The sequence below is a fragment of the Inquilinus sp. CAU 1745 genome, assembly GCF_039839375.1.
GTDB lineage: Bacteria > Pseudomonadota > Alphaproteobacteria > DSM-16000 > Inquilinaceae > JBDOQU01.
In genome coordinates this window covers 1-55,467 of the sequence record NZ_JBDOQU010000022.1, presented here as the reverse complement: position 1 = coordinate 55,467, position 55,467 = coordinate 1, and the positions used below count along the sequence as shown (strand labels likewise).

Genomic DNA, 55,467 nt, shown 5'->3' with positions numbered 1-55,467 from the left:
CCGCCCCCTCACCCCGCGGAGCCCACATGGTTCGACAAGCTCACTATGAGGAGGAGGGGCGAAAACTTCCCCCTCCCGTCATTCCCGGCTTGATCGGGAATCCATAGGCCATGGCGGCATTCCGGACGGCGAGGAATCGAGCGACAACCGTGCCCACGTCCACCGCCCCTCTCCTCACCCTGAGCTTTGTCGAGGGGTGCAATGCCCAGCCGGTTGGACAGGCTCGCCATGAGGAGGAGAGGTCAGAAAGGCATCCAGCCGCCTGCCCATAGCCACAGCATGGCGACGCCCATGGACAGGAGCGCGATCGGCACGCCGCACCGTGCATGGTCCAGGAAGCCGAGGCGTACGCCCAGGGCGGCGGCGCGCTCCGCGACGATGACGTTGGCGACGCTGCCGATCAGCAGCAGGTTGCCGGCGAGCGTGGACAGCAGCGCCAGCCCGTAGAGCGCGCCTTCCGGCGGCGACTGCCAGAGGGACAGCAGCATGATCACGGCGGGAACGTTGCCGATCGTGTTGCTGGCGACCAGCGTCAGCGGCGCGAGGACGGAGAGGCTTTCAGGCAGCCAGCCTTCGCGGCCCAGCCAGTCGAGCGCGCCTGCCGCGAAGCCGGTCTCTCCGAAAGCCGCATTGACCAGGAAGAGCGCGGCGAACAGCACCAGCAGCGGCCAGTCGACCTGCGCCATCATCCGCCGCGTCGCGTAGCGGCGGGAGATCATCAGCAGCGAGGCGACCAGCAGCGCCGCCAGCGCATGGGGCGCGCCTGCCGCGAAGGCGACGACCAGCGCCAGCGCGGCGGCGGCCCCTTTCAGCGTCTGCCGGCGGTCGAGCGGCGGCGGGTCCTCCGTCGCCGGCCTGTCCGGCATGGCAAGCGCGTCGCGCCAGACCCACCGCGTGACGAGGAAGCAGATCAGCAGCGCCACCACGGCCGGCGGTCCGCAGGCCAGCAGGAAGCTCCAGAAATCCAGATCGCCGGCCTGTCCGATCAGGATGTTCTGCGGATTGCCGACGATGGTCGCCGCCGATCCGGCGTTGCTGGCGGCGGCGAGGCCGATCAGGAACGGCCGGGGGTCCAGACCGCGCCGGACGATCCCCCGGCACAGCAGCGGGGTCATGGCGAAGACCACGATGTCGTTGGCCAGCAGCGCCGACAGCCCGCCGGCGACGGCGACGGTGAGCGCCAGCAGCGTCGTAGGGCTGCGCGCCGCGGCGGCGATCGAGGCCGCGCACCAATCGTAGAAGCCGGCCAGCACGAGCTGGGCCGACAGGATCATCAGCCCGAACAGGATGACCAGGGTCGGGACGTCGATCGCGGTCCGGAGGACCGGGCCGGGCAGGGCGCCGGCCACCAGCAACCCGACCACGGCCAGCACCGCGATGCCGGTGCGGTCGACGGCGAGGCCGGGAATGCGGCCCAGCGCCATACCGGCATAGGTCAGCGCGAACAGCGCGACGATGATCGCCGGGGATGCGGCCGGAACATAAAGAGGCGCGTCGATGGCCGCCTCAATAGACGTAGGTCACCACGCCCAGCACCAGAAGGGCGAGGAACAGGGTTTCGGAGACCAGCAGCAGCACCGGCTTCGGCCCGACCTGGGCCATCGCCTTCAGCGAGGTCTTCATGCCCAGCGCCGCGATCGCGGTCACCAGGCACCAGCGCGACACGTCGTTCGCCGCGACCACGGCCGGGGAGGGGATGAGATGCAGGCTGTTGACCACCACCAGGATCGCGAACACGACCAGGAACCAGGGCAGCGGCAGGCCGCCGCGCGGGCGGACGCCTTCCCCCGGACGGAACAGCAGCGACAGCGTCACGACGACGGGGACCAGCATCGCGACCCGCATCAGCTTGGTGAAGGTGGCGATGTCCCCGGTCTCCTGGGAGACGGAGTAGCCCGCGCCGACCACCTGGGCCACGTCATGGATGGTGCCGCCCAGGAAGATTCCGGCCGCCTGATGGTCCAGCCCGAAAAGCCCCACGATGATCGGGTAGAGGATCATCGCCAGCGTCGACAGGGTGGTGACGCCGATGACGGTGAAGATCGTGTCCCGCTCCGCGTTCGCGCCCCGGGGCAGCACCGCCGCGATGGCCAGCGCCGCCGACGCGCCGCAGATGGCGACCGCGCCGCCGGTCAGCACGCCGACCGCGCGGTCCAGCTTGAGGATGCGGGCGATGAGCACGCCGAGGCCGAGCGTCAGCGCGACGCCGGCGATCACGGTCAGCACCGGCGTGGGGCCCAGCGCCATGATCTGCTCCGCCGTGATCCGCGCGCCCAGCAGCGCCACGCCGATCCGCAGGATCTGCTTGGCCGCCAGATCGATGCCGGCGACGCACCGCCCCTCGACCGACAGGAAGTGGAACGCCATCCCCAGCAGCAGCGCGAACAGCATGACCGGGCCGCCATAATGTTCCGACAGGAAGGTCGCGGCCATGGCGATGGTCGCCGCGACCAGCACTCCCGGCGCGGCGGAGCGCAGCGTGTAGGCGAGGTCGCCGCGCGCGGCGGCGGCGAGGGCGGTGCGAGGAGACATGGGAACCGGTGATGAGAAAGCGTGTCGGAAGAAGGCGCTTCAGGTGGTACCCGACATCGGGGCCGGGAGGGAAGCGGCTTTCAGGAAATCCGACGGCCGCGCGCCATTCCCCGTCGTTCACGGACGCGCAGGGCGGGGTTGCGAAAACGATCCTCGGCGGGCAAGGAGAGAGGGCCTATAGACGCCGCCTTGCCCGCCGCACCTGCCCAACCCACCTGACCGATCGATCGCCCCCCGAAGTGTCTCCCAGCCTGCGACCCATCCTCCTCGCCCTCGCGCCGCTCTTCGTCAGCATGGGCGTGCTGGTGCTCGGCAACACGCTCTTCGGCACCCTCGTCTCCGTGCGGATGGATCTTGAGGGCGTGGCGGTCGACCATATCGGCTTCATCCTGGCCGCCTATTCCGTGGGCTTCGTCGGCGGGACGCTCGCCTGCCCGCCGCTGGTCGCCAAGGTCGGCCATATCAGGGCCTTCGCCGCCTTCGCCGCACTCGTCTCCGCGTCGGCGCTGGTCCATGCCCTGGTCGTCGACGAGATTCTCTGGGGAATCCTGCGCGCGCTGACCGGCTTCTGCGCCGCCTTCCTCTTCACCATCAGCGAAAGCTGGTTGAACGCCAAGGCGCCGAACGAGGTGCGGGGGCGGGTCATGTCGGCCTACATGACGGTCTACTATCTCTGCTCCGGCTCCTCGCAGGTCCTGCTGATCCTGATCGATCCGGCGGGCTTCCAGCTCTTCGCCATCGTCGCCATCGTGATCTCCCTGTCGCTGGTGCCGCTGGCGCTGGCGCGGGTGGAGACGCCGCCGGACATCCAGGCCGAGCGGCTCAGCCTGCGGGCGCTGGTCAACGCTTCGCCGCTGGGCGTCGCGGGCTGCCTCGGCGCCGGGATGATCGTCGGCTCCTTCTATGCGATGGGGCCGGTCTATGCGCGGGGGATCGAGGCGTCCGGCGATTTCGTGGGCGTCTTCATGCTGGTCGCCATCATCTCGGGCTTCCTGCTGCAATATCCGGCCGGCCGGCTGTCGGACAGGTTCGACCGGCGTCAGGTGATCGTCGGGTTGACGCTGGCCACCGCGGTCGCCGGCCTCGCGCTCGGCGCCCTGGGCGATCATGCGCCCTGGGCGCTGTGGCCGCTGCTGACGCTCTATGCCGGCCTCAGCCTGACGCTCTACCCGATCAGCCTCTCCCACGCGAACGACTATCTGCAACCCAGCCAGCTTGTCCCGGCATCGGCGGGGCTGCTGCTCTGCTACGGCGTCGGGGCGATGATCGGGCCGGTCGCCGCGGCCTTCCTGATGGGAAGGTTCAGCAATGACGGCCTCTTCTACTTCATCGGCGCGGTCGGGCTGGCGCTGGCGCTTTTCGGCGCGTGGCGGATGACCCGCCGCCAGTCCTTGCCGGCGGAGGAGCAGGCGGCCTACGTCGCCGTGCCGCAGACGACCTTCATGGTTTCTGAACTCGACCCGCGCTATGAGGCGGTCGACGACGACCAGCTTTCGTTAGATTTCGACGATATGGAGCATGCCTGATGTTGAGCGGTCCCTTCGGCGACGGGTTCCAGGCGCCGTTCTCCGTGCTCGCCCTGCTGACGCTGCTGCTGGGGCTGGGGCTCCTGGCGGCGCTCCTGGGCGGCAGGGAGGAAGGACGCCTGCCGCTGGTCGCGCTGGCCGGGCTGCTGATCGGCGCGGCGCTGCTGGAATTCGGCGTCCGGCTGCCCTATGGCGGCTATGTCATCCCCGGCGCGCTGGTCGTGGTGGGCGCGCTGATCGCGTTCGACGTGCGCCTGCCCGGTGCGGCGGCGCTGGCTGTGGGCGTCGTCGCGGCGCTCTGGTTCGGGCAGGCGGGGGGCAGTCCGGCCGGCGACCGGCCGCTGGTTTGGGTCGGCTACGCCGCCGGCGCGGCGACGGCGCTTGCAGCCGGCATCGGCTTCGCCGCGCTGATGCGCCAGGGCCTTTCGGCGTCGGCCCCCAGACTCGCCGGGGCGGTTGTCGCACTGGTCGGAATTCTGCTCTATTTCGGCGTGCTTTAGCCACAAACCGGGCCGACAGTTCCAATCCACCTTCGACCAAGCCGAAAAGGGAATCGTCAGGCCATGACGCAGCCCGCCACCGACCGCTGGATCCGACCGCTCCTCCTGCTGGGCCTCGGTCTCCTGACGGCGGCGGGTCTGATCGTCGGGCCGGCCCTGTCGACCAGCGCCCAGGACCCCGACCAGAACATCCGCTTCTTCCGGATCGGGACCGGCACCACGGGCGGCACCTATTTCCCGATCGGCGGCATCATCGCCAACGCCATCTCCAACCCGCCGGGATCGCCACCCTGCGACCGCGGCGGATCCTGCGGCGTGCCGGGGCTGATCGCGGTGGCTCAGGCCAGCTCCGGATCGGTGGAGAACATCGACAACATCGCCGCCGGGGCCATCGAATCCGGGTTGAGCCAGTCCGACGTCACCTACTGGGCGCATACCGGAACCGGCCTCTATGAAGGCCAGGAGCCGATGGAGGACCTGCGCGCGATCGCGAAGCTCTATATGGAGCTGATCCATATCGTCGTCCCCGCCGATAGCGATATCGAGACGGTGGCCGACCTGCGCGGCAAGCGCGTCTCGCTGGGCGACCAGGGGTCGGGCACGCTGCTCGACATGCGGCTGATCCTGGACGCCTACGGTCTCAGCGAGGAGGACATCCAGCCGGTCTACGAACGGCCGGAACCGTCCGCCGAGATGATGCTGAACGGCGAGATCGACGCTTTCGGGTTCGTCGGAGGGGCACCGGTGCTGGCGGTCGAGGATCTGGCCCGCCGCATGGATATCCGCCTTTTGCCCTTTACCGACGAGGCGACGGTGGAACTGATCGCCGAACAACCCTTCTTCGCCCCGGCGCGGCTGGATGGCGGCGTCTATGAAGGCGTCGATTCGCTGACCACCATCGCGGTCGGCGCGCTCTGGGTGACCTCGGCGGAGATCGATGCCGACCTGATCGAGGGCGTGACCCGCGCCCTCTGGCATCCGACGACCAGGACGCTGCTAGAAAACGGGCACCCGCGGGGGCGGGAGATCATGCTGGAAAGCGCGGTGACCGGGGTCCCCATCCCGTTCCATGAAGGGGCCTTGCGCTATTACGAGGAGGTCGGCGCCATCGGCGGTTCCGACGTGGTCGATCCTCCCCTGGAGTGAGTGTTGAGCGGCGGCGGCATTTGACCCATGGTTGGGAACTCTCCGGTTCCCGCCACCAAAGGACACCCCGCACCGTGTTGCCCTGTTTCGCTGACGATACCGCCGGCCGCGCCGTCGCGCTGACCATTCTCGCCCGCGGCGATCTCGATCGCTGGCTGGAGACGCAGGAACGCCGCCTCCGGGATTGGGTGAAGGCGACGGGATTCGCGGCCGATCCGGGCGCCTTCTGCCTGCTGCCGGCCGGGGACGGCTCGATCGCACGGGTGCTGGCCGGGGTGGCGGCGGATGCCGACCTCTGGGCGCTGGCGGGGCTGCCCTACCGCCTGCCGGACGGTGACTACCGCCTCGACGGGCCGCTCGCCGGCGGGCTGGAGGCGACGGAGGCCGCGCTGGGCTGGGCGCTCGGGGCCTACAGGTTCGATCGCTACCGGAAGGCGGAGCGGTCGCCTGCCCGGCTGGTCCCACCGGACGGCTGCGACATGGCGGCGGTGGAGAACGCCGCGCTCGGGACCTTCCTGGTGCGCGACCTGGTCACCACCCCGACCCAGGATATGGGGCCGGAGGAGCTGGCCGGCGCGGCGCAGGCGCTGGCGCGGGAGTTCGGTGGCGATTGCCGGATCGTGCTGGGCGACGATCTGCTGACCGATGGCTACCCCGCGATCCACGCCGTCGGTCGGGCATCGACCCGCGCGCCCCGGCTGATCGATCTGCGCTGGGGGGACGAGGACGCGCCGAAGGTCACGCTGGTCGGCAAGGGCGTGTGCTTCGACACGGGCGGGCTGGACCTCAAGACCGCCGCCGGCATGCTGCTGATGAAGAAGGATATGGGCGGCGGCGCGCACGCGCTGGGGCTCGCCCGGATGATCATGGCGGCCGGGCTGAAGGTCCGGCTGCGCGTGCTGGTGCCGGCGGTGGAGAACATGGTCGCCGGCAACGCCTTCAAGCCGTCCGACGTGCTGTCGACCCGCAAGGGCCTCACGGTGGAGGTCGGCAACACCGACGCGGAAGGGCGGCTCGTCCTCTGCGACGCGCTGGCGGAGGCGGATGGGGAGAAGCCGGAGCTGCTGATCGACTTCGCCACCCTGACCGGCGCCGCCCGCGTCGCGCTGGGCCCGGATCTGCCGGCCTTCTTCGCCAATGACGAGGAAACGGCCGCCGCCTTCCTGGCCGCCGCGGAGCGGGAGGACGACCCGATTTGGCGGCTGCCGCTGTGGAAGCCCTATGCGAAGATGCTGAAATCCTCGATCGCCGACACCAACAATATCGGCGAGGGAGGCATGGCCGGATCGATCACTGCGGCCCTGTTTCTGGAAAAATTCGTCTCCCAGGCAACCCGATGGGTGCATCTGGACGTTTATGCCTGGAACGGCAACGATCGTCCGGGTCGGCCGAAGGGGGGCGAGGCCATGGGGCTTCGCGCCGCCTACGCCCTGATCGCGGGACGGTTCGGCGCGTAACGGACGGGCCGGCCGTATCGGGATCGGAATGGTCGAGGCATGACGGTAAAGCTCAAATCCTCCCAAGCCCTGGATATCTGGCGTCGCGCCGCGGTCGAAACCGTCCGGCGCGACCAGCCCGACCTTTCCGCCCGGCAACTGGCGCTTCTGCTGACGGTCTATCTGACATCCCCGCCGCATACCGTCCGCGGCCTGGCGATGGCGCTGAACGTCTCCAAGCCGGCGATCACGCGGGCCCTTGACCGGCTGGGCGATCTGGGCTTCATCAAGCGGAAGACGGACGAGCTGGATCGCCGGAACGTGCTGGTGCAGCGCACGGTCAAGGGGTCGGTCTATCTGAGCGAGTTCGCCGATATCGTGGTCGACGCCGCCGGGGACACTGAATGACGATTGCCGAGACGCCGGACCCCAACGTGACGCCGTTCCGGTCCGATCTCGCGGCGGATTTCCTGAAGGGCGAAGTCGAAGCGGACCGCTTCGTCGAGGGCGTGCGCCATCAGGCGGTGCGCGGGATCGTGCCCCTGCGCGCTTCTCCGGACGAATCGGCTTTCCAGACCAGCGAACTGCTTTACGGCGAGATCTTCACGGTCTTCGAGGAACGGGACGGCTGGGCCTGGGGGCAGGGCGAAAGCGACGGCTATGTCGGCTACGCCCAATCCTACGGGCTGACGGCCGAGCCGGGCGAACCGACGCATCAGGTCGGCGCGCTGCGCGCCTTCCTCTATCCCGAACCGCATTTCAAGACGCCGCCGCTGAAGGCGCTCAGCCTCGGCGCGCGGGTCCGGGTCGTGGAGCGGGCGAAGGGCTATTCCCGCGTCGCGCCGGAAGGCTGGATTCCCGATGTCGCGCTGACGGCGCTGGACGTACGGGCGGAAGACCATGTCGCGACCGCGATGCGGTTCCTCGGCGTCCCCTACCTGTGGGGCGGCCGGTCCAGCCTCGGGATTGACTGTTCGGGCCTGATCCAGGTGGCGCTGGCCCAAGCCGGGATCGCCGCGCCCCGGGACACCTACCTGCAGGTGGACTCGGTCGGGGAGTTGGTCGGACGAACCGGCGATGTCGCGATGAAGCGCGGCGACATCGTCTTCTTCCCCGGCCATGTTGGGTTCATGGTCGACGGGGAAACGCTGATCCACGCCAACGTCGCCGCCATGGCGGTGTCGCTCGACCCCGTGGAGAGGGTCGCGGCCCGGACGCTGGCGCAGGACGGGGCGGGCGTCACGGCAGTGCGCCGGCTGGTCCGTTAGAGAGATTTCAGCGGCGGCGCGCCAGCCAGATGAAGCCGGCCATCAGCGCGAGGATGGCGACGCCCGCCAGTCCCAGCGCCAGACCGCCGCCGCCGATCTCTACCCCCACATCGGCGGTGATCGAAAACGCCCAGGCGCCGATCAGCGCCAGGAAGATCGCCACCGCCCCGCATAGAAGATAGATCGGCCACATGGCCTTGCCTCCGTTCCGATTTTCGGGACCGATTATCGCATGGCGGCCGCCAGCGCTTCCATGATGCGGGGGTCCAGGGACTGCGCGACATTGAAGCGCAGGAAGCCATTGGCCGATCCCGACAGGCTGAAGGCGCCGCCGGGCGCCAGGATGATCTTCTCCGACAGGGCCCGCCGGGCGATCTTCCCGGCATCCATACCCTCCGGCAGGGCGCACCAGAGGAACATGCCGGCCCCCGGCTCGATCCAGGGGGTGAGTCCGATGTCTCGCAGCCGTCGGACGGTTTCCCCCATCGCGCGGGCCAGCCGCACCCTCAGCTCGTCCAGATGCTTCCGGTAGGCGCCGTCCTTCAGCAGGCCGAGGACCAGCTCGGCGGAAAAGGGGCTGCCGCCGAAGGATGTCGCCACCTTCAGGTCAAGCAGCCCTTCGATCCAGTCCGGCCGCGCCGCGATGAATCCGCACCGGATGGAGGCCGACAGGGTCTTTGAGAAGCTGCCGATATGGATCACCCGATCCAGCCCGTCGAACGCCGCTAGGCGCGGGGCGGGCGCGTGTTCGAAATCCGCGAAGATGTCGTCTTCGATGATGGTCAGCCCGTGGCGCTCCGCCAGTTTCAGCAGCCGGTGTGCGGTGACGGGCGCGAGGCTGGCTCCCGTCGGGTTCTGCAGGCCCGAATTGGTGATGTAGAGCCGTGGTCGGTGCTCCTCCAGGGCCTGTGCGAACCGCTCGACATCCGGGCCCGAGGGCGTGAAGGGCACGCCCACCACCTTGACCCGATGCGCCCGCAGCATCGCGTGGAAATTGAAGTAGCAGGGATCGTCGACCAGAACGGTGTCGGACGGCTCCAGCAGGAAGCGGCATAGAAGGTCGATCGCCTGGGTGCCGGAATCGGTCAGCATGATCTGGCCTGGCGGGGCCTCGATGCCCCGTTCGGCCAATCGGCGGGACAGGAGCCGCCGAAGCGGCGGCAGGCCCAGCGGCGTGCCGTAATCCGTCAGGCCGATCCGGTCCGCGCGGGCCATGGAGCGTAGAATCCTCCGGATGGCGGCGTCCGGCAGCCAATCGGAGGGCAGCCAGCCGCATCCGGGTTTCAGGAAATCGTCGCCGGCCTCCAGCGACTGGCGCGACACCCACAGGGGATCGACGGCCCGGTCCAGCCGCGGCCCGGTCTCCGCCAGGGACAGGGGAGGCGGATGACCGGCGACGTAGAAGCCCGATCCGCGCCGCGCCTGGATCGCGCCCTCCGCCGCCAGCCGGTCATAGGCTTCGACCACCGTGGATTTGGAGACTCGCATGGTCTCGGCGCACTTCCGGATGGAAGGCAGCTTCGCCCCGGGCGCCAGCGTCCGCTGGGCGATCCGGTCCCGAACCGCCTGCATGACCCGCTCGACCAGCGTGCCGACTCTCTCATCAGAGTCCATCTGTACCGACCCGACATCCAATACAGTTTCTCGAAATCGTACTGTAGTGTGTCTGGGAACGAAGGGCGGCGCAACCGATCTTGGCCCGAGAAAGGAAGCGAGCATGATGGACAAGACGGCCAGTGGCTGGATCAACGGTTTTCTGGGCGTGCTGATCTTCAGCGGCTCCCTGCCGGCGACGCGCGTCGCGGTCGGGGGCTTCGACCCGGTGTTCCTGACCGTCGCCCGCGCGACCATCGCCGCCCTGCTGGGCCTGGCACTGCTGCTGGCCATGCGGGAAAGACGGCCGGGACGGAAGGATGTCGGACCGCTTGTCGTGGTGGCGCTGGGGGTCGTCGTCGGATTCCCGCTGCTGACGGCGCTGGCGCTCCAGCACATGACGTCCGCCCGTTCGATCGTCTTCATCGGCCTCCTGCCGCTGGCGACGGCGATCTTCGGCGTGGTGCGGGGCGGCGAGAGGCCGAAGCCGGCCTTCTGGCTGTTCTCCGCGACCGGCAGCGCCCTTGTCGGCGGATTCGCGCTGACGCAGGACATGTCCGTCTCCCCGGTCGGCGACATGCTGATGCTGGCCGCCATCCTGGTCTGCGGCCTGGGCTACGCCGAGGGAGCCAGGTTGTCGCGGACGCTGGGCGGCTGGCAGGTCATCTCATGGGCGCTGGTCCTGTCCCTGCCACTCATGGCCCCGCTGGCCCTCTGGCTCATGCCCCGTTCATGGGCCGGGATCGACGGGCCCGCCTGGATCGGGCTGGCCTATGTCTCCTTGTTCAGCATGCTGATCGGGTTCGTGTTCTGGTATCGCGGCCTCGCCCAGGGCGGCATAGCGACCGTCGGGCAGCTTCAGCTTCTCCAGCCTTTCTTCGGCTTCGCGCTCGCCGCGCTCCTGCTCCACGAAACGGTGGGCTGGCCGATGCTCCTCGTCACCGGCGGCGTGATCCTCTGCGTGGTCGGCGCCAGAAAGGTCGCCTGAAGGCCCGGCTATCGCGCCTCCGACGGTTCCATGGCACTCTCCAGGGTCGGAATCCAACGGAGGTTCGACCTTCATGTCCATCGAGCGATGGCGGCTGGGCAGCGGGCTGGTGCTGCTGGCGTTCGTGCTGGGCCATTTCACCAACCACACGCTGGGCCTCGTCTCGATCGAGACGATGAACAGCGTGCTGTTCGTGACCATCGCGCCGTGGCGGACGCCGGTCGGCACGACCCTGCTGGCCGGAGCCGCGCTGGCTCACGTCGCCGTCGCCCTGCGCGCCCTCTATCGCCGCCGCTCGCTCAGGATGACGCGGCTGGAGGCGGCGCAGTTCGTGCTGGGTTTCACGATACCCTTCCTCCTCGCCCAGCATGTGCTGGGGACAAGGGTGGTTGCCGGCGCGTTCGGGGTGCAGACGGAGTATGTCTACGTCCTCTCCATGCTCTGGCTGGTCGATCCGCGCCAGGGCTTCCTCCAGGCCGTGCTGGTGCTGGTCGCCTGGGGCCATGCCTGCATCGGCCTGCATTACTGGCTGCGCGTGAAGCCCTGGTACGAGGCGGCCAGGCCGGCTCCGTTCGTCCTGGCGCTGCTGATCCCGACCCTGGCCCTGGCCGGCTACGCCGCCGCCAGCTTCGACCTCATGCGCCGGGCGCGGGCGGACGACTTCCTGGCCGGCGTGATCGAAAGGGCGCGGCTGGGGGCGGAGGCCTCCTCCTTCGTCACCACCGGCGCGGTTTCCGTGCAGGTGGGATTCGCGCTCGCCATCCTGGCGGTGCTGGCGGCCCGGTTTCTTCGTCAGGTCGCCGGTCGAAGGGGCCGCGCCCGGCTGACCTATCCCGACGGCCGGATCGTGGATGCGCCGCCCGGCGCGACCGTGCTGGAGGCCAGCCGGTCCGCCGGCATTCCGCACGCCGCCGTCTGTGGCGGCAAGGGCAGGTGTTCGACCTGCCGGGTCAGGCTGGGCGCGGGCGCGGGAGACCAGCCGCCGCCGAACGCGGAGGAAAGGCGGGTCCTCGACCGGATCGGCGCGGTGCCGAACATCCGGCTTGCCTGTCAGCTCCGCCCCATCGGCCGGCTGGAGGTCACGCCGCTTCTTTCCGCCACTGCGACGGCGAGGGAGGGACGCCGCCGGGAGGCCAACTTCGCCGGTCGGGAGCGGGAGATCGCGATCCTGTTCGCCGATCTGCGCGGCTTCACCAAATTCTCTGACACCAAGCTTCCCTATGACATCGTCTTCCTGCTCAACCGCTATTTCGAGGCGATGGGCCGCGCGGTCGAAAATGCGCAGGGGCGGGTGGACAAATTCATCGGCGACGGGGTGATGGCGCTGTTCGGGGTGGAATCGGGGCCGGCTATCGGATGCCGCCGCGCGCTCGTCGCGGCGCGCACCATGGCGATCGAGCTGGACCGGCTGAACGAGGCGCTTGCAGCCGACCTGCCCTCGCCGCTGCGCATGGGCATCGGCATCCATGTCGGCCCGGCGATCGTCGGCGAGATGGGCTACGGCCACGCCAAGGCGCTGACCGCCGTCGGCGACGCCGTCAACATCGCCAGCCGTCTCGAAGGGCTGACGAAGGAGCTGGAGGTCCAGCTCGTGATGTCCGCGGCGGTGGCCGATCATGCCGGAATCGCCCTGGCGGACATCCCGTCCCGCGATATCGCGGTGCGCGGCAAGGACGGCATGCTGAGCGTCTATCCGGTGCCGCTGGCCCGCACTCTGCCGGCGGATTGAGCCTCCTTAATTAACGGCCCTTTTACCCCTATTGCGTATTGGACATGGAAGGACGAGCGGATGCCTGCAACTTCCGCGGTTCCTCCTTCCATGTTCCAAGGGTCCAGCCGATGACCGAACCGACCGCGCCGAACGACGACATCATCGACGATCTTCCTGAGGAGGAATCGGCGGTTGAGGAAACGGAGGCGACTCCGAAGAAGCGGCGGCGCATCGGCATCGGCGGCAGGCTCGCCATCGCCTTCGCCTCGGTTGCGACGATCACGCTGGTCGCCTGCGGCGTCGCGCTGTTCTCGTTCGAGGCCGCGGAGAAGGCGTTCGCGGAGATCACGGAGCAGAACATCCCCGCCATCGTCGCCGCCCAGGACCTTGCGGAGGCGACCGCGGGCTTCACCGGCAGCCTGCCGGCGCTCTATGCCTCCACGGATACCGAAACGCTGAACGCCCAGGTCGGGCAGCTCGGCATCCGGGCGACGGAGATGGAGGCCGCCGTGGCGCGGCTGGCGGCGCTCGATTCCTCGGCCAGCGGCCTGGACGAGTTGCGCGCGGGCGTACAGCAGATGGCCAGCGGCCTTGCGCCCCAGCAGGATCTGATCGCCCGGAGCATCGCGCTCGCGGAGGCGCGGGTGGCGCAGATCGAGGCGGTGGCCCAGACCCATGCGACCCTGACGGAGCTTGTCGCCCCGCAGATCCAGGCGGCAGAGTTCGCCCTGGTGGAGGAGGGCGTGGGCCTGTCGCGCAACGCCGAGGAAACGATCACGACACTCACCGGCACCACGATCGCCGGCCTCTCCGGCCTTCTGACGCTCAAGGCGGACGCCACCGAAGCAGTGTCGATCGTGATGCAGGCGCTGGCGGCCCAGACGCTGCTGCCGGTCGACAAGCTGCGGCGGGACAGCACGGAGCTCTACGGCAGTCTCCTCGCGGCGCGGACGACCTTCGCCGACGACGCCGAACTGCTGGAGAATCTCGATCGGCTGATTCCGCTGATCGAGGAAGGAAACGACCAGAACGTCTTCGACCTCAAGATCCGGGCGATCGAGGAAGGCGGCCAGGCCGCCGGCCAGGTCATCACCCTGCCGTCGCGCATCGCGGCGAGCGAGAACCGCCTCGTCGAGGCGATCGACCTCCGGGTCGCGGACGCCCAGGCCATGATCGCCGCCGAATCGGAGCGGCTGACCAGCGATCTTTCCGACGCCATCGACGGCGTCATGGGCGGCGGCTTGCGCACCTTCCGGAGCCTGCTGGAGATTTCCGCCCGCGCCAACCTCGCCGCCGGGCTGATGAATGAGGCCGCCGGCACGACCGATCTGGAGCGGCTGCGCGCCGTCGAACAGGAATACACCCAGGCCGTCAGCGATCTTCTGTCCGCGGCCTTCAGGCTGCCGCCGCCGGCGGATGGCAGCGAGGGGCTGGTGCCGGTGGTTTCGGACCTGATGGAGCTGGGCAGCACCGAGAACAATCTGTTCGACATCCGCCGGGCGGAGATCGCGACCGAAGAAGAGAAGGCGGCCACCCTGGCGGAGAACGCCGCCGCCGCCGCCGCCATCGCTGCCGACGTGACCGACATCACCAACCAGGCGAAGGCGACGACCGACATGGCGACCGCCGAGGCCGAAGCGACCATGGCGGCCAACCGCACGACGCTTCTGGTCATCGCCGGCGTCAGCATCCTGGTCGCGGCCCTGATCGGCTGGCTCTATGTCGGCCGGATGATCGTCCGGCGCCTGACCGGGCTGGCGGAAGCGATGCGGTCCGTGGCCGACGGCCATCTCGACACCGAGATCCCCGAAGGCGGCAGCGACGAGATCACCGACATGGCGTCGGCCCTGGTCGTCTTCCGCGACACCGCGCAGGAGGTCGAGGCCGCCAACGCGCGGGCGGCGGAAGAGCGGGAGCGGGCGTCGGAGGAACGCCGGCTGGCGCGCCTCGCGCTCGCCGACGAGTTCGAGCGCAACGTGCTTCAGCTTGTCGACGGTGTCTCCGCCGCGGCGACCCAGATGCAAGGGACCGCAGGCGCGATGCGCGACACGGCCGACCGGACGAACGAAGTCTCCCGGTCCGCCGCCATGGCGTCGGACGAGGCGTCGAACAGTGTCCAGACCGTCGCCGCGGCGGCGGAGGAGCTTTCCTCCTCCATCCAGGAGATCAGCCGACAGGTCGTCCGGTCGACAGAGATCGCGGGCAAGGCGGTGACCGATGCCGGCGACACCAACGACCGCATCCAGGATCTGGCGGAAGCCGCGCGGAAGATCGGCGAGGTGGTGAAGCTGATCACCGACATCGCGGAGCAGACCAACCTGCTGGCGCTCAACGCCACGATCGAGGCGGCGCGGGCCGGCGAGGCGGGCAAGGGCTTCGCCGTCGTCGCGGGCGAGGTGAAGAACCTGGCCAACCAGACCGCCAAGGCGACGGACGAGATCGCGCAGCAGATCAAGACCATGCAGGCCGCCACGGGCGACGCCGTGACCGCGATCGGCGGCATCGGCGAGACTATCCTGTCGATCAACGAGATCGCCACGACCATCGCCTCGGCGGTCGAGGAGCAGGGCGCGGCGACGCAGGAGATCGCGCGGAATGTCCAGCAGGCTTCCTCCGGAACGGGGGAGGTGCTGGGGCATGTCACCGAGGCGTCGAACGCCGCCGCGATCACCGGGGAGTCGGCCGGCGAGGTGCTGACGGCGGCGGAATCGCTGGCCCGTCAGGCCGAATCCATGCGGACGCAGGTCGACCAGTTCGTCCAGAAGGTCAGGGCCGCCTGAGACCCCGAGCCCTTAAGGGCTGAGGAGGTCGGCCAGGGTCAGCGCTATGACCTGGGTCGCCTTCCTCAGATCCTCCAGCACCAGCTTCTCGTCGGCCCGATGGCCGTTGGCCTCCAGCAGTGTGTGCGGCCCGGCGCCATACAGCACGGTCGGGATGCCGGCCGCGCTGTAAAGCCGGGCGTCGGTATAGATCGGCACGCCGTTGACGGCGATCTCCTCCCCCATCACCGCGCTTCCATGCTGCCGCAGCCGGTCGACCAGGATCTCATGGCCCGGTTCCGGCGTCAGCGGACGGGCCAGCAGGATACGGCGGACATCGACGCTGACGCTCTCCATCGGCCTAAAGAAATCCTCTATGAAATCCGTCAGCTCCCGCTCGACCTGCTCGGGATTCTCCTCCGGCACGATCCGGCGGTCGATGCGCATCGTCACCAGGTCGGGCACGACATTGGTGTTGATGCCGCCCTGGATCAGCCCGACAACGAGGGTCGGATGGTCGATGCCCGGAACCTCCGAGCGGATTTCCTCATAGCGCCGTCTCAGGTCGTAGAGGGCGGACAGTAGGCCCGTCGCCGCCTCCAGCGCGTCCACGCCGGTATCCGGTCGCGCCGCATGGGCGGATCGGCCTTCGATCCGCACCTCCAGATGCAGGCAGCCATTATGGGCGATCACGACATTGTAGGCGAAGCCGGCGCTGATGACGTAGTCGGGTCGGGTCAGCCCCTGCTCCAGCAGCCGGGCCGGGCCGATCATCCCGCCGGCCTCCTCGTCATAGGTCAGATGCAGCTCTACCGCGCCCGATAGCGGGATGCCGCTTTCCTCCAGCGCCTTCAGGGCGAAGACGTAAGTGGCGAAGTCGGACTTCGAAACGGCAACGCCGCGCCCGTACATCACGCCGTCCTGGATCTCCGCCCCATAGGGGTCCGTCGTCCAGCCTTCGCCCGGCGCGACGACATCGCCATGGGCGTTGAGCGCGATCACGGGACCATCATCGGAAAACCGCTTCCGGACGATCAGATTCGTCGCGCTTATCATGCCGTTCGCGGCGGCCGCCTCATCCGGCACAACATCCCGCTCCGTCTCATAGCCCAGCGCCTCCAGCAGCGCCGCAGCGCGGAGGGCGTGGGGGGCGCAGTCCCCCGGCGGGTTGTCGGATGGAATCTTCACCAGCTCCGCCAGGAAGCGGACCTGTTCGTCATGCCGCCGATCGACCAGCGCGCGCAGCGTTTGCCCTTGTTCGGGGGTCATTCTTCCTCCCTCGGATTCGTTGCGGATGACGCACGACCTCCAGAAGACGTAGGCGTCACAAGGGCGGGACGTCTAACGAAAAGGAAGGAGAAAATGGAAATCAACGCCGATAATGCGGGACGGAAGAGCACGTTTCTGATAAAGAACGAATACAAAATATAACATACATGCTTGTAAGGCCCGCCGCGTGGCGGGCCGGCCATCGTTCCATCCATGAAACGGGGAGGAGACGCGCAATGGTCAGGACATCATGTGTGAGCATGGCGGCGTTGATCGCCGGATCGGTCGCCGGAGGGGCGGCCGCCCAGGACAATATGGATGATCTGGGAGAATTCAGGCAGACGGGCACAAGCCTGGAGATCCCGAGCATCCCCCAGGACAGCGATTCGGCGGATGCGATCCGCGAGACGCTGAAAGGGATCGACCTGCCCCCCGGCTTCGAGATCGAACTCTACGCGCTGGTGCCCGACGCCCGGCACATGGCCGTCGGTCCCAATGTCGGCGTGGTGTTCGTGGGCACGCGCAAGACCGATGTCTGGGCGGTGACCGACCGCGACAAGGACCGGGTCGCCGACGAGGTGAAGCGCTTCGCCCCTTCGGTGAGCTTCACCTTCCCCAACGGGCCCTTCTTCAGCGAGGACGGCATCCTCTATATCGCCGAGCACAACCGGCTGCTCGCCTTCCCGGCGGCGGAGTTCTTCTATGAAGGGCCGGATGTCGCCGTGGCCGTGGTGAAGGAGCAATTCTTCCCGGCGGAGCAGGAATATTTCAACCATGCCTTCCGCGTCGGGACGATCGGGCCGGACAATATGATCTATGTCGCCATCGGTCAGAAGCACAATGTCTGGCCGCCCTCCGAGGGTTCGGACATGGGCATCCTCGGGTCCATCGTCCGGATGAACAGGGACGGCAGCGACATGGAGGTCTACGCCACGGGGATCCGGAACTCCGTCGGCCTCGACTTCCATCCGGAGACGGCGGAGCTGTGGTTCACCGACAACCAGGTGGACGGCATGGGCGACGATATCCCGCCGGGCGAGATCAACCGTGCCACCGGCCCCGGCCAGCATTTCGGCTTCCCCTGGTATGGCGGCGGCGATGTGCGGACGAACGAATGGGCGGATTCCGAACCGCCGGCCGACACGGTGTTCCCGGAGGTCGAAACGGTGGCGCACGCCGCCGATCTGGGCATGAGCTTCTATACCGGCGAGCAGTTTCCGGCGGAGTATCGCGGCGGCATCTTCAGCGCCCAGCACGGCTCCTGGAATAGGACGGAGCCGGTGGGCGCCCGCGTCATGTTCACGCCGATCAACGATGACGGGACGGTTGGCGAGACGGTGGTGTTCGCCGATGGCTGGCTGAACGAGGACACCGGCGAGTATCTGGGGCGGCCGGTCGACGTGAAGCCCTATCTGGACGGATCGATCCTGGTTTCCGACGATCTGGCCGGGGCGATCTACCGGATATCCTATGACGAGGACTGAAAACGGAAACCCTCGCCACAGCCGATGATCCGACCTTTCGCCATCCTCATCTGTCTCGCCGCCGCGTCGGCCTCGGCCCAGGCCCAGGAGTTCCCCGCGGCGGGACAGGTCTGTGTCACCTGCCATGGGCGGGACGGCGTCGGCACGTCCCCGCTGTTCCCGAACCTGGCGGGGCAGAGCGCCGTCTACACCATCCAGCAGATGGAGAATTTCCGCAGCGGCCTGCGGCCCAGCGAGGTCATGGGCATCATCGCCGAACCGCTGACAGACCAGCAGATCAGGGAGCTGGCGCTCTACTACGAAAGCCTGGGCGCCGGCTGCGCCTGCGACTGAATCAGGCGACCCGGAAGTTCTTGAACTGCCAAGGGTCGTCGCGGTCGATGTCTTCCGCGAACAGGCTCTCGCGGTCGACCAGCGGCGTCCAGTCGCCATAGGCGCCGGTTAGCCGGCCCAGATAGGGGCCTGCGACCTCCAGCACCCGCTCATGGTCCATCTCGTCCGGCTCCATGATGCCGCGATCGGGATTCTCGATCGCCCAGACCATGCCGCCCAGCACGGCGGCCGTGACCTGAAGGCTGGTCGCGTTGTTATAGGGCGCAAGCGACCGCGCCTCCTCGATGGTGAGCTGCGATCCGTACCAGTAGGCGCCCTTGCCATGGCCCATCAGCAGCACGCCCAGCTCATCCATGCCGTGGACGATCTCGTCCATCATCAGCCGCTTGCGGTCCTGCGCCACCCAGTTCTTGCCGGCAAGCTCATGGACCGAAAGGACGGCGTCGTCGGCCGGATGGTAGGCGTAGTGGACGGTCGGGCGGTAGGCCAGCCGGTCGCCTTCGCGGACGGTGAAATAGTCGGCGATGGAGATCGCCTCATTGTGGGTGATGAGGAAGCCGTGGAAGGGGCCTTCGGCCGGGGTCCAGGTCCGAACGCGGACGGATGCGCCCGGCCGGTTCAGGTAGATCGCGGCGTCGCTGCCGAAATCATGGCGGGCGCCGTCGGCCGGGAAATGCTTCTCATGGCTGCCCCAGCCCAGCTCCGCCGGCTGGCAGCCCTCTCCCACGAAGCCGTCGATCGACCAGGTGTTGACGAATTCGCCCACCTGCTTCGGCCGGCTGGCCACCTGGGTGTCCCGCTCGGCGATATGGATGACCTTGATTCCGGCCTTCCGCGCCAGCGCGCCCCACCCTTCGCGATCGGAGGGAACAGTAGCGTCGATCCCGGTGTCGCCGGCGACCGTGAGCAGCGCGCGCTTGACGAAATGGGAGACCAGGCCCGGATTGGCCCCGTGCGTCACCACCGCCGTCGGCCCCGTCCGGTCCGCACGCCGCAGCTTCAGCGCGCTTTCGCGCAGTGCGTAGTTGGACCGCAGGGAAGGCGTCAGCGACGGGTCGGTGTAGCCGCCGGCCCAGGGTTCGATGCAGGTGTCCAGATAGAGCGCGCCCTTCTCGGCCGCCAGGTCGATGAGGGCGACCGAGGAAACGTCCACCGAGAGGTTGAGCAGGAAATCACCCTGTCCGACCAGCGGCTCCAGGACCTCCCGGAAATTCTCCGGCGTCAGCGGCTGCAGCAGGAAATCGATGCCCGACAGCCGTGCCTGCTCCTGGCCCACCGGCTCGGCAGTGACGATGGTGACGTTGGCCGGCGGAATGTCGATGTGCCGCAGGATCAGCGGCAGAACGCCCTGGCCGATGCTGCCGAAACCGACGATCACCAGCCGTCCGGGAAAATGGGTGGTCTTGGTGGTCGTGGGCATCGGCGAACCTTTCCTTCGGGGCAAACTCTCCAGCCGCGCGCGTATGCAGCATGCGGACGGGTTTGTCCACCGCCGGACCGGGACAAAAGGGGAATCAGGCCGAAGGCGATCCGCTTTGCGGCAGCCCGTCATCGATGCGAAGCCAGGGCAGCTTCTCATCCACATAGGCGTGGGCCTGCGGCGGGAAGCGTTCTGGCTGGTCGAGAGTGCCCAGCAGGATGTGCGTCTCGTCAGCCCAGCGGACGGATTCATAGGTCAGGGGCGTGCCGCACCGGCCGCAGGAGGCGCGCACTACGCCTTCAGAGGACGGGAAGCGGACGGGCTCGCCAGTGGCGAAGGCGAAGCGGGCGCGGTCGACGGAGATGTAGGTGGCGAAAGCCGAACCGGTCTGCCGGCGGCAGCTTCGGCAGTGGCAATGGGCGATCCAGCGCGGCGGGCCATCGGCGCGATAGCGGACGGCGCCGCACAGGCATCCGCCTTCGATCGGTTCAGTCATAAGGGCTCCTTCCGTTCCCGCCCGACTCTATGCCGCCGGGACCGGAACGGGGAAGTCTGGAGGCCTTAGGCGACTTCGCGCCGCTGGTGCGCGGTCAGCCTTTCAGTCAGGGACTGCGCCTCGTCGGCCAACCCGCGCGAGGCGGTCTGAAGGTCCTCGGCGATGGAGCCCGTCGTCTTCGCCTCGTCGCTGACCGAACTGACCATGACGGCGATGCGGTCGCTGCCTTCCGCGATCTCCGCGATGTTGCGGGAGATGTCGGTCGACATGGCGTTCTGTTCCTCCACCGCCGCGGCGATGATGTTCTGGCTGGACCCGACGCTGTCGACGAACGTGCGCAAATCGCCGAACACAGCCACGGTGCCGTCCAGGCGGCCGCGGATGTTGGCGACGGCGGCGGCGATCCGTTCGGTGGCGTTGCCGGTCTCGCTGGCCAGCTTCTTGACCTCGCTGGCGACGACGGCGAAGCCCTTACCGGCCTCCCCGGCGCGCGCCGCCTCGATCGTGGCGTTCAGCGCCAGCAGCTTGGTCTGGTTGGCGATGCCGACGATCAGCTCCACGATCTGGTCGATCTCACCCGTCGCCTCCTGAAGGTCCGCGACGGTGCGGTCGGCGTCGCCCAGCTTGGCCACCGCGTCGGACGCCGCGGAAGCGGAACGCGCGATCTGCTGGGAAATCTCCTTGATGCTGTCGGCCAGCTCCTCGCTGCCGCCGGCGACCATGCCGGCGTTCCGGCTGCCGGACTGCGCGATCTCCCCGACCCCGACCGACTGCTCGATCGTGGCGGTGGATTGCTGGGACAGCCGCTCGGACAGCGATTTCAGGGTCAGCGCCTCGCGGGCCACCAGCTCGGCGACCTGCCGGACCTCGTCCATCATCTGTTGAGCCAGCCGCTTGTCCGCCGTTTCCGCCGTCACGTCCCGCCAAGTCATCATCACGGCGTCGACGGAGCCGTCCGCCTGGCGCACCGGCTCAAGGGACAGGCTGACCAGCGTCTCGCCGATCCGCGCCTCATGCTGCCGCACCGGCTCGCCCGACGGGTCGGCCAGAATGGCGGCGAAGGGCTCCCCGATCTCGAACAGGTCGGCGTTCGATCCTTCCTCGACCTGCCCCAGCCCGTGCTGCTCCGCGAACCGGCCGGCGGCGACGTTGGCGTACCGGACATCGCCGTCCAGCCCGACCAGGACGGTAGGGGTGGGGGAAGTCTCGATCATCTGGCGCAGGCCGAAGACCTGGGCGACGCCGTCCCGCAGCCGCTCCAGCGCCACAGCCATCGTGCCAAGCTCGTCCCGCCCGGTGCGCGGCGGCTCCACCGCCGTTTCGCCCTGACTGATCCTGTCCATGGCGTTGGCGAACTGCCGCAGCTTTGAGAAGGCGACGAGGCGCAGCAGCAGCCAGCCGATGAGCCAGCTCACCACGCCGACGACCAGCAGCATCTTCAGCGCCTTGTCGCGCAGGGCATTGGTGCTGGCGACGAAATCGCCGATGTCGCGGGTTAGCGTCACGGTCGCCCAGTCGCCGCCCGCCGTCGCGGGGACGGTGGCCGCGATGGTGTCGAGTTGCGGCGGCGGGCCGGCGTCGCCTTCCTCGGCGGGTTCGGCGAAGGGCAGGTCCAGCAAGGTCGCCCCGCCGGCGTCCAGGACCGCCACGTCGCCCGAGAATGCGGTTTCCAGCCCCGTCAGCACGGGCAGGGGATCGGTCACGATCTCAAGGAACCCGGCGACGCGGAACCCGCCTATGGGCACGATCGTGCTGTAGACCGGCCGGCCGGATTCGGTACGCCACAGGAAGGAGGCGTTCTGGCGCTGGTCGGCGACCGATCGCGCCGCCAGCATGTCGCGCACCGCCGGATCGGCGATGACGCTTGCGCCCGACCCCTCCGAATCCGACGCCAGGAGCGTCAGATCCTTGCGATAGATGTTCATGGAGACGGGAAGGATCACGTCCTCCACGATCGGCGCTTCCTGATGGAGGCTGTCGAGGTTCAGCCGGACCGTCTCCGGATCGTCCGCTGTCACCGACTCCACGATGCCGGCATAGCGCGACCATTGGTCGGCGATCGGATTGATGACCTTGGGATATTCCTTGACGATCCGCTCCACCACCAGCACCGACAGGGCCTTGCCGAGCTGGTCGTTGAAGCTGTCGATGGAGGATCGCTGGTAGAGGCCCGCGACCCAGAGCTGGTTCGCGGCGACCGCAACCGACAGGATGAGACCAATGACCAGGAATCCCCGCCTGACGGTGAGGGGCGAATAGCGGCGGTCGCGTCCGGTGGGCTTGGTCATTCCGGCTGGGTCCTCGAGTGGCGCTCGTCGAGGGACCTTTATGGAAAAAGCCGCGTTAAGATGCCGTTAAATGAGGCAATTTCGACGAAAAGGCTTGCTTAGAGCCGCTCCACCATCAGCTTCTTGATTTCCGCGATCGCCTTGGCGGGGTTGAGGCCCTTCGGACAGCTCTTCGTGCAGTTCATGATGGTGTGGCAGCGATAGAGCCGGAAGGGATCCTGCAGAGCGTCCAGCCGCTCGCCCGTCATCTCGTCGCGGCTGTCGGCGATCCAGCGATAGGCCTGCAGCAGGATCGCCGGGCCCAGGAACCGGTCGCCGTTCCACCAGTAGCTGGGGCAGGAGGTCGAGCAGCAGAAGCAGAGGATGCACTCGTAGAGCCCGTCCAGCTTCGCCCGCTCCTCCGGCGACTGGGGCCGCTCGCGGTCCGGCGGCGGCGGCGTCTGGGCCTGGAGCCAGGGCTTGATGGAGGAATATTGGGCGTAGACGTGGGTCAGGTCCGGCACCAGATCCTTGACCACCGGCATGTGCGGCAGCGGGTAGATCCGGACATCGCCCTTCACCTCCTCCGTCGCCTTCAGGCAGGCCAGCGTGTTGACGCCGTCGATGTTCATCGAACACGACCCGCAGATGCCTTCCCGGCAGGACCGGCGGAAGGTCAGGGTCGAATCGACGTCGCTCTTGATATGGATCAGCGCGTCCAGGACCATCGGGCCGCACCGGTCCAGATCGACCTCGTACTCGTCCAGCGAGGGCGTCTGGCCGTCATCCGGATTCCAGCGATAGATCTTGAAAATCTTGGTCCGCTTCGCCCCGGCCGGCGCGGGATAATTGGCGCCCGGCCTGATCTTCGAATTGGCGGGCAGCGCGAATTCAGCCATCGGTGTTTCCTAAAAGATGCGCGGATCGGGTCGACGGACCGGCAGGGTGATCAGTAGACCCGCTTGGTAGACCCGCCTAGTAGACCCGTTTCTGGGGCGGAATGCTCTGGATCTCGTTGGAGAGCGGGTTGAGATGCACCGGCCGGTAGCCGATGTTGGAATCGCCCTTCTCGTCCACCCAGATGACGGAGTGCTTCATCCACTCGCCGTCGTCCCGGTCCGGATAGTCCTCGCGGGCGTGGGCGCCCCGGCTTTCCTGCCGGTTCACCGCCGAATGCATGGTCGCGACGGCCTGGTACATCAGATTGTCCAGCTCCAGCGTTTCCACCAGGTCGGAATTCCAGATCATCGACTTGTCGTCGACGCCCAGCCCCGTCAGCTTGCCCCAGCTTTCCGTCAGCTTCGCCTTGCCTTCCTCCAGCACCTCGCCGGTGCGGAAGACGGCGCAGTTGTTCTGCATGGTCCGCTGCATCTCCAGCCGCAGGTCGGCGGTGCGGACCTCCTGCCCGTTGTGGCGGACGCGGTCGAACCGCGCCAGGGCGGCGTCGGCGGAATCCTTCGGCAACTCCTTATGGTTCCGCCCCGGCTCGACCAGCTCCCGCGCCCGGATGGCGGCGGCGCGGCCGAACACGACGAGGTCCAGAAGCGAGTTGGAGCCCAGCCGGTTGGCGCCGTGGACGGAGACGCAGGCGGCCTCGCCGATCGCCATAAGCCCCGGCACCACGGCGTCGGGATCGTCGGCGGTCGGGTTGACGACCTCGCAGCGATGGTTGGTCGGCACGCCGCCCATATTGTAGTGGACGGTCGGCAGGACCGGGATCGCCTCCTTCGTCACGTCGACATCGGCGAAGATCTTCGCGGTCTCCGCGATGCCGGGCAGCCTCTCGTGGATCACGCTCGGGTCGAGATGCTCCAGATGCAGGTGGATGTGGTCCTGGTTGGGGCCGACGCCCCTGCCCTCCCTGATCTCGATCGTCATGGACCGGCTGACCACGTCGCGGGACGCCAGATCCTTGGCCGAGGGGGCGTAGCGCTCCATGAAGCGTTCGCCCTCCGAATTGGTCAGGTAGCCGCCCTCGCCGCGCACGCCCTCGGTGATCAGGCAGCCGGCGCCGTAGATGCCGGTCGGGTGGAACTGCACGAACTCCATGTCCTGAAGCGGCAGCCCCGCCCGCGTCACCATTGCGTTGCCGTCGCCGGTGCAGGTGTGGGCCGAGGTGCAGGAGAAATAGGCGCGGCCGTAGCCGCCGGTCGCCAGCACGGTCTGGTGGGCGCGGAAGCGATGGATCGTCCCGTCGTCCAGGTTCCAGCAGATCACGCCGCGGCAGGCCCCGTCCTCCATGATGAGGTCGAGCGCGATATATTCGACGAAGAATTCGGCCTGATGCTTCACCGCCTGCTGGTAGAGCGTGTGCAGCATGGCGTGACCCGTGCGGTCGGCCGCCGCGCAGGTGCGGTAGGCGCGGCCCTTGCCGTAATGGGTGGTCATGCCGCCGAAGGCGCGCTGGTAGATCTTGCCTTCCTCCGTCCGGGAGAAGGGCAGGCCGTAATGCTCAAGCTCGATGATCGCGGGGACCGCCTCGCGGCACATATATTCGATGGCGTCCTGGTCGCCCAGCCAGTCCGACCCCTTGACGGTGTCGTACATGTGCCAGCGCCAGTCATCCTCGCCCATATTGCCCAGCGAGGCCGAGACGCCGCCCTGGGCGGCGACGGTATGGCTGCGGGTCGGGAAGACCTTGGAGATGCAGGCCGTCTTCAGCCCCTTCTCCGCCATGCCGAACGTGGCGCGCAGGCCGGCGCCGCCGGCGCCGACGACCACCACGTCGTAGCTGTGGTCGATGATCTCGTAGGCGGGTTTCTGAACTTCGGCAGCCATGCGCCTCAAGCTCCCAGGGCGATTTTCAGGATCGCGAACACGGCGCCGAGCGCCAGGACGGTCGCGGCCAGCTTGGTTCCCACATCCGCCGCGATCTTCAGCAGATGGGTGTGGATGTAGTCCTCATAGACGACCTGGAGGCCCAGCTGGGCATGGTAGAAGGTCGCCACCACCAGCAGGATCATCAGGATCGCGACGACCGGATTGGATATCCAGGCCGCGAACGCGGCGTAATCCGCGCCGGCCATCGCCACGATGGAGGCGACGAACCAAAGCGTCAGCGGGATGAGCGCGACCGCCGACAGGCGCTGCATCCACCAGTGATGCACGCCCTCCTTCGCCGATCCCAGTCCCCGCGCAAGGGCGATCGGGGTTCGCAGGCTCTTGCTGTCTTCGGCCATCGGTCAGGCCCCCATCATCAGATAGCCGGCGATCCAGGCGACCAGCGTCAGGACCCCTGCCGCGATCACGGCGGTCCAGCCGGTCTTCGCCATCACCGGTAGTTCAAATCCCCAGCCGGCGTCCCAGGCCAGGTGCCTGACGCCGTTGGCCAGATGGAAGAAGAGAGCGAACGACCAGCCGAAGAGGCACAGCCGGCCGAGGAACGATCCCACGAGAGACTGCGCCGCGCCGAATGCCTCCGGGCCGGCGGCGGCGGCGGCCAGCCAGTAGACCAGCAGCAGGGTTCCGGCGGCGAGCGCGATGCCCGTCGCCCGGTGCAGGATCGACAGGACCGTCGAAATCTGCGGTCGATAGATCTGGAGATGCGGCGACAGCGGCCGGTTGGCGGTGGCCATTCCTGGTCAAACCCTCGTTCGGCGGGAGACGTGACGGCGAGAGGAACGTCGATCCCGTTCCTTATTTTGCCACATTGATGTACGCCCCGGATTACCCCAAGTCAACGCGGGGTCTATTGCAGTGCGGTAGGAGATTTCGCGCGCTGGGGCGGCCGTTGCATCAGGGCGACGCGGTAGAGTTCGGCGAAGATTTCAGTCAGCCACCACATGGTGGGTTCTTCCGTCGGTATCGAGGGAATTCCAGCCTGCGCGCAAGCGCAAGAGCTGACAAACGGCGTTATCTGACGCATTGTGTGAGCTGACATCACCCATGATGGGCGGAAGGAAATGAGCCGTCGCCTGCCTTCCCTGAACGCCCTGCGCGCCTTCGAATCCGCCGCCCGGCTGGGCAGCTTCAGCAAGGCGGCCGACGAGCTGCATGTGACCCATGGGGCGGTGAGCCGCCATGTCCGGTCACTGGAGGACCGTCTGGGCGTCCCGCTGTTCCGGCGGCTCCACAAGAAGGTGCTGCTGACGGAGGACGGGGCCGGGCTGCTGCCCGAACTGTCCGCCGCCTTCGACCGCATCGCCAGGGCGGCCGACGCGGTCGACCGGGAAACGCGGCGCATGGTCAGGGTCAGCGTGGAGCCGGCCTTTGCGGCCCGCTGGCTGGTGCCGCGCCTGGGCGGCTTCCGGCGCGACAATCCGGACATCATGATCGATATCGACCCGACCAACGCCCTGGCCGATTTTCGCAGCGATCCCGTGGACATCGCCATCCGTTACGGCTCCGGAACATGGACCGGGATCGACTGCCGGAAGCTGTGCGACATCGGCGTCTTTCCGGTCGCGAGCCCCCGGCTGGCGGCCGACATCGGGCGGCCGTCCGACCTTTCCCGCCACACGCTGCTGCATGACGAGACGCGCCGCTGGTGGGCGCAATGGCTGTCGGCGGCGGGCGCTCCGGCGGATGCGGCGGAGGAAGGGCCGATGTTCCGCGATGCGGGGCTGGTGCTGGACGCCGCGGCCGGGGACCAGGGGATCGCGCTGGGCGATGGCGTGCTGGCGGCCGCCGACCTCGCCGCCGGCCGGCTGGTCCGGCTGTTCGATCTGGAGCCCCTGCCCTGCCAGGCCTATTGGCTGGTCGGGCCGGAGGCAATTCCTGACCGGCCGCCGGTCGCCATGTTCAGGGGCTGGCTGATGAAGGAGATATCGTCCTAGGACTGGCGCGCCGCGATGGCCTCGGCCAGCGCGATCAGACGGGCGGCCTCCGCGACATGGAGGGCTTCCACCAGCCTGCCGTCGACAACAACGACGCCTTTTCCGGCAGCCATGGCCTCGGCATGGGCGTCGGCGATCCGGTGGCTGCGGGCGACATCGTCCGGCGACGGGGCGAAGGCGCGGTTGGCTTCCGCGATCGTCTTCGGGTGGATCAGGCTCTTGCCGTCGAAGCCCATCTCGGCCCCCTGGCGGCAGCTTTCAGCGAATCCCTCATCATCGTCGAGGTCCAGATGGACGCCGTCGATGATGGCGAGGCCATGGGCGCGCGCCGCCAGCAGGCAGAGGCCGAGCGATGTGACGAGCGGCAGGCGGTCCGGCGTGTGCGCCGCGTGCAGGTCCTTCGCCAGGTCCGACGTGCCCATGACCAGCGCCTCCAGGCGCGGGGAGGCGGCGATCTCACGAGAGTTCAGGACGCCGAGCGGCGTTTCGATCATGCACCAGAGGCGAAGCGTCTCCGGCGCGCCGACGGCGTGGAGCGCCTCTTCCGCCGACCGCACCATGTCGGCGCTCTCCACCTTCGGCAGCAGGATGGCGTCGGCGCCGGAGGTCGCGGCGGCGGTGAGATCGTCGCGGCCCCACGAACTGTCGAGACCGTTGATGCGGACGATCAGCTCCCGATGGCCATAGCCGCCTTCGGCCAGCGCCTCCAGGACCTGCCGCCGCGCCTCCTCCTTCGCGGCGGGCGCGACGGCATCCTCCAGATCCAGGATCAGCCCGTCGGCCGGCAGCGACCGACCCTTCTCCAAAGCCCGGCGGTTGGAGCCGGGCATGTAGAGGATCGATCGCCTCGGCCGGACATCCGACCGGACCGGGACTTCCACGGATGTCAGGCCGGCACCTTCAGGTGGCTTTCGACCAACGCCTCGGCGATCTGTACGGCGTTCAACGCCGCGCCCTTGCGCAGATTGTCGGAGACGACCCAGAGGGACAGCCCGTTCTCGACCGTCGGGTCCTCCCGCACGCGGCTGACATAGACCTGGTCGTCGCCGGCGCTCTCCACCGGCGTCACATAGCCCTCGTCGGCGCGATGGTCGATGACCGTGATGCCCGGCGCGTTCTTCAGCACGGCCCGCGCCTCCTCGGCGGAGATCGGGTTCTCGAACTCGATATTGATCGCCTCGGCATGGCCGATGAAGACCGGGACGCGGACGCAGGTCGCGGTAAGCTTGATCCTCGGGTCCAGGATCTTCTTGGTCTCGACCATCATCTTCCATTCCTCCTTGGTCGACCCGTCCTCCATGAACACGTCGATATGGGGAATGACGTTGAAGGCGATCTGCTTGGTGAACTTCTCCTTCGCCGGAGGATCGTTCACATAGATGCCCTTGGTCTGGTTGAACAGCTCGTCCATCCCGTCGCGCCCGGCGCCGGAGACCGACTGGTAGGTCGCGACCACGACCCGCCGGATGGTCGCCAGATCGTGCAGCGGCTTCAGCGCCACGACCATCTGGATGGTCGAGCAGTTGGGGTTGGCGATGATGTTCTTCCGGCCGTAATCGGCCAGATGGTGGGGGTTGACCTCCGGCACCACCAGCGGCACCTCCGGGTCCATCCGGAAATGGGAGGTGTTGTCGATCACCACGCAGCCGGCCTTGGCGGCGCGCGGGCTGTGGATCGCGGAGACCTTCGCCCCCGGCGAGGAGAGCGCGATGTCGCAGCCGGTGAAGTCGAAAGTCTCCAGGTCCCGGACCTTCAGGATTTCATCCTCGCCGAACGAGACTTCCCGCCCGACCGATTTTGCCGACGCCAGCGCCACCACGTCGTCGGCGGGAAACTCCCGCTCCGCCAGGATCTGAAGGATTTCGTGCCCGACATTGCCGGTGGCGCCGATCACCGCGACCTTGTAGCCCATGATTTTCCTCGTTCCGGAGTACCGTTCCGTCTCAGGCGGACCTAAGCCCGACCGGCAACAAATGCAAGCGCGGATTTATCGGGTCTGGAGCGCCCGGCGGCGACTCAGGAGGCCGGAGGCGTCGCCAGCGCGTCGAACGCCTCGCCCTTGAACTCGATCGTCGGATCGATATCGGCGACGCCGCCCAGCGCGCCATAGAAGGATTGGGCGGCGTGGTTGTCGGGCTTCACCTGAAGGGCGACCCAGCTTCCGCCTTGCGCCCTGGCCGCGCGCGCCACCGCCCCCAGCAACTTCCGTCCCAACCCCTTCTCCCGAAAGTCGGGTGCGACGTAGAGGTCGAGGACCCGGCGGCCCACCGCGCCCATCTGGGTGTCGAACCCGCCATGGTGCAGGGCGTATCCGACCGGCTGACCGTCGGCCTCCGCGACCACCGCGGCGAAGGCGGCTTCCGGTCCGAAACCGTGCTGGCGGAACATGTCGGCCGTGAAGGCCGGCGGGGATGCGCCCTCGGCGGCCGACAGCTCCGCGCACAGCCGGGCCACCGCCTCGGCATCTTCCGGCCGTCCGGCCCTGATCGCGATCTCGCTCATGGCGTCCTCCTCCCCAAGGTCTAGGGACGGTAACCGCCGTGACGCGGGAATCGTTGCGCCCGCGACTCTATCGCGCCAGCGAATCCAGCGCTTTCAGCACATGGTCGCCCATGCCGGAGGTGGAGACCTTCGCCGTCTCCGCGCTGGCGATGTCGCCGGTGCGGACGCCGTCATCCAGCACCCGCCGGATCGCCTTCTCGATCAGGTCGGCGTCGTCGCCCATGTCGAAGGAGTAGCGCAGCATCATCGCGAAGCTGAGCAGGGTGGCGATCGGGTTGGCGACGTTCTTCCCCGCGATGTCGGGGGCGGAGCCGTGGACCGGCTCATAGAGCGCCTTCCGCTTGCCCGTCGCGTCGGTCGCGCCCAGCGAGGCGGAGGGCAGCATGCCCAACGACCCGGTCAGCATCGCCGCCTCATCGGACAGCATGTCGCCGAACAGATTGTCGGTGACGATGACGTCGAACTGCTTGGGATAGCGGACGAGCTGCATCGCGCAATTGTCGGCCAGCATGTGGCTCAGCTCGACATCGGCGAACTTCTCCTTGTGCAGCTTCGTCACCTCCTCCCGCCACAGCCGGCCGGATTCCATGACGTTCATCTTCTCGACCGAGCAGACCTTGTTGGACCGCTTGCGGGCGAGGTCGAACGCCACGGCGGCGACGCGGTGGATCTCCGACGTCGTGTAGACCTGGGTGTTGACGCCCTTCCGCTGCCCGTCCGGCAGGTTGAAGATTCCGCGCGGCTCGCCGAAATAGACGCCGCCGGTGAGTTCGCGGACGATCAGTATGTCCAGCCCCTCGACCACCTCCCGCTTCAGCGTGGAATGGTCCGCCAGCGCCGGGAAGACGATCGCCGGCCGCAAATTGGCGAACAGCTCCATATCCTTGCGCAGCCTGAGAAGGCCCGCCTCCGGCCGGATCGCGAAATCGACGGCGTCCCATTTCGGCCCGCCGACCGCGCCCAGCAGGACCGCGTCGGCTTCCATCGCGTCGGCCATCGTCTCGTCGGTCAGCGGCGAGTCGTTCTTGTCGATGGAGCAGCCGCCGACCAGCCCCTCCTTCAGGTCGAAGCCGACCGCGCGGTTCTTCGCCATCCAGTCGGCGACGCGGCGGACCTGGGCCACGACCTCCGGCCCGATCCCGTCGCCGGGCAGCAGAAGCAGCGTCTTGTTCGAAGGCATCGGAAAGCTCTTTCCTGTCGGGTAGGGAGAATGGTGGTCAGCCGATCAGCCAGGGCCGATCCTGCTTCAGCTTCGTCTCATAGGAATCGATGTCGCCGGCATGGCCCAGCGTCAGCCCGATATCGTCCAGCCCGTTCAGCAGGCAGTGCTTGCGGAACGGATCGACTTCGAAGGTGATCTTGCCGCCGTCGGGGCCGGTGATCTCCTGCTTCTCCAGGTCGATGGAGACGATCGCGTTGGCGCCGCGCTCGGCATCGTCCATCAGCAGGTCCACCTGCTCCTGCGGCAGCACGATCGGCAGGATGCCGTTCTTGAAGCAGTTATTGTAGAAGATGTCGGCGAAGGACGGCGCGATGACGCAGCGGATGCCGAAATCCAGCAGCGCCCATGGCGCGTGCTCGCGGGACGAGCCGCAGCCGAAATTCTCCCCCGCCACCAGGATCTGCGCCTTCTGGTAGGCCGGCTCGTCCAGCACGAAATCGACCTTGCGGCCCTCATTGTCGGTCCGAAGCTCGTAGAACAGCCCCTCCTTCAGCCCCGTCCGCTTGATCGTCTTCAGGAACTGCTTGGGGATGATCATGTCGGTATCGACATTGCTCATCGGCAGCGGCGCTGCGACGCCGGTCAGCGTGGTGAAGGGTTGCATCGGCAGGACGCTCCTGGTTCGGGCGCTGGGAAGGACGCCTGTTTGTGCCACAATGGCGGCTGAACCTTAAGGGCGTAATTGTCCCCGCCGGCGCGGCGCAATTGCCGAGCGACGGGGGCAATCAGCTTTTCAGCCGCCAGCCCGACCGGAGGATCGCGCCGCAGCCGGCCCAGAGCGCGACGATGAGGACCAGCATGACCGCGACCGACCGGCCGACCGGCACCGAATGGATGCCCAGCGTCGCCGCCCGGAAGCCGTCGATCACATAGAAGGCCGGGTTGGCCTGGACGATCAGCGTCAGCGGCCCCGGCAGCGCCTCGATCGGCGCGAACAGGCCGGAAAGGAAGGTCAGCGGGATGAAGAAGAAGCCGAAGAAGGCCGAGACATGGTCCCATTTCATCGCCCAGATCCCGGCCATGATGCCGATCAGCGACAGCATCAGCGCCCCGCCGACGGCGAAGAGGAGGAAGAGGGGCGGGTTCAGGATCGTCAGGTCGAAGAAGAGAAGCGCCGCCAGCACCACCGGCAGCCCGGTGACCAGGCCGGCGCTGGCGCCCGCCAAGGCATAGGCCGCGGCGATCTCCCCCGGCGTCAGGGGGGCGGTCAGTATGTCGCTGATGATCCCTTCCATCTTGTCGTAGACGATGCTGGAGACCGTCGTCTCCCCCGCGCGCGTCAGGATGGAGAACAGCACCAGCCCCGGCAGGATGAAGGCCATGACGGCCGCGCCCTCCGGCGTCTCCCGGTCCGGCCCCAGCGCGAAGGCGAAGACGGCCAGATACATCACGGTCGCGAAGCCCGACGCGGCGATCGTCTCCAGCCATTCCTTGAAGAAGCGGCGCATCTCCCGCCGGTAGAGCGTGGCGAGTCCGCCCCAATGGACGCGGCCGAGACGCCTCGGCGGGCGAGGCGCCGCGACCGGTGTCATGCCTTCAACTTGTATCCCGTGGCCAGCATGCGCAGGACCAGCGCCCACAGGGCGATGTTGGCCGCCGCCATGACGATAAGGCCGACCGCCAGCGTCCCGTCGCTCTGCCCGATGAAGCCGTAGCGGAAGCCGTCGATCATGTAGAAGAACGGGTTCAGATGGGCCACGATCTGCCAGCTCTCAGGCAGGCGGTCGATCGTGTAGAAGGTGCCCGACAGGAAGGCCAGCGGCGTCACCACGAAGTTCGTTACGGCGGCGATATGGTCGAACTTCTCGCTCCATATGCCGCCGATGATGCCCAGCAGCGACAGCAGCATGGCGGCGGCGATGCCGTGATAGAGGATGAAGAAGGGGCTGTGCAGCCCGACCGGCACGAAGATCCGGATGGCGATATAGGTCACGACGCCGACCAGGATGCCGCGCGTCACGCCGCCGCCGACATAGGCCAGCGCCAGCTCCCATCCCGCGAGCGGCGGCATCAGCACGTCGACGATGTTGCCCTGGACCTTCGAGATCATGACCGAGGAGGATGTGTTGGCGAAGGCGTTCTGGACCATCGACATCATGATCAGGCCCGGCGCCAGGAACTCAAGGAACGGCACGTCGCCGGCCATCCGGACGATGCCGCCCAGCGCCAGGGCGAAGATCGTGTAGAACAGAAGGGTGGTGATGACCGGCGCGGCGATCGTCTGGGTATAGACCTTGAGGAACCGGAAGACTTCCTTCTGATAGAGGGTCTTCAAGCCCACCCAGTTGACGGGGCCGAGCATACGGGGACGGGGAGCGGGATGGCTGATCATGGGCCTGATCTGGATCGGGGAAGCGGCGGGACAATAGACGGCGGGCAGCGACCGCGCAAACCCGGAGCGCGCGCGTCGGGGCCGCGAAAGGCGACCGCGCGGTATCTGCAGAACGCCGCCCTATACTATCTCCAGCGCTACGCGACCTCCGCCGCCAATTTACGGCGGGTGCTGATGGGCAAGGTCGACCGCTCCGCCCGCGCCCATGGAACGAATGCGGAGGAAGGGGCGCGGCTGGTCGACGGGCTGATCGAGCGGTACCGGGAGGTCGGGCTGCTGGACGATGCCGTCTACGCCGCCGGACGCACCCGCTCGCTCAACCGCCGGGGCGACAGCCCGCGCCTCATCCGCGCCAAGCTGGCGCGCAAGGGCGTGACGGGCGAGGATGTCGACCGCGCGCTTGCAGAGCTTGCCGAAGATGTCGGCGATCCGACGCGGGTGGCGGCCGTCGCGCTGGCGAAACGCCGCCGCCTCGGCCCCTTCCGGCCGCCCTACGCCCGCGCCGCCTTCCGCAACAAGGACATGGCCGCCATGGCCCGCGCCGGCTTCCCCTACCAGGTCGCCCGCGAGGTCATCGACGCGGAAAGCGCCGATGACCTTCTGACGCTCTCCGGTTAGGCCGACACTTTCCTTTCGACCGGCACCGAAAGTTCCCTGTCCGCCTCCGCGATCTCCGCGACGATCTGGGAGATTACCGGCCGGCGGCCGACGCGGCCGTACCAGGCGGCGATAGCGGGATGGTCCGAGAGCGGCGGACCGGCCAGCCGTTCGGAATAGAGAATCGTCATGAAGGTGGCGATGTCGGCCGCCGAAAAGCTGTCGAGGAAGAATTCACGGCCTTCCAGCCTGCGGTCCAGGCCGGCGAACAGTTCGGCGATCTTTCCTTCGGCCTGGATCGCCGCTGAATCCTCCGCCGCGCGGCGGTCGGGGTCGGCGGTGCGCGGACCGTTGCGGTGCATCAGTTCGCGCACCGGCGCCAGCAGCACCTCGTCCGCGAACAGCTCCTGAAGGCGGCACAAGGCCCGCTCCTTCGGCGCGGTGGGGTAGAGCGCGGGCGTCGGCCAGGCATCCTCCAGATATTCCAGGATGATTGTCGAATCGTAGAGGGTGAGGTCGCCGTCGACCAGCACCGGCACCTGCCCCTTGGGGTTGGCCGCCAGCACGTCGGGATGCTTGGGGCTATAGCCCTTCTCCTGGGTGAACGGGACAACCACCCGCTCGAACGCCAGCCCCTTCTCACCCAGCGCGATCTCGATCTTCCGGGCGAACAGGCTCAGCCGGGCCGTATAGAGCTTCATTGCAATCCCTCTCTGAGAAACGCGGAGAACGGCGAGCCGCCTATGAACCTGAGGGCAGCGCATAGGCGATTATGGCGTCGCCGGCCGCCGTTCCGGTGGAGCCATGGCCACCGGCGACGACGACCAGGTATTGACGACCATCCGCCCCAAGATAGGTCGAAGGCGTGGCCTGCCCGCCGGCGGGAAGCCGGGCGCGCCATATCTCCTCGCCCGTCTGCAGATCGTAGCCGCGTACGTAGTAGTCGAGGGTTCCGCTGAGGAACGCGACGCCGCCCCCGGTGACGATGGGCCCGCCGATGCCCGGAACGCCCATCTCGAACGGCAGCGGTACGGGCGACAGGTCGCGCACGGTTCCGTTGACGTGCTTGTAGACGGTTTCGCCGGTCCTGAGATCTACGCCCGCGATGTAGCCCCATGGCGGTCCCTGACAGGGCAATCCGATTCGGGACATGAACGCGCCGATCTCGACCGCGTACGGAGCGCCGAAATTCTCGTTGAAGACCGGGTCGCCTGCTTCGGTAACGACCCGCGTCAGCGGATCCTCGCGCGGAACCAGCTTGACCGTGAAGGCCAGATAGACCGGCATGGCGAACATCACGTCCCGATTGGGATCGACGGCCACCGCGCCCCAGTTGAACGTGCCGAAATTGCCCGGATAGACGATCGTTCCATTGGTCGAGGGCGGCGTATAGCGGCCGCGATAATTGTGCTGGTGGAACGCGATCCGGCATGCAAGCTGGTCGAGCGGGGTCGCTCCCCACATGTCCGCTCCGGTGAGCGGCTCCGGATTGAAGGATATGGTCGAGACCGGCTGGGTCGGCGCCGTCGTTTCGCCTTCCACAGCGCCTTCCTGCGGGACCGGGACCCCCTCGACCGGCAGGGCCGGCTCCCCGGTCTCCCGGTTGAGCACGAAGATTTCGCCCTGCTTGGTCGCCGCGACCAGAGCCGGAACGGTCTGGCCGTCGATGGTCAGATCGATGAGGCTCGGCTGCGCGGGAGCGTCGTAATCCCAGATGTCGTGATGGGCCATCTGATAACCCCATGCGACCTCCCCGGTATCGGCGTCGAGGGCGAGAATCGACGAAGAAAACCTTTCAACGTCAGGCCCGCGGTCGCCGCCATACTGGTCGGGCGATTCATTGCCCATGGGCAGGTAGACGAGCCCGAGGTCCGGATCGTAGCTCGACACGCTCCACGAGTTGGGCGCGTTTTCGGAATAGGTCTCGCCATTGGCGATCGGTTCCGTGGCCTGCGGATTCTTGCTGTCGAAATTCCACACCAGCTCGCCGGTGAACGCGTCATAGGCGCGGATCACGCCCGATGGCGAGGTGACGGACGCATTGTCGTTCACCGCCCCGCCGATAATGATCAGCCGGTCTGTCGCGACCGCCGGCGAGGTCGAATAGACCGAGCCGGGGGTGACGTTTGGCATGTTGGCCCAGAGGTTCACCGTGCCGTCCTCGCCGCCGAAGCCGGGGCAGATTTCGCCGGTTTCGGCGCTGAGCGAGATCAGCCGCCCGTCGGAGGTCGACACGAAGACCCGGCGGACGCATTCCGGCCCGCCGGCGCCGGCCTCGCCCGGCGGCTCGCGATCGATGTCGGGATTCGGCTCGTCGATCGTCGCCTGTTCGGTCACGACGTTCTGCGGCTCGCCGGCCGCCTCCGTGGTGACCTCGGCGGCGCTCAACTCGACCCGGTCGACGGCCGTGGCCGCCGGTGAGGGCTCTTCTTCGACCGTCGCGTCGCTCCCGTCGAAATAGGTGACGCCACGACAGGTCATGTGCTGGGTCGTCGTGGTCGGCGGTTGTTTCAGCAGCGGGTCGAAGCGCCATATCTCCTCGCCCGTGATCGGGTCGAGGGCGATCACGATGCTGTGGGGCGTGCAGATGTACAATCTGTCGTCGACCATCAAAGGGGTGACTTCGTAGGTCGTCTCCACCGGATCGTCGGGGCCGCGCACATCGCCCGTGTGATAGGTCCAGGCCACCCCCAGGCCAGCGACGTTCTCCGGCGTGATCTCCGTCAGCGGGGAATAGCGCCTGCCCGCCGACGTGCGCCCATAGGCTGCCCATTCGCCGTCGGGAACGCCGGTTTCCAGATCTTCGGTCGCTGCCATGCGTTCGTCCTCGAACGCGCCGACGATTTCGTTCGGGTTCTGGAACATGGCGTAGACGCCCACGGCCGCGCAGATCGCCAGAGAGGCGGCGAGAACGCCGGCGTTGACGCCATAGCCGGCCTTCGGTTCCGGTGGCTTGCGCATCGCCCTGACCATCGGCGGCATCAACAGAAGGACGCCGATCACCAGCAGCAGGCTGCCGCGCGCCGACAGCGCCCACCAATCGAAACCCGACTCCCACACGGCCCATGCCAGCGTCACGATCATGGTCGCGCCATAGAGCGCCAGACCGGCCGGCCGGCGCACCGTCAGCAGAATGGCGGAAACGACAAGCGCCACACCGAGGGCGATGTAGAACCAGGACCCACCAAGCGTCGCCAACCAGACGCCGCCAGCGCCCAGCAGCAATCCGATGAGAAATACAATAATGGAGAGAGCAATCCTGTACATATCGCCACCTTCAGCAGACGTACGATAACCGTACGAGCCATCGGAACCGGTCGACCATGAGTCCGCCCGCGGCCATTCCGGATGTCGCTGCGACGCCTGATTTCCCAACGGCGGAGCGGTGGGATTGTTCCGCAAGCGGTCCAACGGCGCTCGGGTCAATCGCGGCGGAAGATTCCGACCAGTTCGACATGGGCCGACCAGACGAACTGGTCGACCGGAACCACCTTCTCCAGCCGATACCCGCCATCCGCCAGCGTGCGGGCGTCGCGGGCGAAGCTGGCGGGGTTGCAGGAAATTCCGACGATCAGCGGAACCCCGCTTTCGGCGATCCGGGCGGCCTGCTCGCGCGCGCCGGCGCGGGGCGGGTCGAAGAGGATCGCCTGGGCGTCGCCGAATTCCGCCGGCTCCAGCGGGTCGCGGAAAAGGTCGCGGGCGGCAGCGGAGATGCGGGCCGTGCGGTCGGAAAAGCGCGCCGCGCGGTCCAGCGCCGCGATCGCGACGGGATCGGAATCGAAGGCCCTGACGATGGCGCGGCGGGCGAGCGGCAGGGCGAAGGTGCCGATGCCTGAGAAAAGATCGACGATGGACGAGGCCTCGACGGTCGCCTCCCGCACCAGATCCAGCAGCGTCGCCTCCCCTTCCCGGCTGGCCTGGAGGAAGCCGCCGGGCGGCGCGATCACGGGCACGCCATCGAACGTCACGATGCCGTCACGGCGATGGGCGATCGGCTCCGGCGCACCGCTTCCGGCCGCCCAGGACAGGCGGGCGAGATCGGAGCTCTCGGCAAAGGCGGCGAGATCCAGCCTTCCGTCCAGGTCGGGGTCGCGGCCGGCGCGGATGGTGACGTCCAGCCCGTCATCCAGCAGCGCCACGGCGATATCGGCCGGCTCTCCCTCCCGCAAGGCCGCCGCCAGCGCGTCGCGCAGGCGGGGCAGCAGCGCCGTGATCTCCGGCCGCAGCACGTGGCAGGCCTCCAGATCGATCAGACGGGTGGAGCCGCGCTCGTTGAAGCCCAGGAAGACGCCCTTGCGGCCGCGCCTCGCGCTGAAGACGGCGCGGCGGCGCGATGCCGGCGGGGTGCGGCGCAAGGCCGCGACCGGCGTTTCATCCAGCCCCCGATGGGCAAGGGCGGAGACGACGAGGCCGCGCTTCCAGGCGGCGTAGGACTCGTCCTCCAGATGCTGGACCGTGCAGCCGCCGCAGGCCCCGAAATGGAGGCAGGGCGCATCCTGCCGATGGGGACCGGAGGAGACCAGCTCCAGAAGCTGCGCCGGTACGCCGTCGGCCCGCGCCGGCTCCAGCCGGACCCGTACCCGTACCCGTACCCGGTCGCCCGGCGCGGAGAAAGGGACGAAGATCTTCCGTCCCTCCAGCGCGCCGATGCCGTCGCCGCGGGCGCCCAGGCTTTCGATGGAGAGCGCGGCCTCCCTCTGCCGGCTGCCGGCGGAAGGTTTCCTCGCCCGGTCGGCGCGGGATCCGCCCCGGCGTCGCGCTTTCATCGTCATGGCGCGGAGACTTGCCACGCCGCTGCGGCGGGGGCAAGGTCCCTCGCCAACGGCCGGACCCCCTTTGGTCCGCTCATCTCGGGGAAGAAGAATGGTGGATCTGGCGGCCGTCATCGGCCGGGTAAAGGGAATGTTCAAGGAGCCGGAGGCGACGCTGGCGGCCCATGCCGATCCCGCGCCGCCCTGGACGATCGCGCTCAGGGAGCATGCACTGCCGGTGGTCGCCGGCTGCGCCGCGATCTCCAGCGTCGTGCTGCTGCTGATCCTGGGTTTCAGCGGCGTTCAGGGCGGGCCGGGGCTGGATCTGGTCGTCATCCAGTTCCTGCTGCGCGTCGTCCTCAACCTCATGACCATCTTCCTGTTCGCCGCCGTGGTGATGGTCTTCTCCGGCATGTTCGGCGGCGCGTCGGACTTCAACAGCAGCTATGTGCTGGTCGCGCTGGGGCTGACGCCGATGTTCGTGGCGGAGCTGGTGGCCCCGATCCCGGCGCTGGGCATCGCCGCGGCGTTCGGCGGGCTGATCTATTCGATGATCATCCTCTATCGCGGCGTCTCGATCGTGCTGAGAGTGCCCCAGCAGAACCGGGCAAAACATTTCGCCCTGACGCTGGCGACACTGCTGTTCCTGGGCATGATCCTGGTGATGGCGGCCGCGCCCTTCCTGCTGGGCGGCGTCCCCGGCTGAGGCGGCTGGCGAATAATGACGCCCGGCACGGTCCCCGCCGCCCCCACCGCCGTCATGCCGGACTCCGATCCGGCATCCATACGGTGCCGAAGTCGGCCCCGCCCGCGCCCGGCTCATCGCTGTCGGTGAAGCGTCGCCGTCCCATGGATCCCGGCTCGGGGGCCGGGATGACCGTGAGGGGGGCAACCTCACGCCCTTCGGTTCCGTGCGCCGGAATGACGACAAATGAAGTTCAAAGGAAGGCCGACAGCCGCGCCTTCTGCCCGTCATCCAGCTTCTTCGGCCGCCGGGTCGAAAGGTCGAACAGCACGCTCACCGTCTCCGCCGTTGCGATGCAGGATTCTCCGACGAAGACTGCCTGTACGTAGGTGAAGGAACTGCCGCCGATCCTGGTGACGCGGGAGCCGACCTCAAGCAGGTTCGGATAGGTCAGCTCCTTCAGGAAGTCGATCAACAGCTTCGCGACCACGGTCGCCTCGCCCGGCTTCCCGTCATGCAGCTTCGCTTCCCGGAAGAGGCCGAGCCGCCCGGTCTCGAAATAAACGCCGATCGCGTTGTTGTTGGCGTGGCCCAACGGGTCCAGGTCGGAGAAACGCATCCGTTCGTCGGTCCATTGGGGGTAGGAGGCGCGCGCGGCGGGTTCGAAAGTCATGAGGTCGTCCGTCAAAGGTCGGGATATCGGCCGTCCGGATAGCCGATTTCGCCGTGCCGCGATAGCGCAGGAGATGCCGGTCCCACGCCGGCCTTTCGGGAAGCGGCCGGATTGGAGTAGGTTTCGCGCCCCCTGCATGCCAAGGACCTCAAAGCCGCATCATGATCAAGACCATCGCCTTCGATGGCGACGACACGCTCTGGCACAATGAGCGGATATTCTCCATGACCCAGGAGAAGTTCCGGGCCCTGATCCGGTCCTACGTGCCGGAGGGGGAGATCGACGACCGGTTGCAGCGGACGGAGATCGAGAATCTCCGCATCTTCGGCTACGGCATCAAGGGTTTCACCCTGTCGATGGTCGAAACCGCGATCGCGCTGACGGACGGGCGGATCACGGCCCGCGACATCCAGGCCATCATCGGGTTCGGGCGCGAAATGCTGGAACACCCGGTCGAGCTGCTGGACGATGTCCGGGAGACCGTGGAGGCGCTGAAGGACCGCTACCGGCTGATCATCATCACCAAGGGCGATCTGTTCGACCAGGAAAGCAAGGTCGCGCGGTCGGGGCTGGCCGACCTGTTCTGGCGGGTGGAGATCGTCTCGGAGAAGGATGCCGCCACCTATGGAAGCATCCTGAAGCGCCACGACATCGCGCCGTCGGAATTCCTGATGATCGGCAATTCGGTGCGGTCGGACGTGCTGCCGGTGCTGGAGATCGGCGCGCGGGCGGTCCACCTGCCCTACGAGCTTACATGGGTCCATGAGGTGGTGACGCCGTCGGCGGCCGGCGACGGCTTCCCGGTCCTGGAGCGGATGGCCGATTTCCCGGCGCTGGTCGCGCGGCTGGACCAGCTGGCCCCGGCATCGTGACGGAGATCGTCATCAGCGCGGCGATCGCCTTCCTGGTCACCATCGACCCGGTCGGGCTGGGGCCGATGTTCGCCGGGCTGACGCGCACCGCCAGCCGGGCGCGCAAGCGGCGGATGGCGGTCAAGGGCACGCTGATCGGGGCTGGCATCCTGTTCTTCTTCGCGCTGGTGGGGGAGACGCTGATGGACGCGCTGGGCATCAGCTTCGCCGCGCTCAGGATCGGCGGCGGCATCCTTCTGCTGCTGCTGGCGATCGACATGATCTTCGCCCGGCCATCGGGCCTGCGATCGATGACGGAGCCGGAGACGGAGGAGGCCGGCCACAAGGACGACATCTCCGTCTTTCCGGTCGCGATCCCGCTGATCGCCGGACCGGGCGCGATCACCACGGCAATGCTGTTCATGGGCCAGGCCAGGGGCGATCTGGCCATTCAGGCGGCGGTGCTGGGCGTTCTGGCGCTGGTGCTGGCGGCGACGCTGATCGTCCTCCTGTTCGCTGTGGAGATCACCCGCGTCCTGGGCATCACCGGCATCAACGTCATGAACCGGCTGTTGGGTATCCTGCTGACGGCGCTGGCCTGTCAGTTCGTGCTGGACGGGCTGGCCGCCAGCGGCCTTACGGGGGCGGCTACGCCAGGGTGAACAGCTCCCTCGGCGTGGCCAGGCCGCGCAGGGTCTGGGGGCCCAGGCAGCGGAAGCGGCCGGTATCGCCGACGGCGTCGATGAAGGGGCGGGAGATGACCACGCCGCAATCCAGCGGCGTGCAGAGGTTCTCCATGCGGCTGGCCTCGTTGACGGCCGGGCCGATGACGGTGAAATCCAGCCGGCTCCGGCTGCCGACATTGCCGTACATCACCTCCCCGACATGGAGCGCCACGTCCAGCGCCATGCCGGCGCCGTTCTCGCGCGCGGCGTTCAGCTTCGCCACCCGCGCCTGGGCCTCCATCGCCGCCTCCAGCGCCGCGCGGCAGACCGCGGAGGGATCCGCGCCGTCGAGCGCGAAGGTCGCCAGCATGCCGTCGCCCATGAATTTCAGCACCTGCCCGCCGACTTCGTCCACCGGGGCCGCCATGGCGTCCAGATAATCGTCCAGCATCAGGACGAGCCGGTCGCGCGGCATCACGTCGGCCAGACTGGTGAAGCCGCGAAGATCGGCGAACAGGATGGCGGCGTTGATGGTCTGGGCCATGCCCCGCCGGATCTGCCCTTCCAGGACGCGCAAGCCCGGATCGCGTCCCAGATAGGTCGTCAGTATGGTCTGGGAGACGCGCTTGAAGATCGCGACCTTGGCGACCAGCCCCAGGGGTCGCCAGAGCGCCCGCAGCGTCTCGACGTCATAATCGGAAAATCCGTCGGGATCGTCGGTGGCCATGGAGACGACGACGCCGCTGCCGGTTTCGCTGGTGCCGGTCTCGCCGTCCGGCGTCTCTCCGAAGCCGACGGTAAGCGCGATATAGTCGGTCATGCCCTGCGCCGCCAGTTCCGCGAAGACCGGGAACCGCGCCTGTTCCGCCGGATCGCGGAGATCGCAATGCATCATGTCCAGCTTGTGGGACACCGCGTAGTAGAGCGGGCTGCGCCGCCAGACCTCGTCGCTGGAATCATGGGGGAATTCCTCCGACACGAAGTCCTGATCCCGATACCAGGTGCGGCTGAACGCGCCATAGTCGGGGTGGAGTATGGTGCCGGAAAGATGGAACCGGGCGATTGCCATGCCATCGGCCGTCAGCCTTTCCACCAGCGGCGGCAGAAGGTCCTCCAGCGTGCGGCCGCGCAGGCCCTGATCGAGCAGCCAGTCGACCAGCGAAGATGCGCCATTTCCGCTCGTTTCTCCGGTGGTTTCTCCGGTCATGGGGCCTCGCGGCTCAGGCCGCGTTCGGCCAGCTCTTCCAGATAGGCCTTCCATATCTCCTTCTGGCGGTCGCCGAGGCCGTGAAGATAGGTCCATGAGAAAATTCCCGTATCGTGCCCGTCATCGAAACGTATGCGCACGGCGTAGCGGCCGACCGGCTCCAGCGCAGTGATGCCGACCCCGGCTTTGCCGAAGACGATCTGCTTCTGTCCCGGCCCGTGTCCCTGCACCTCGGCCGAAGGACTTTCGACCCGCAGCAGCTCGGCCGGCAGGGAAAAGGAGCTTCCATCGTCGAAATCGATCTCGAGCCGCCTTTCGGCCTGCTTCAGCCGAAGCTCCGTCGGCCAATGGCGGGTCTCGAAACCGCCGCCGCTCTCCGGCCCGCCCGTCTTATCGCTGCGCGTCGGCATCCAGCGGCCTCGCCTCGTCGACCAGCATGATCGGGATGCCGTCGCGGATCGGGTAGGCCAGCCGCGCCTGGTCGCTGATCAGCTCCTGCGCGTCGGGATCGTAGCGCAACGGGGCCTTGGTCAGCGGACAGACCAGGATCTCCAAGAGCTTCGGATCGACGCCGGCGCGGGCGGCGGGACCGCGTGCCGGAGCGGGAGAAACTGGGCCGTCGGCTGGCTTGTCTGACATAGGGGCGCTCGCTTCGTTGGATTCGGGGAGCCAGAAACTATGTGGCGACGGGTTCGCTGAATGCTAGTGCCGGGATTCGCCGCCGGGTTCGGGGCCGGATTCGGGCGTCAGCACCGCCATCTCGATCAGGCTGACGACCAGCTCCGCCCGGTCGGCGGGCGTCGGCGCTTCAAGCAGGGCCTGCTTCTCCGGCGGGTCGAACGGGCAGATCATGGCCAGCGAGGTGACCAGCCGCTCGTCCGGCGTGTCCTTGATCGCCTCCCAGTTGGCGGAGATGCCGTGCCGCCGGAAATAGACCCCCAGCGCGGCGTCCAGCCGGGCCCGGTCCAGCCCGCATCCCCCGCCTTCCATATCGCACCCCTTCATGTCGTCCCGGAATGCCGACCAGTCGCTCTCCACCCGGCGGTAGCCCCGCGTCGTCGCCAGCTCCGCCCCGGCGTGGAAGCGGCAGATGCCGGTCAGCGTGATCAGGTAACGGCCGTCATCGGTCTCGTCGAAGGAGGTGATCCGCCCGGCGCAGCCCAACGGATAGATCTCCGGCGCGGCCGCTCCGCTGTCCGGCGTCGTCGGCTGGACCATCCCGATCATGCGGTCCGAGGACAGCGCGTCATCGACCATCGCGATATAGCGCGGCTCGAAGATATTGAGCGGCAGCAGCCCTCGCGGCAATAGCAGCACCCCGGCCAGCGGGAAGATCGGGATCGACGGGCTCAGCCGGTCGAAGGTCGGGAAGAACGGGCTCTGGCTCATGTGGTTCCGGGTGTCGGGTCTCCGGCGTTCTGGAGGTCAGGAGAAGAGCAGGGAGGACAGCCTGCGGCGGGACTGGACCGTCAGCTTGTCGGTCTGGCCGAACGCCTCGAACAGCTTCAGGAGCTGTACGCGCGCCGCGCCCTCGTTCCATTCCCGGTCGCGCCGGATGATCTCCAGCAGCGCGTCGACCGCGTCCTCCCGCCGGCCGGCCCCGTAGGCCGCCATGGCGAGGTCGAACCGCGCCTGATGATCGTCCGGCTCGCGGGCCAGCCGGTCGGTCAGCTCCGGCAGCCGCGCGTCCGCGCCGGCGGTCTGGGCCGCGAGGTCAAGCTGCGTGCGGACGGACTGGATCTCAGGCTTGGCCAGCAGTTCCGGCGCCAGCGCGTCGAGGAATTCCGATGCGCGGTCGGGCTGGCCCAGCGCGATCATGCAGCGGGCGAGGCCGGCCAGCGCCGTCGCGTTCTCCGGCTCGATCTCCAGGATCTGCTGATAGATGGCCCCGGCCGTCTGGACATCGCCCCCCTCCAGCGCCGCCTTGGCCTGATCCAGCGCCGCCGCCAGATCGTCCGCTCCGCCGTCGCCGGTCATGGCGATCAGCTTGTCGATGAAGCTCTTGATCTGGCTTTCCGGCAGCGCGCCGACGAACCCGTCGACCGGCCGGCCCTGGAAGAAGGCGTAGACGGCGGGGATCGACTGGACGCGCATCTGCGCCGCCAGCGCCTGGTTCTGCGGGTTGGCCTCGATATCCAGCTTGACCAGCTTCACCTTGCCGCGGGCGGCGCGCACCGCCTTCTCGATCAGCGGCCCCAGCGTCTTGCAGGGCCCGCACCATGGCGCCCAGAAATCGACGATGATCGGCGTGGTCATGGACGCCTCGATCACGTCGGCGCTGAAGGAGGCGGCGTCGGTGTCCTTGACGAGGTCGGCCGGGGCCGCGGCGGCGGTCAGGTTAAGTTCCATGGGGGCGTCTTTCGTCGATTGCCAATTGAGATGGACCCGGAAGGCGCGTCGGCAAGCCGGGATCAGCCGGCCGCCGCCTCGTCCAGATCGACGGTCCGAGGATCGTGGCCGCAGGCCCTGATGAACCGCACCAGATCCTCGCGGTTGATCGCACAGGTGATGTGGTTGACCAGCGGGTGATAGTGAAGGGTTTCGTTCGCCGCCATCATGCCGGCGTCCAGGATGACGGTCACGCTGGCGTCCGGATCGTTGATCAGGGCGAAGGGCGTCACCGACCCCGGGCGCACACCCAGGGTCGACCACAGCCGTTCGGGCGATCCGAAGGAGAAGCGGCCCGCGCCCAGCCGCGGCGCCAGCGCCTTAAGGTCCACCACGCGATCCTCGTCGCAGACGATCAGCCAGGGCCGGCCCTTCTTGTCGCGCAGGAACAGGTTCTTGCAATGCCCGCCGGGCAGCAGGCCGCGCAGGTGCTTGGAATCCTCCACCGTGAACAGCGGCTCATGCTCGTGGGCGGAGATTTCGATGCCCAGCTCAGCGAAGCGCCGGAACAGGTCTTCCGGCGTGGTGGGCGGCGCCTGATCCTCGATAGGCGTGTCGTTCAGCGTATCCATGACGGGCGTTATAGGCGCGCCGCCCCCGGGGGCCAAGAGGCGCGCCGGGAACTTGAAAACTTTCCCGCGCGATCGGGCTTGCAATGCAAACGGCTTTGCGTATTATCCCGCAACCTCACGAACGGCGAAGGCTTTCCGCCCCGTTCGTCGGTCGCCGAGCGGGCGTAGCTCAGGGGTAGAGCACAACCTTGCCAAGGTTGGGGTCGAGGGTTCGAATCCCTTCGCCCGCTCCAATTTTCCAAGTGATGCCAAGTCCTGCATGGGTTGCCGCAAGACGGCCATTCCCGTTTTCGGTTCCCGGGGGGTTTTGATCCCCGGGGAGAAGGTTACCGACCTGTAGCGGTTGACTGCCGGACGTGGTAATGGGGCCGTTCGGTTGTCGGGTACTGCCTTTGTTGTGATGATCGACGCTTTGGGCGGCGTCGGAAATGCGGCCGGAATTCCAGCCTCGCATCATGCTCCGAAAGCAGATTGCATCAGCGTCAGCCAGTTCTGGGTAGACTCCCTTAAGAACACTCCCAGATCGCGGGTTTTTGGTTCCCAATTCGCGGGTTATTGACTTCCAATCTGCCGAACCCGATAGTTCCAATTATTCGGGAGTCGAGGATGTTCGAGCGTTTCGTGGAGCGGCGGGCGGAGGAAGCCCTTTCCGATACCCCCGTGGTCCTGATCGTGGGGCCGCGTCGGGCCGGCAAGACGACGCTTGTCCGCAAGTTGGCGGAAGTCGGTCGCGCCTATATCACACTCGATGACCAGACGGTTCTCGAGGCGGCGCAGTCCGATCCGGCAGGTTTCATTCGAGGTCTGGATAAGACGATAATCGACGAGATCCAGCGCGCGCCGGACCTGTTGCTGGCGATAAAGAAGACCGTCGATGAGGATTATCGCCCCGGCCGTTTCCTGCTCACCGGCTCGGCCAATGTACTGACATTGCCACGGGTGGCGGACAGCCTGGCCGGCCGGATGGAAACCATCCAGATGCTGCCGCTGGCGAGAGCGGAGATAGAAGGCCGGACACCGACCTTTCTGGAGCGTCTTTTTGAGGGGAAATTCCAGGGGCGGCAGGACGCGATCATCGGCGACGATCTTGTTCAACTCGTCCTGCTCGGAGGCTTCCCTGAGGCGATTGCCCGCGAAAGCGAGCGGCGGCGGCAAGACTGGGCGCGGTCCTACCTCACCTCGATCCTGACGCGCGATCTGCGCGATATCGCCGACGTGGAGAAACTGACCGAGCTTCCGAAATTCGTCCGGCTCCTGGCCGAACACTCGGGTCAGTTGGTCAACTATTCCCAATTTGGAGCCGGCATCAACGTCAGCCACAAGACGGGGCAGCGTTATGTGGGGTTGCTCGAGCAGGTCTTCCTGATCGCGACATTACAGCCCTGGTTCACCAACGCGCTGAAGCGGATCGCCAAGACTCCCAAGCTGCATTTCCTCGATTCCGGTCTGCTCGCGGCCGTCCGGGGCCTCACCTTCGACCGCGTGAAGGCGGATCGCGGAACATTCGGCGCGCTGCTGGAGAGCTTCGTGTTCTCAGAAGTGCTGAAACTGATGACCGCTTCGGATCTGAGGCTGACGCCTCATCATTTCCGGGACCGGGATATGCGCGAGGTCGATATCGTGCTGGAGCGCGATGACGGTATGATCGTGGGGATCGAAATCAAAGCTTCCGCCACGGTGAAATCCAGCGATTTCGGTGGGTTGCGGGCCTTGGCCGACGCCTGCGGCGATCATTTCGCCTTTGGCGTGGTGCTTTACGACAGCACCGACACGGTACCCTTTGGTGACAGGCTGGTTGCGGCCCCCTTGTCGACTCTATGGGCATGATCGTAGCCGAGATCACAGTACATTAGGCCGACGGCTCGACGATCCGGAATGCTTGCCTCTCAGGCGCAACCCAACTTAAGTTCAGCCTGCGAAGACATTGGTTGGGATGTGGCCCTGTAGACCGATGTCGGGCGGCGTTCCGGCCACATCGGTGCAGCCCCCATCATTTCCGCGGCGGACATGGCGTTGGCGACAATGCGGCGAGCCGCTACACTCACACCCGGTCGCCGCGTGAGCTGAGAAGTCGGCTTCAGCCTGGAGGTGCGCCCCAAGGGCGTATTACCGGCCCCGCTCCGATACGGAGCGGCGGTTTCGCGGTGTTTGCGTCCCGCCGCGGCGACCGCCAGCTCTTCCGTAGAAATGTCGGCCTCGTCCTCAATCTTCCCGGAAACGCTTCAGGATCCGTTCCGGAAAAGGCGAACTATCAGGGCGGATAGAGGTCACGCCAGCGCGGCGAACGTATCCTCCATCACCTCCATGAAGTAGTCGGCGTCTGCGTGGCTGAAGACCATCGGCGGGCGCATCTTCAGGACGTTGTCGTAGGGCCCTTCGGTGCCGATCAGCACGCCGCGCTGCTTCGCGCCATCCGCGATCCGGCGGGCGAGATCCGTGGCGGGCTCCTTCGTCCGCCGGTCGCGGACCAGTTCGACGCCGAGGAAGAGGCCCTTGCCGCGAACGTCGCCGATCGCCTCATGGCGCTTCTGCATGTCGCGGAATCGCTCCAGCAGATAGTGTCCGATGCGCCGGGCGTTGCCGCGCAGGCCGTCGCGTTCGATCGCATCGAGCACCGCGAGGCCGACGGCGCAGGAGACGGGATTGCCGCCGAACGTGTTGAAATATTCCATTCCGTTGTCGAAGGAACGGGCGACCGCCTCGGTCGTCACCAGCGCGGACATCGGGTGGCCGTTGCCGATCGGCTTGCCCATGGTGACGATGTCGGGTGTCACGCCCTGGCTCTCGAAGGCCCACCAGTCGCCCACCCGGCCGAACCCGACCTGCACCTCGTCGGCGATGCAGACGCCGCCGGCGGCACGGACCATCTCGTAGACCCGGGCCAGATACCCGTCCGGCAGGAAGATCTGGCCGGCGACGCTGGGGATGGATTCCGCGATGAAATATCCCGGCGCAAGGCCCTGCCGCGCCATCTCCTCGATCTGCTCCGCGACGCTGTCTGCGTAGCGGGCTGCGATCTCGTAGGCCGGCCAGTCTTCCGGCGCGCGGTAGGCGTCGGGGATCGCCGCCTCGAACACATGGGCCGGCCGGCCGCTGCCGCCCTTGCATTTGTATTTATAGGGGCTGAGGTCGATCAGTTCCTGCATCGTGCCGTGATAGGCCCAATCGAGCACGATGGCCTGTGGCCGGCCGCTATGCGCCCGCGCCATGCGGAGCGCGAGCGAATTGGCTTCCGAGCCGGAACAGGCGAGCGCCGCCACCGACAGGCCTTCCGGCAGGGTCGCCGTCAGCCGTTCGACATAGGCCATGATCCCGTCATGCAGATAGCGGGTGTTGGTGTTGAGGCGGGCAGCCTGCCGCGCCAGCGCCTCAACCACTGCCGGATGGCAATGCCCCAGATGGCAGACATTGTTGAAACAGTCGAGATAGGCCCGGCCGCGATGGTCGATGAGCCATGACCCCTCGCCGCGCACGAACTTTATGGGGTCGGCGTAGGATACCGACAGGTTGGGCAGCAGGTGCTTCCGGCGCGCCGTCACGATCTCCTCCGGCGGTCGGCCCGGGTCGCCGAAGCTCTCCGGCGGCAGGCCGGCCAAATCGGCGGCGTCGGGAAACAAGGCCGCCCAGACCGGCAGATAGGCCGCCTCCCCCACCCCCAATATGTCGGCGGGGGCGAGGTCGGTATCGACCGAGATCTGGAAATGGAGATGCGGGGCCCAGCCGCCATTTTCCTCCGGCGCGCCCATATAGCCGACGATTTCGCCCGCCGCCAGCCGGTCGCCGGGGCGGAGCCGGGCCATTGCCTCATGGGCCATATGGCCCCAGAGCGTCAGGAAGGGCGGGCAGCCCTCCGGCTCGTGCAACAGGGTGATCAGGCAGCCATAGCCCAGCGGCGCTTCCTCGATCTCCACCGAGCGCACGGTGGCGTCGACGGGCGTCCGCACCGGCGTTCCGGCATCCATGAAAAGGTCGAGCCCCAGATGCCGGGTCCGCCTTTCGCCCTCGATCAGGCGGGAGACGAAGATGTCGCTGGCATAGACCGTCCGTTCCTCCCCCCACGGCCCGATCCCCAGCGTCACGCCGTTTTCGCGGCAGTGATCGTCCCACCATTCCGTGGCCTTCGCCGGCTCCCTCCCGGCCGAAGCCAAAGTCATCGGGTGGGCGGGGTCGCCGAACGGGACGATGGCCTTCGCCATGACCGCCGGATGAGGATCGAGAATTGGCGCGAAGCCAGCCTTCCTCTCCGCTATCCAACGGATGACGGCCGCCGATCCCGGAAACGGCTCGAAACCGGCGGCGTGGCGGAGGATGGCGGTCGCGAAGCGGGGGTTCATGCCGCCGAGCCGGCGCAGGAGCCGCCATGCCGGCGCCTCGCTGATCGAAAGGTAGGGATTGCTCGCCACCTGCGCGCGCCGCATTGCGGACAGGGTCACGCTGGTCACGAGGCGCATGGCGACGAGGTCGAACAGCAGGTCGATTTCCGCCTCGGACACCGGATGGACGGCGTGATAGCCGGCCAGGATGGCGCCGGCGGCGGCGAGCGGGTCGTCGAGATCGAGGATCCCGTAGGCGATGGCGACCGCCAGCTCGGCGATCCGCGCCGAATGGAGGGCGTCGCCGAAATCGATGAGTCCGGCGATGCGCGCGCCGTCCGGCGTCACCAGCACGTTCCAGTCGTTGGCGTCGTTGTGGATGATCGCGGCCGGCAGCGTCGGCAGGCGCGGCGCGACTTGCCCGTCGAACCGGTCCAGGAAGCCCAGGAGGAGCCGGCGGTCGGTTTCGTCCTCGATGGCGTGCAGCCGGTCCCGGGACGCGCCGGCCCGGCGGATGTCCCAGTCGAAGCTGCGCAGCGCGCCGGGATGGATGAAGCCCTGGAGCGTCCGATCCAGCCGGCCCAGCGTGCGGCCGAGATCGGCAAGCAGGGCCTGTGTCCGTTCGGCCTCGGCCAGCGGCGTCCCGTCGATCCACGAAACCAGTCGCACCGCATGGTCCGCGCCGTCGATTTCGATCCTCGCCAGGGCGTCGCCGCCAAGGGTGCGGCGAAGGCGCGGGACGGGCAGGGAGGGGTCGTGCCGCTCGATATGCTCAAGCAGCGCGGTCTGGAAATCGCTCTCCGCGACCGGTTCGCTCGCATTGACGATCTTGAGCACCCGGCTTGTACCGTCGCCGTCCCGGAGCCGGAAATTCCGGTCCCGTTCGCTGTCGAGGCCGGTGAGCCGCCCCGTCACGCCGAAATGTTCGCGGGCCAGTCGCTCGGCCAGTTCAACCGTCAGGGCCGGAGCCGGGTGGGACAGGTCAGTCATGGGGCTAATTCTCCTTCGGTCCCGGAGGATTGCACGCCCCGGCCGGCGGAGCAGCCGGCGGGATGGCGGTTCGGCCGGCAGAATGGCGGGTTTGACCGGCATTTGGCCGGCAGCGATAATCGTCCCCATGAATCGACAGGCCGACGAGAAGGATCGTGAGATCCTCGCCATCCTTTCCGGGGAGGCGCGAATCCCGCTGAAGGCCCTGGCGGGGCGCATCGGCCTGTCCCGAAGCGCCGCCAGCGAGCGCGTCGCGCGGCTGGAGCGGGACGGCATCATTCGCGGCTACCGCGCGGATATCGGGCCGCCGGACGATTCGACGGTTCCGGCGTTCCTTTTCGTGACGTTGAAGAAGACGCCGTCACTCAAGGCGCTCGATCAACTCGCACGGTTTCCGGAGGTGCGCCGGATCTCCTCGGTCAGCGGCCAGCTCGATCTGGTCGTGGAGGTCGAAACCTCCTCGATCGCGCGGCTCAACGCCTTGCGCGACGCCATTTCGGGGCTGGAGGAGGTGGAGGATCTCTCCACCTCCATCATCCTTCGCCGCGATATCGTGCGGGAGCAGACCCTCTGATCCGTTCTCTGAGAGGTTGGCCGCCTTGACGTGAACGGCGCGAGGGCTCACGCTTTCGTCCTCAATCAGTGAACCGGATTATCCCCCGTGATCCTCGTCACATCCGTTGCCGGCGGCATCGGGTAGGCGATGATGCCCCACTGTTTCCGACCCCAACTGGTCCAACCCCCCAACTGGTCCAACCCGATGTCGCCTGTTTGAGCGGCTGCCGGGGCAACCTCCGAATTTCGAGCGTTTCAGATGGATATGCAGGCTCCAAGCCAGACCGCCATTCCGGCCGATCCGGCGATTCCGATGATCGGCCGGGTGGAGCTGATCACGCTGCTCGCCATGCTGATGGCGCTGAACGCGCTGGCGATCGACATCATGCTGCCGGCGCTGCCGATCATCGGCGACGCGCTCAATGTCGTCGATCCCAACCACCGCCAGTTCATCATCACCGCCTACCTGCTGGGGTTCGGCGCGGCGCAGCTTGCCTACGGGCCGGTGTCAGACGCGCTGGGCCGCAAGGCGCCGCTCTATTTCGGGCTGGCCATCTATGTGGTGAGCGCGCTGGTCGCGGCCTTCGCGCCCTCCTTCGCCCTGCTGCTGGTCGCGCGGTTCGTCCAGGGGGTGGGGGCGGCGGGTACCCGGGTCATCGTCGTGGCGGCGGTGCGCGACATCTATGGCGGCCGGCGCATGGCCGAGGTCATATCGCTGATCATGATGGTCTTCATGGCGGTGCCGGTGGTCGCGCCGCTGGCCGGGCAGGCGATCGTGGCCTTCGCCGACTGGCACTGGATATTCGTCTTCATCGCGGCGCTGGGCCTCGCGGCGACGATCTGGACCTTTCTCCGGCTGCCGGAGACCCTGCCGGCGGAGCGGCGACGGCCGCTGGAGCTGGGGAAGCTGGGGCAGGCCTTCGGCTTCATCTTCTCCGACCGGGTCGCGCTCGGCTACACGATCGCCACCTCCTTCATCTTCGGCGCGCTGTTCGGCTTCATCACATCGGCCCAGCAGGTGTTCGTGGAAGTCTACGGGCTGGGCGTCTGGTTCCCGGTCGTCTTCGCGGGTTTTGCGGGGCTGATGGCGGTGTCGTCCTTCATGAACGCCCGGCTGGTGGGGCGGATCGGCATGCGCCGGCTGTCCCATGGCGCACTCCTCGGCTTCGTCGGGATCAGCGCGGTCTGGGCCGCGCTGTCGCTGGTCATGAAGGTCCCCTTCCCGCTCTTCATGCTGCTGTTCGCCAGTGCGATGTTCCTGTTCGGCTGGGTCGGGGCCAATTTCAACGCCATGGCGATGGAGCCGCTGGGCGCGATCGCCGGGACCGGCTCGTCGGTGCTGGGCTTCCTCCAGACCGTGGGCGGCGGGGTGATCGGAACCCTGATCGGCCAGGCCTATGACGGCACGGTGGGGCCGCTGGCGATCGGTTTCAGCGCGGTCGGCCTTGTCGCGCTCGTCTTCGTGCTGATCGCGGAGAAGGGTCGGCTGTTCAAGCCGACCCACGAAGCCTCCTGACCAGCCCTGCCGGCTGTCAGGCTGCCTTCGTCTCCTCCAGCGTCGGATAGTCGGTGTAGCCTTCCGCGCCGCCGCCATAGAAGGTTTCCTTCTCCGGCGCGTTGAGCGGCGCGGCCTTCCTCAGGCGGGTCACCAGATCCGGATTGGCGATGAAGGCCTTGCCGAAGGCGATCAGGTCGGCCTCGCCCGATTCCACCGTCCGCAGGGCGAGGTCGCGGTCATAGCCGTTATTGGCCATGTAGATTCCGTCGAACAGCCGCCGCAGCGCGCCGATATCCGCACCTTCCGGCAGGTCGCGCGGGCCCCCGGTCTGGCCCTCCACCAGATGGAGGTAGCCGAGGCCGAACTCGTTCGCCTTGCGGATGGCGTGGGAGAAAGTGGCCATGGGGGCGCTGTCCTCGACGCCGTTGGCGTTGGAGAATGGGCTGAACCGGATGCCGACCCGGCTCGCCGGCCAGATATCGGTCAGCGCCGCCAGCACCTCGCCCAGCAGGCGCACCCGGTTCTCGACTGGTCCGCCATAGGCATCCTCGCGGCGGTTCGAACCGTCGCGGAGGAACTGGTCGATCAGATAGCCATTGGCCGCGTGTAGCTCGACGCCGTCGAAGCCGGCGTCTCGCGCATTCTCCGCCGCCTTGCGGTAATCCTCCACGATCCGCGCGATTTCACCCATCTCCAGCGCGCGGGGGGTCGAAGTCTCCACGAATCCCTTGCCGTCGAAGGTCCGCGTCTCCGCGGCGATGGCCGAAGGACCAACCGGCGCCTGCCCGTCCGGCTGGAGGGAGGTGTGGGACACCCGGCCGACATGCCAGAGCTGGATGAAGATGCGGCCGCCCCGGGCGTGGACGGCGTCGGTGATCTTGCGCCAGCCTTCCACCTGCGCCGCGCTATGGATGCCGGGGGTCCAGGCGTAGCCCTTGCCTTCCGGCGAGATCTGGGAGCCTTCGCTGACCAGAAGGCCGGCGCCTGCGCGCTGGGCGTAATATTCGGCGTTGAGCGCATGGGGCACGTCGCCGTCGGCGAGCGCCCGGTTGCGCGTCAGCGGCGCCATCACCACGCGGTTCGGCAGTTCCAGGTCGCCGAGGCGGATTGGGTCGAAAAGGGTAGCCATGGTCTCAATCTCCGTAGGTATTAAGGACTGACCGGTCCAGAATTTGGCGTGAGGAAAATCCCGCAGAGGGCGCGGGGTCAGGGTGGAGGAAGCAGGGAATCGATCTGGGTCAGCAGGGCGTCGATGCGCGGCTCGGCCATTCCGGCCTTGCGCAGCATCGTCGTGCCGAGCGCCAGGGAAAGAAGTGCGCGTGCCCGGTCCTCGGCCACGGTGGGGTCGAGGCGGCGCGCCAGCCGGTCGGCGATCAGCTTCTCGATACGGTCCAGATGCCGGCGGCTGACCTCGGCGACCTCCGGGTCGTGAGGCGCCAGCTCCGCGATGCAGTTGACGAGGAAGCAGCCCTTCGGCCCTCCCGCCGCGTCGGCGATGGCGGCGATCATGACGCGGACCGCCTCGCGCGGGCTCTCTTCGCCATCCGCGGCCGCCGCCAAGGCCGCCAGCTTCTCGTCGCTGTAGCGCCGGATCGCCGCCAGCAGCACGCCGTGCTTGGAACCGAAGCAGCCATAGAAGCTGGACCGGCTGATGCCCATGGCGAGGGTCAGCTCTTCCAGCGAGGTCGCCTCGTAACCCTGCCGCCAGAAGAGGTCGAGCGCGGCTGCGAGCGCGACGCCGGGATCGAACTCCCTGGGCCGCCCCGGTCCGGCATGAATCTCGCTGGTCTGGTCCTGGGCTGAAAAGGTCATGGAAAGGGATATGGAACGGCCGTTCCGGAAATCAAGTCAGGGGCCATTGGGCCCTTTTGGTAATTCCGCCCCCGAGTCAGCAACTGTGTTGTCAGGCCCATGCTTTTCCTCCTCGTCCTGAGCCCGTCGAAGGACGTGGGCACACATGGTTCGACAAGCTCACCATGAGGGAGTTGGGCGAGTTGTTCCTTTACTCGTCGCTCCTATGAAGCTCACCCGGCATCGACACCGCATGGATGCTGGATCAAGTCCCATAGGCGCTAACTTATTGGTTGACGGGTCTGCTGTCGGGTGATTCGCTTGTGTTCATGAGCGAAGCATCTGGTTTGGACTGGGATGATGTGCTGGGCC

51 protein-coding genes and 1 tRNA gene are annotated in these 55,467 nt (G+C 67.5%); 20 read left to right on the top strand and 32 right to left on the bottom strand.

Annotation, left to right across the window (positions count from 1 at the left end; all coding sequences use genetic code 11):
- Positions 1-242: 242 nt before the first annotated feature.
- Together AAFN89_RS19780 and AAFN89_RS19775 are read right to left on the bottom strand one after the other, a co-directional pair.
- Positions 243-1,424, bottom strand: coding sequence for an SLC13 family permease (locus AAFN89_RS19780; RefSeq protein WP_347540946.1), 1,182 nt, complete (start codon positions 1,422-1,424; stop codon positions 243-245).
- A gap of 82 nt (positions 1,425-1,506) precedes the next feature.
- The gene (locus AAFN89_RS19775; protein WP_347540945.1) at positions 1,507-2,532 is read right to left on the bottom strand and encodes a putative sulfate exporter family transporter; all 1,026 of its coding nucleotides are present in this window, start codon (positions 2,530-2,532) and stop codon (positions 1,507-1,509) included.
- Between the two features lie 239 nt (positions 2,533-2,771).
- On the opposite strand from AAFN89_RS19775, the gene AAFN89_RS19770 reads away from it, so the two are divergent.
- From AAFN89_RS19770 to AAFN89_RS19745, 6 genes are all read left to right on the top strand, one after another.
- Positions 2,772-4,058 (top strand): MFS transporter, encoded by a 1,287-nt coding sequence (locus tag AAFN89_RS19770; RefSeq protein WP_347540944.1) that lies wholly within the window; start codon positions 2,772-2,774, stop codon positions 4,056-4,058.
- Positions 4,058-4,558, top strand: a complete 501-nt coding sequence (locus AAFN89_RS19765) for a HupE/UreJ family protein (protein WP_347540943.1) — start codon at positions 4,058-4,060, stop codon at positions 4,556-4,558. Before AAFN89_RS19770 ends, AAFN89_RS19765 begins: the two co-directional genes overlap by 1 nt.
- Positions 4,559-4,621: 63 nt before the next feature.
- Complete coding sequence (locus tag AAFN89_RS19760) at positions 4,622-5,704, top strand: TAXI family TRAP transporter solute-binding subunit (RefSeq protein WP_347540942.1); 1,083 nt, start codon at positions 4,622-4,624, stop codon at positions 5,702-5,704.
- A 77-nt stretch (positions 5,705-5,781) separates the two neighbouring features.
- Positions 5,782-7,161, top strand: coding sequence for a leucyl aminopeptidase family protein (locus AAFN89_RS19755; RefSeq protein ID WP_347540941.1), 1,380 nt, complete (start codon positions 5,782-5,784; stop codon positions 7,159-7,161).
- A 39-nt stretch (positions 7,162-7,200) separates the two neighbouring features.
- Positions 7,201-7,548, top strand: coding sequence for a MarR family transcriptional regulator (locus AAFN89_RS19750; protein ID WP_347540940.1), 348 nt, complete (start codon positions 7,201-7,203; stop codon positions 7,546-7,548).
- Positions 7,545-8,408: an NlpC/P60 family protein gene (locus tag AAFN89_RS19745; protein ID WP_347540939.1), complete on the top strand. Its 864-nt coding sequence runs from the start codon at positions 7,545-7,547 to the stop codon at positions 8,406-8,408. Before AAFN89_RS19750 ends, AAFN89_RS19745 begins: the two co-directional genes overlap by 4 nt.
- Positions 8,409-8,415: 7 nt before the next feature.
- Here AAFN89_RS19745 and AAFN89_RS19740 read toward each other — a convergent pair whose 3' ends face one another.
- A complete protein-coding gene (locus AAFN89_RS19740) occupies positions 8,416-8,601 on the bottom strand; it encodes a hypothetical protein (RefSeq protein WP_347540938.1) in 186 nt (61 codons plus the stop codon).
- 32 nt (positions 8,602-8,633) lie between these two features.
- Positions 8,634-10,022, bottom strand: a complete 1,389-nt coding sequence (locus AAFN89_RS19735) for a PLP-dependent aminotransferase family protein (RefSeq protein ID WP_347540937.1) — start codon at positions 10,020-10,022, stop codon at positions 8,634-8,636.
- 106 nt (positions 10,023-10,128) lie between these two features.
- Here AAFN89_RS19735 and AAFN89_RS19730 point away from each other — a divergent pair, with 106 nt between their 5' ends.
- The 3 genes from AAFN89_RS19730 (at position 10,129) to AAFN89_RS19720 (ending at position 15,480) form a co-directional block, all read left to right on the top strand.
- Positions 10,129-10,989: a DMT family transporter gene (locus tag AAFN89_RS19730; RefSeq protein ID WP_347540952.1), complete on the top strand. Its 861-nt coding sequence runs from the start codon at positions 10,129-10,131 to the stop codon at positions 10,987-10,989.
- A gap of 73 nt (positions 10,990-11,062) precedes the next feature.
- Complete coding sequence (locus tag AAFN89_RS19725) at positions 11,063-12,718, top strand: adenylate/guanylate cyclase domain-containing protein (RefSeq protein WP_347540936.1); 1,656 nt, start codon at positions 11,063-11,065, stop codon at positions 12,716-12,718.
- Positions 12,719-12,828: 110 nt separating this feature from the next.
- Positions 12,829-15,480, top strand: coding sequence for a methyl-accepting chemotaxis protein (locus AAFN89_RS19720; RefSeq protein ID WP_347540935.1), 2,652 nt, complete (start codon positions 12,829-12,831; stop codon positions 15,478-15,480).
- A gap of 12 nt (positions 15,481-15,492) precedes the next feature.
- Here AAFN89_RS19720 and AAFN89_RS19715 read toward each other — a convergent pair whose 3' ends face one another.
- Positions 15,493-16,728, bottom strand: coding sequence for an ArgE/DapE family deacylase (locus tag AAFN89_RS19715; protein WP_347540934.1), 1,236 nt, complete (start codon positions 16,726-16,728; stop codon positions 15,493-15,495).
- A 236-nt stretch (positions 16,729-16,964) separates the two neighbouring features.
- Here AAFN89_RS19715 and AAFN89_RS19710 point away from each other — a divergent pair, with 236 nt between their 5' ends.
- Positions 16,965-18,212 carry a PQQ-dependent sugar dehydrogenase gene (locus AAFN89_RS19710; RefSeq protein ID WP_347540933.1) on the top strand — a complete coding sequence of 416 codons (1,248 nt, stop codon included), beginning with the start codon at positions 16,965-16,967 and terminating at the stop codon, positions 18,210-18,212.
- A 24-nt stretch (positions 18,213-18,236) separates the two neighbouring features.
- Positions 18,237-18,545 carry a cytochrome c gene (locus AAFN89_RS19705; protein ID WP_347540932.1) on the top strand — a complete coding sequence of 103 codons (309 nt, stop codon included), beginning with the start codon at positions 18,237-18,239 and terminating at the stop codon, positions 18,543-18,545.
- Between the two features lies 1 nt (position 18,546).
- On the opposite strand, the gene AAFN89_RS19700 is transcribed toward AAFN89_RS19705, so the two are convergent.
- The 7 genes from AAFN89_RS19700 to sdhC form a co-directional block, all read right to left on the bottom strand.
- Entirely contained in the window at positions 18,547-19,965 is a 1,419-nt protein-coding gene (locus AAFN89_RS19700) for a saccharopine dehydrogenase C-terminal domain-containing protein (RefSeq protein ID WP_347540931.1), read from the bottom strand.
- A 94-nt stretch (positions 19,966-20,059) separates the two neighbouring features.
- A complete protein-coding gene (locus AAFN89_RS19695; RefSeq protein WP_347540930.1) occupies positions 20,060-20,461 on the bottom strand; it encodes a GFA family protein in 402 nt (133 codons plus the stop codon).
- Positions 20,462-20,526: 65 nt separating this feature from the next.
- A complete protein-coding gene (locus tag AAFN89_RS19690; RefSeq protein ID WP_347540929.1) occupies positions 20,527-22,749 on the bottom strand; it encodes a methyl-accepting chemotaxis protein in 2,223 nt (740 codons plus the stop codon).
- 98 nt (positions 22,750-22,847) lie between these two features.
- Positions 22,848-23,627 (bottom strand): succinate dehydrogenase iron-sulfur subunit, encoded by a 780-nt coding sequence (locus tag AAFN89_RS19685; protein ID WP_347540928.1) that lies wholly within the window; start codon positions 23,625-23,627, stop codon positions 22,848-22,850.
- A gap of 76 nt (positions 23,628-23,703) precedes the next feature.
- The gene (sdhA, locus tag AAFN89_RS19680) at positions 23,704-25,506 is read right to left on the bottom strand and encodes a succinate dehydrogenase flavoprotein subunit (protein ID WP_347540927.1); all 1,803 of its coding nucleotides are present in this window, start codon (positions 25,504-25,506) and stop codon (positions 23,704-23,706) included.
- A 5-nt stretch (positions 25,507-25,511) separates the two neighbouring features.
- Positions 25,512-25,907 (bottom strand): succinate dehydrogenase, hydrophobic membrane anchor protein, encoded by a 396-nt coding sequence (gene sdhD, locus AAFN89_RS19675; RefSeq protein ID WP_347540926.1) that lies wholly within the window; start codon positions 25,905-25,907, stop codon positions 25,512-25,514.
- A 3-nt stretch (positions 25,908-25,910) separates the two neighbouring features.
- Positions 25,911-26,303 (bottom strand): succinate dehydrogenase, cytochrome b556 subunit, encoded by a 393-nt coding sequence (gene sdhC, locus AAFN89_RS19670; protein ID WP_347540925.1) that lies wholly within the window; start codon positions 26,301-26,303, stop codon positions 25,911-25,913.
- Positions 26,304-26,630: 327 nt separating this feature from the next.
- On the opposite strand from sdhC, the gene gcvA reads away from it, so the two are divergent.
- Positions 26,631-27,503 (top strand): transcriptional regulator GcvA, encoded by an 873-nt coding sequence (gene gcvA / locus AAFN89_RS19665; protein WP_347540924.1) that lies wholly within the window; start codon positions 26,631-26,633, stop codon positions 27,501-27,503.
- Here gcvA and AAFN89_RS19660 read toward each other — a convergent pair.
- From AAFN89_RS19660 to AAFN89_RS19630, 7 genes are all read right to left on the bottom strand, one after another.
- Entirely contained in the window at positions 27,500-28,384 is an 885-nt protein-coding gene (locus AAFN89_RS19660) for a CoA ester lyase (protein ID WP_347540923.1), read from the bottom strand. The genes gcvA and AAFN89_RS19660 overlap by 4 nt on opposite strands.
- Before the next feature lie 5 nt (positions 28,385-28,389).
- Positions 28,390-29,415: an aspartate-semialdehyde dehydrogenase gene (locus AAFN89_RS19655; protein WP_347540922.1), complete on the bottom strand. Its 1,026-nt coding sequence runs from the start codon at positions 29,413-29,415 to the stop codon at positions 28,390-28,392.
- Between the two features lie 104 nt (positions 29,416-29,519).
- On the bottom strand, positions 29,520-30,005 hold the full coding sequence (locus AAFN89_RS19650) for a GNAT family N-acetyltransferase (protein WP_347540921.1): 486 nt from the start codon (positions 30,003-30,005) through the stop codon (positions 29,520-29,522).
- A gap of 67 nt (positions 30,006-30,072) precedes the next feature.
- Positions 30,073-31,185: a 3-isopropylmalate dehydrogenase gene (gene leuB, locus AAFN89_RS19645; RefSeq protein WP_347540920.1), complete on the bottom strand. Its 1,113-nt coding sequence runs from the start codon at positions 31,183-31,185 to the stop codon at positions 30,073-30,075.
- Positions 31,186-31,222: 37 nt separating this feature from the next.
- Positions 31,223-31,831 (bottom strand): 3-isopropylmalate dehydratase small subunit, encoded by a 609-nt coding sequence (gene leuD / locus AAFN89_RS19640; protein WP_347540919.1) that lies wholly within the window; start codon positions 31,829-31,831, stop codon positions 31,223-31,225.
- A 121-nt stretch (positions 31,832-31,952) separates the two neighbouring features.
- Complete coding sequence (locus AAFN89_RS19635; RefSeq protein WP_347540918.1) at positions 31,953-32,759, bottom strand: ABC transporter permease; 807 nt, start codon at positions 32,757-32,759, stop codon at positions 31,953-31,955.
- On the bottom strand, positions 32,756-33,559 hold the full coding sequence (locus AAFN89_RS19630) for an ABC transporter permease (RefSeq protein WP_347540917.1): 804 nt from the start codon (positions 33,557-33,559) through the stop codon (positions 32,756-32,758). The genes AAFN89_RS19635 and AAFN89_RS19630 overlap by 4 nt, the downstream gene beginning before the upstream one ends.
- Here AAFN89_RS19630 and AAFN89_RS19625 point away from each other — a divergent pair.
- Positions 33,548-34,177, top strand: a complete 630-nt coding sequence (locus tag AAFN89_RS19625; RefSeq protein ID WP_347540916.1) for a regulatory protein RecX — start codon at positions 33,548-33,550, stop codon at positions 34,175-34,177. The two genes, AAFN89_RS19630 and AAFN89_RS19625, sit on opposite strands and share 12 nt — an antisense overlap.
- On the opposite strand, the gene AAFN89_RS19620 is transcribed toward AAFN89_RS19625, so the two are convergent.
- The 3 genes from AAFN89_RS19620 to AAFN89_RS19610 all read right to left on the bottom strand — a co-directional run bounded on the left by AAFN89_RS19620 (position 34,174) and on the right by AAFN89_RS19610 (position 38,928).
- Entirely contained in the window at positions 34,174-34,857 is a 684-nt protein-coding gene (locus AAFN89_RS19620; RefSeq protein WP_347540915.1) for a glutathione S-transferase family protein, read from the bottom strand. The genes AAFN89_RS19625 and AAFN89_RS19620 overlap by 4 nt on opposite strands.
- A gap of 40 nt (positions 34,858-34,897) precedes the next feature.
- Positions 34,898-37,423: a membrane-bound PQQ-dependent dehydrogenase, glucose/quinate/shikimate family gene (locus AAFN89_RS19615; protein WP_347540914.1), complete on the bottom strand. Its 2,526-nt coding sequence runs from the start codon at positions 37,421-37,423 to the stop codon at positions 34,898-34,900.
- 155 nt (positions 37,424-37,578) lie between these two features.
- Entirely contained in the window at positions 37,579-38,928 is a 1,350-nt protein-coding gene (locus AAFN89_RS19610; protein WP_347540913.1) for a class I SAM-dependent RNA methyltransferase, read from the bottom strand.
- Positions 38,929-39,019: 91 nt separating this feature from the next.
- Between AAFN89_RS19610 and AAFN89_RS19605 the strand changes: the two genes are divergently transcribed.
- Positions 39,020-39,613, top strand: a complete 594-nt coding sequence (locus AAFN89_RS19605) for a YIP1 family protein (protein WP_347540912.1) — start codon at positions 39,020-39,022, stop codon at positions 39,611-39,613.
- Positions 39,614-39,845: 232 nt separating this feature from the next.
- Here the strand turns inward: AAFN89_RS19605 and AAFN89_RS19600 are convergent, their stop codons facing one another.
- A complete protein-coding gene (locus AAFN89_RS19600; RefSeq protein WP_347540911.1) occupies positions 39,846-40,265 on the bottom strand; it encodes a thioesterase family protein in 420 nt (139 codons plus the stop codon).
- Positions 40,266-40,426: 161 nt separating this feature from the next.
- Here AAFN89_RS19600 and AAFN89_RS19595 point away from each other — a divergent pair, with 161 nt between their 5' ends.
- Together AAFN89_RS19595 and AAFN89_RS19590 are read left to right on the top strand one after the other, a co-directional pair.
- Entirely contained in the window at positions 40,427-41,137 is a 711-nt protein-coding gene (locus AAFN89_RS19595; protein ID WP_347540910.1) for an HAD family hydrolase, read from the top strand.
- Positions 41,134-41,778, top strand: coding sequence for a MarC family protein (locus AAFN89_RS19590; protein ID WP_347540909.1), 645 nt, complete (start codon positions 41,134-41,136; stop codon positions 41,776-41,778). Before AAFN89_RS19595 ends, AAFN89_RS19590 begins: the two co-directional genes overlap by 4 nt.
- Here AAFN89_RS19590 and AAFN89_RS19585 read toward each other — a convergent pair.
- From AAFN89_RS19585 to AAFN89_RS19560, 6 genes are all read right to left on the bottom strand, one after another.
- Positions 41,765-42,988 (bottom strand): adenylate/guanylate cyclase domain-containing protein, encoded by a 1,224-nt coding sequence (locus AAFN89_RS19585; protein WP_347540908.1) that lies wholly within the window; start codon positions 42,986-42,988, stop codon positions 41,765-41,767. The two genes, AAFN89_RS19590 and AAFN89_RS19585, sit on opposite strands and share 14 nt — an antisense overlap.
- Positions 42,985-43,398, bottom strand: coding sequence for a DUF971 domain-containing protein (locus AAFN89_RS19580; RefSeq protein ID WP_347540907.1), 414 nt, complete (start codon positions 43,396-43,398; stop codon positions 42,985-42,987). Before AAFN89_RS19580 ends, AAFN89_RS19585 begins: the two co-directional genes overlap by 4 nt.
- Complete coding sequence (locus AAFN89_RS19575; protein WP_347540906.1) at positions 43,379-43,627, bottom strand: Trm112 family protein; 249 nt, start codon at positions 43,625-43,627, stop codon at positions 43,379-43,381. Before AAFN89_RS19575 ends, AAFN89_RS19580 begins: the two co-directional genes overlap by 20 nt.
- A 63-nt stretch (positions 43,628-43,690) precedes the next feature.
- On the bottom strand, positions 43,691-44,377 hold the full coding sequence (locus tag AAFN89_RS19570; protein ID WP_347540905.1) for an LON peptidase substrate-binding domain-containing protein: 687 nt from the start codon (positions 44,375-44,377) through the stop codon (positions 43,691-43,693).
- A 36-nt stretch (positions 44,378-44,413) separates the two neighbouring features.
- Positions 44,414-45,337 (bottom strand): co-chaperone YbbN, encoded by a 924-nt coding sequence (locus AAFN89_RS19565; protein WP_347540904.1) that lies wholly within the window; start codon positions 45,335-45,337, stop codon positions 44,414-44,416.
- A 62-nt stretch (positions 45,338-45,399) separates the two neighbouring features.
- Complete coding sequence (locus tag AAFN89_RS19560; protein ID WP_347540903.1) at positions 45,400-45,948, bottom strand: prolyl-tRNA synthetase associated domain-containing protein; 549 nt, start codon at positions 45,946-45,948, stop codon at positions 45,400-45,402.
- Positions 45,949-46,106: 158 nt separating this feature from the next.
- On the opposite strand from AAFN89_RS19560, the gene AAFN89_RS19555 reads away from it, so the two are divergent.
- A tRNA-Gly gene (locus tag AAFN89_RS19555) sits at positions 46,107-46,181 on the top strand.
- 427 nt (positions 46,182-46,608) lie between these two features.
- Positions 46,609-47,775 (top strand): ATP-binding protein, encoded by a 1,167-nt coding sequence (locus tag AAFN89_RS19550; protein WP_347540902.1) that lies wholly within the window; start codon positions 46,609-46,611, stop codon positions 47,773-47,775.
- 440 nt (positions 47,776-48,215) lie between these two features.
- Here AAFN89_RS19550 and AAFN89_RS19545 read toward each other — a convergent pair whose 3' ends face one another.
- Entirely contained in the window at positions 48,216-51,251 is a 3,036-nt protein-coding gene (locus tag AAFN89_RS19545; RefSeq protein WP_347540901.1) for an aminotransferase class III-fold pyridoxal phosphate-dependent enzyme, read from the bottom strand.
- A 127-nt stretch (positions 51,252-51,378) separates the two neighbouring features.
- Here AAFN89_RS19545 and AAFN89_RS19540 point away from each other — a divergent pair, with 127 nt between their 5' ends.
- Together AAFN89_RS19540 and AAFN89_RS19535 are read left to right on the top strand one after the other, a co-directional pair.
- On the top strand, positions 51,379-51,825 hold the full coding sequence (locus AAFN89_RS19540; protein ID WP_347540900.1) for an Lrp/AsnC family transcriptional regulator: 447 nt from the start codon (positions 51,379-51,381) through the stop codon (positions 51,823-51,825).
- A 240-nt stretch (positions 51,826-52,065) separates the two neighbouring features.
- Entirely contained in the window at positions 52,066-53,322 is a 1,257-nt protein-coding gene (locus AAFN89_RS19535) for a multidrug effflux MFS transporter (RefSeq protein WP_347540899.1), read from the top strand.
- A gap of 16 nt (positions 53,323-53,338) precedes the next feature.
- Here AAFN89_RS19535 and AAFN89_RS19530 read toward each other — a convergent pair whose 3' ends face one another.
- Both AAFN89_RS19530 and AAFN89_RS19525 read right to left on the bottom strand, forming a co-directional pair.
- Entirely contained in the window at positions 53,339-54,433 is a 1,095-nt protein-coding gene (locus tag AAFN89_RS19530; RefSeq protein WP_347540898.1) for an alkene reductase, read from the bottom strand.
- A gap of 77 nt (positions 54,434-54,510) precedes the next feature.
- Complete coding sequence (locus tag AAFN89_RS19525; RefSeq protein WP_347540897.1) at positions 54,511-55,116, bottom strand: TetR/AcrR family transcriptional regulator; 606 nt, start codon at positions 55,114-55,116, stop codon at positions 54,511-54,513.
- Between the last annotated feature and the right edge of the window lie 351 nt (positions 55,117-55,467).

Bases quoted from the DNA above. Each gene is read 5' to 3' on its own strand.
- AAFN89_RS19540 (WP_347540900.1), top strand. From the start codon at position 51,379: ATGAATCGACAGGCCGACGAGAAGGATCGTGAGATCCTCGCCATCCTT.
- leuB (WP_347540920.1), bottom strand. From the start codon at position 31,185: ATGCCTTCGAACAAGACGCTGCTTCTGCTGCCCGGCGACGGGATCGGG.
- AAFN89_RS19565 (WP_347540904.1), bottom strand. From the start codon at position 45,337: ATGGAACTTAACCTGACCGCCGCCGCGGCCCCGGCCGACCTCGTCAAG.
- AAFN89_RS19530 (WP_347540898.1), bottom strand. From the start codon at position 54,433: ATGGCTACCCTTTTCGACCCAATCCGCCTCGGCGACCTGGAACTGCCG.
- AAFN89_RS19725 (WP_347540936.1), top strand. From the start codon at position 11,063: ATGTCCATCGAGCGATGGCGGCTGGGCAGCGGGCTGGTGCTGCTGGCG.
- AAFN89_RS19585 (WP_347540908.1), bottom strand. From the start codon at position 42,988: ATGACCGGAGAAACCACCGGAGAAACGAGCGGAAATGGCGCATCTTCG.
- AAFN89_RS19710 (WP_347540933.1), top strand. From the start codon at position 16,965: ATGGTCAGGACATCATGTGTGAGCATGGCGGCGTTGATCGCCGGATCG.
- sdhD (WP_347540926.1), bottom strand. From the start codon at position 25,907: ATGGCCGAAGACAGCAAGAGCCTGCGAACCCCGATCGCCCTTGCGCGG.
- sdhA (WP_347540927.1), bottom strand. From the start codon at position 25,506: ATGGCTGCCGAAGTTCAGAAACCCGCCTACGAGATCATCGACCACAGC.
- AAFN89_RS19615 (WP_347540914.1), bottom strand. From the start codon at position 37,423: ATGTACAGGATTGCTCTCTCCATTATTGTATTTCTCATCGGATTGCTG.
- AAFN89_RS19685 (WP_347540928.1), bottom strand. From the start codon at position 23,627: ATGGCTGAATTCGCGCTGCCCGCCAATTCGAAGATCAGGCCGGGCGCC.
- AAFN89_RS19745 (WP_347540939.1), top strand. From the start codon at position 7,545: ATGACGATTGCCGAGACGCCGGACCCCAACGTGACGCCGTTCCGGTCC.
- AAFN89_RS19765 (WP_347540943.1), top strand. From the start codon at position 4,058: ATGTTGAGCGGTCCCTTCGGCGACGGGTTCCAGGCGCCGTTCTCCGTG.
- AAFN89_RS19750 (WP_347540940.1), top strand. From the start codon at position 7,201: ATGACGGTAAAGCTCAAATCCTCCCAAGCCCTGGATATCTGGCGTCGC.
- AAFN89_RS19635 (WP_347540918.1), bottom strand. From the start codon at position 32,759: ATGACACCGGTCGCGGCGCCTCGCCCGCCGAGGCGTCTCGGCCGCGTC.
- AAFN89_RS19760 (WP_347540942.1), top strand. From the start codon at position 4,622: ATGACGCAGCCCGCCACCGACCGCTGGATCCGACCGCTCCTCCTGCTG.
- AAFN89_RS19525 (WP_347540897.1), bottom strand. From the start codon at position 55,116: ATGACCTTTTCAGCCCAGGACCAGACCAGCGAGATTCATGCCGGACCG.
- AAFN89_RS19700 (WP_347540931.1), bottom strand. From the start codon at position 19,965: ATGCCCACGACCACCAAGACCACCCATTTTCCCGGACGGCTGGTGATC.
- AAFN89_RS19740 (WP_347540938.1), bottom strand. From the start codon at position 8,601: ATGTGGCCGATCTATCTTCTATGCGGGGCGGTGGCGATCTTCCTGGCG.
- gcvA (WP_347540924.1), top strand. From the start codon at position 26,631: ATGAGCCGTCGCCTGCCTTCCCTGAACGCCCTGCGCGCCTTCGAATCC.
- AAFN89_RS19535 (WP_347540899.1), top strand. From the start codon at position 52,066: ATGGATATGCAGGCTCCAAGCCAGACCGCCATTCCGGCCGATCCGGCG.
- AAFN89_RS19720 (WP_347540935.1), top strand. From the start codon at position 12,829: ATGACCGAACCGACCGCGCCGAACGACGACATCATCGACGATCTTCCT.
- AAFN89_RS19600 (WP_347540911.1), bottom strand. From the start codon at position 40,265: ATGACTTTCGAACCCGCCGCGCGCGCCTCCTACCCCCAATGGACCGAC.
- leuD (WP_347540919.1), bottom strand. From the start codon at position 31,831: ATGCAACCCTTCACCACGCTGACCGGCGTCGCAGCGCCGCTGCCGATG.
- AAFN89_RS19595 (WP_347540910.1), top strand. From the start codon at position 40,427: ATGATCAAGACCATCGCCTTCGATGGCGACGACACGCTCTGGCACAAT.
- AAFN89_RS19620 (WP_347540915.1), bottom strand. From the start codon at position 34,857: ATGAAGCTCTATACGGCCCGGCTGAGCCTGTTCGCCCGGAAGATCGAG.
- AAFN89_RS19545 (WP_347540901.1), bottom strand. From the start codon at position 51,251: ATGACTGACCTGTCCCACCCGGCTCCGGCCCTGACGGTTGAACTGGCC.
- AAFN89_RS19735 (WP_347540937.1), bottom strand. From the start codon at position 10,022: ATGGACTCTGATGAGAGAGTCGGCACGCTGGTCGAGCGGGTCATGCAG.
- AAFN89_RS19780 (WP_347540946.1), bottom strand. From the start codon at position 1,424: ATGGCGCTGGGCCGCATTCCCGGCCTCGCCGTCGACCGCACCGGCATC.
- AAFN89_RS19705 (WP_347540932.1), top strand. From the start codon at position 18,237: ATGATCCGACCTTTCGCCATCCTCATCTGTCTCGCCGCCGCGTCGGCC.
- AAFN89_RS19655 (WP_347540922.1), bottom strand. From the start codon at position 29,415: ATGGGCTACAAGGTCGCGGTGATCGGCGCCACCGGCAATGTCGGGCAC.
- AAFN89_RS19580 (WP_347540907.1), bottom strand. From the start codon at position 43,398: ATGCCGACGCGCAGCGATAAGACGGGCGGGCCGGAGAGCGGCGGCGGT.
- AAFN89_RS19610 (WP_347540913.1), bottom strand. From the start codon at position 38,928: ATGACGATGAAAGCGCGACGCCGGGGCGGATCCCGCGCCGACCGGGCG.
- AAFN89_RS19570 (WP_347540905.1), bottom strand. From the start codon at position 44,377: ATGAGCCAGAGCCCGTTCTTCCCGACCTTCGACCGGCTGAGCCCGTCG.
- AAFN89_RS19695 (WP_347540930.1), bottom strand. From the start codon at position 20,461: ATGACTGAACCGATCGAAGGCGGATGCCTGTGCGGCGCCGTCCGCTAT.
- AAFN89_RS19775 (WP_347540945.1), bottom strand. From the start codon at position 2,532: ATGTCTCCTCGCACCGCCCTCGCCGCCGCCGCGCGCGGCGACCTCGCC.
- AAFN89_RS19575 (WP_347540906.1), bottom strand. From the start codon at position 43,627: ATGTCAGACAAGCCAGCCGACGGCCCAGTTTCTCCCGCTCCGGCACGC.
- AAFN89_RS19715 (WP_347540934.1), bottom strand. From the start codon at position 16,728: ATGACCCCCGAACAAGGGCAAACGCTGCGCGCGCTGGTCGATCGGCGG.
- AAFN89_RS19650 (WP_347540921.1), bottom strand. From the start codon at position 30,005: ATGAGCGAGATCGCGATCAGGGCCGGACGGCCGGAAGATGCCGAGGCG.
- sdhC (WP_347540925.1), bottom strand. From the start codon at position 26,303: ATGGCCACCGCCAACCGGCCGCTGTCGCCGCATCTCCAGATCTATCGA.
- AAFN89_RS19690 (WP_347540929.1), bottom strand. From the start codon at position 22,749: ATGACCAAGCCCACCGGACGCGACCGCCGCTATTCGCCCCTCACCGTC.
- AAFN89_RS19560 (WP_347540903.1), bottom strand. From the start codon at position 45,948: ATGGATACGCTGAACGACACGCCTATCGAGGATCAGGCGCCGCCCACC.
- AAFN89_RS19730 (WP_347540952.1), top strand. From the start codon at position 10,129: ATGGACAAGACGGCCAGTGGCTGGATCAACGGTTTTCTGGGCGTGCTG.
- AAFN89_RS19605 (WP_347540912.1), top strand. From the start codon at position 39,020: ATGGTGGATCTGGCGGCCGTCATCGGCCGGGTAAAGGGAATGTTCAAG.
- AAFN89_RS19630 (WP_347540917.1), bottom strand. From the start codon at position 33,559: ATGATCAGCCATCCCGCTCCCCGTCCCCGTATGCTCGGCCCCGTCAAC.
- AAFN89_RS19625 (WP_347540916.1), top strand. From the start codon at position 33,548: ATGGCTGATCATGGGCCTGATCTGGATCGGGGAAGCGGCGGGACAATA.